The following is a 57,671-nucleotide window of genomic DNA, read 5'->3' on the forward strand; positions in this document are numbered from 1 at the left end:
TTCAAGACGCATCGTCGTGTACCGCGCATCTCCCACCGTACATACCCCTTCAACCCCTTCGTCGGTTTGTACATGCAAAACGTGTACATGCTCTGCCGACTTACCCGCACCCCGCTTTGCCCATCGCTTGCGGGCACCCTGACCGGTTTGTTCCATCCGAAACTGCCCCGTATTGGCGGGCAACTCAAAAACCGAAATCGCAATCGCTCGAATTTTCACTCCCACCTCCTATATCTCAAAGCAAACTCCTGCGTCCATACGCGCTGCAAATGAGACATTGATGGGGATCATGCCCCCTCGCCGGACAATATTCGCGTCCAAAAAAGATAATCTGCAAATGCAGCTTATTCCAAATTTCTGCGGGGAAAATGCGTTTCAAATCCCGCTCGGTCTGCACCACATTTTTGCCATTGGACAATCCCCATCGATAGGCGAGACGGTGAATATGCGTATCCACGGGAAATGCTGGCACGCCAAAAGCCTGAGCCATCACCACCGACGCCGTCTTGTGTCCCACGCCGGGCAATGCTTCCAAACCTTCATAAGATTGGGGCACCTCGCCATCGTGTTCCTCCAGCAAAATACGGGACAAGTCGAAAATCGCCTGCGCTTTGCGAGGCGCCAACCCACATGGACGGATAATGCCTTCAATTTCCTCAACCGACAGCGCAATCATTTTCTGTGGCGTATCTGCCCTGGCAAACAGAACAGGCGTCACCTGATTGACCCGCACATCGGTACACTGCGCCGACAACAACACTGCAACCAACAGGGTATAAGCACTCCCGTGTCTCAGCGATCCTTCGGGATCGGGGTACAACTCGTCCAAAATCTCGGCAATTCTTTCGGCTTTCTCGGCTTTACTAAAACGCTTTTTCAAATTCATCCTCCACACAAATTAAAAACTAATCGCCAGTCTGTGGCACAAACCCTCTGGGAGTTTTCATTTTATGGATCAACAACTGAACACCAATCGTCACCAGAATAACCATACTACCCATCAAATAGGGCAATCGCGCATTGAAATGCTCTGCAACAAGACCCCCGAGGAGCGGACCAAATAAAAATCCACTTCCCACAATCGCTTCGTGAATACCCGTGCGACGGCCTCCTGGACCTTCGGCGTACAAACTATAAAAAATACTCGCTGTAAACGTCACCCCAATCAGCCCGCCCAGCAGCAAAAAACCACAGGCAAAAACAATCGGCTTTGTACCCATCCCGATCAAACCGAGACCAAAAGCTCCCAAAAGCTGAGCAAAAATAATAGGCGACATGCGAAATTGCCATCGATCTGTCCGCGACATCAAATAAAAAACCGCAAGTTGGGTCAAAGCGATCAGCGCGAGTAAAACCCCCAGCAAATTCGGTGAAATGCCGAGATCCGTCGCCAATTTTGGAAAGAGCGCACGTATAAGCCCAATCACAAAAAACGTTGCAAAATTAGCCAGCAATGCAAGGGGAAAAAAATGTCCAGACGTCGCAACAACAGATCTTGTAGCCGCAACACCCGGCTCCGATTCCAAAATGGGAATGACGATCAGCCCCAAAAATAACAGAAGCACAAAAAAGCCAGACAAAATAAATCCGCTAAACGGGTGGAATGCGAACAACACACCACCTGCGGCTGGGCCAACAAACACGCCCAATGTCCACGCCACATTGAATCGCCCCAATGCAGGCAAGAGCACATCCCGCGATTTCCCACGCCCAAGATAGGCTTGCATCGGAGGCCAATAATGTGCAATGGCAACAGCAGTAAGCACAGAAAGCAAAATAAAATGCCAGATGCGATTGACACCGATATATCCCACAAATGCCAGAAAAAGACAAAAACTCCCAATTCTCATAATCTGGCGATAACCCATCCGGTCTGAAAGGCGGCCTGACACAAGACTGGTCACAGAATAAGCCAATGCACCCCAAGCATTGATGTGCCCGAGATCGTCATAAGTCGCACCGAATCGCAGGGCGTATAATGGAACGCAAATGCCCACAATGGAAAAACAGCTATCCATTAAAAAGGCATTGACATACAAAAAAGTATCTTTTTTCACAAAAGGAAATATCTCCTAAAAAAAAAGGGACTCAAAAGAGTCCCTTCTCATTTTTTACAAAAAACATTGTGCTACTTACTGTGCCTCTTCTTCTCCACCGCCCATTGGATTGAGGATGCGATCAATCTGGTCTTCGCAATATTTCTTGTACTGGCGATTAGTGACCCCTTTTTTGTAGTGCGCTATCGCTCTTTCTTTTTGGCCAAGCTCGCGATAACAATCGCCCAGGATGACATTGGCGGCCACTCTCCATTCAGACGAAGACAAAGCTCTATTGGCGTGCCTGATGGCATTTTGGTATTGCTTGAGACCAAAATAAGGTTCAGCTATCCGATAGTTTACCTCGGCTGTATTCTTAATGCCCAGTGCCCTTTTATAGGCAGCAACAGCATTTGTGTACTGCCTACCATTTGAGTAGGCATTGCCTAATGCCTTATGAACATCTGCATTTTTAGGATCAACCTGTGCCGCTTTTGAAAGCACGGAAATTGCTTTGCTATTTTGCTTCATCGCCTGATAGACCACTGCCAGGCTCAGACGAGATCTCGTATCTTTTGCATCCGCTTGAATCGCCTTTAAGTACGCCCTTGCTGCACTGCTATTTTTTCCTGTCGCCCTGAAGAGATCGCCCAAACCGCGATGGGCTTTGCCATAGTTCGGATTCAGCTCAATGGCTGTTTCAAGTGCTTCGCGCGCGGCATTCACACTGCGAGCACTTCTATGTGCCAATCCCAAATTGTAAAATACGGTCGCATCCGAAGGATCGACTTGCGTGGCACTTTCATACTGAGCCGCGGCGGCCTTGTAATTGCGTCGCCTGAACAACGTGGTGCCTTCTTTTAGATACGCTACCTTTAATCTATCTCGTGCCTTGCCGTCGGCAAAATTGGGATCAATCGACAGCACCTTTCGCATGCTGGCCTGGGCACCTGTATAGTCTTGGGTGGCCTGTAATTGCAATTCGCCCATCTCAAAATAAGCGGCTGCGTAGTCCGTCTTAATTGAAGTTGCCATTTGATAAGCTTCAATGGCCTTTTTGTAATTGCGAAGCTTTTGATATGTCTTGCCCATTGCTCGATATGCCTGCGCGTTTTTAGGATCGAGCTTTACAGCTTCCTCAAAGGCTTCGAGTGCTTTTTGATACTGCCTTTTTTTGTATAACTCCTGTCCGGCATTGTACTTTTCAGCCGATTCGGGACTCACTCCCTGTGCAAGGGCAGAACCGGCTACCAGCACAGACAATGAAAGCATCGCAAGGAAGGAACGCATGGACATGGGGAATCTCCTGTATTTTGAACCTTTACAAAGACTTAAAATTCGGATTAGGCAGTATATATTGTAAAATTTCGGCGTATCTGTCAAGCATTGTTTACATATTTACACAAAAAAGGCCATTGTACACCCTGCACAATGGCCTTTTGCGAACAAACTACCATATCAATTCAGGCGAAAAGACATCGGCTGAGTCATCCACACAGAAACCGGCTTGTCATTTTGTTGGGCTGGTTCAAACCTGAATTGCAGAACAGCATCAATCGCCGCTTGCCGGAAAATTTCTTGCCCTCTAAGTATACTCACATTGCTTACCCGACCATTCTTATCAACCAAAAACTTCAAAAACACTTTTCCAGTCAACCCGGCTTTGCGGGCAATTTCAGGATATTTAGGATTTACCTGCTTTATGACTTTTGGTTTTTGCTCAACCATATAAAACTCGAGGATTTCTTCTTCTTCCTCATATGAACCCGGCGGCGGTGGCGGCGGCATATCGACCATTGCATCGTCAAAATCGAGATCTGTGCTCTCAATAGTCACGTCGTCGGGCACATCGTCGCTCTCTGTTTCAATTGGCACAGCAGGTCGTGGCGGCGGTGGTGGACGTTTGATCTGACGGGTTTCTGGAATATCCACATTTTCAATAATGATCTGTTTCTTCTGGCGATTACTCGCAGAGGCTTCAAAAGTTGGAAAAATCACAGCCACGGCGGTGTGCAGGACAAACGTGGCCAATGTGCAATATCCAAAAACCTTATTATAAGAACGGCGCAAATCGGCTTCTGGTGCTTTTCCCCGAATCATTGCCATAGCTTACCCCTCTCGGTTGGTCGCAAAGTTGATGCGTAGCGCATCGGCCTTGCGCAATTCTTCCATCACACTGCTGATCAATCCATAAGGCGCGCGGTAGTCGCATTTGAGTGACACGACCATACGGGGATCTTTGACGCGACGGTCGTAAAAAATCCCGGCTACCTGATCGATATTCGCCAGCTTGTCGTCAATATAGATTTTGCGATCAGCAGAAACCCATAAATAGTTGATGTGACGGCGCTTCTTGAGCTCTTCAATTTTTTCGGCCTTGGGCATAATAATGCCCGTCACGCGGTAGCGGACAAAAACCGTAGAGACCATAAAGAAAATGAGCAGCAAAAAAGTAATGTCGGCCATAGATCCAGTCGGAATGCTATGTGAGACACCACCCTTTTTCTTAAAATTCATGAGAACCTCCTGAACTCATTCACTGGGCGAGGCGAGCGAAATTTTATCTGCCCCTGACAATTTAATCTCGTCGAGCACATCGATAAATTGCTCATAGGGCGTTTCTTCGTCTGCCTTTAATGAAATGATCAGCTTATCATTTTGCGCCAATCGCTGCTCAATATCTGCTCGAAGCATATTCAACGGCACACTTTGTTCCAAATTGATGAGAATATCCCCATTGACATTGACCCAGATGTTGCAAATGTTCTTCTTCTGAATCTTCTTGGACTCACCTGGCGGCGGCAAATGCATACCAATGCCCTTATCCTGGTTCATCGTGGTGGTCACCAGAAAGAACACCAGCAGCAAAAACACGATATCTGCCATAGATCCGGTGGGGATTTCAGGTGAAGATTTTTCGCGTCGCTGAAGGGCCATGTTTTAGTCCTCCTTGCCGTAGCCCAACTGAATCAGGTCATCGACAAATTGATTGGAGCTTTCCTGGAGATCGATGATGATCTTGTCAATCTTTGACAGGAAGAAGTTGTATGCAGCCTGCACTGGAATAGCAACCACCAGACCCGAAGCTGTTGTAATCAAAGCTTCAGAAATACCGCCAGCCACAACACTGGGATCAACATCGCCAGCAGCGGCAATATCGTTAAACGCCCGGATCATACCCGACACAGTGCCGAGGAAGCCGACGAGGGGTGCCAGATTTGCGACTGTGGAAAGCCACACGAGACCACGCTCGAGAAAAGCCATTTCGATAGCGCCGGATTCTTCAATCGATTTTTCCACATGCTCAATACCGCGATCCAAACGCAACAACCCTGCATGCAACACCGTGGCGACCGGGCCACGTGTATTGGAACACAACTCGGCAGCACCTTCTGGCCCATTTTGCTTGAGGGCATCCTGAAGCTCTACCATAAACTCTTTGGCATTGATATGTGCCTTAAAAAGCGTGTAAAAGCGCTCGATAATCACCACAACGCCAAAAAACAACATCACCAGCAACGGATACATAAAGTTTCCGCCTTTAATAAAAAGATCAACCATGCCACATCTCCCAGGTTAGGTTATGAATTGCGAAAAATGGATTAACAACATAAAACCTTTTACTTCTTACCTTCGGTTTCCACCTCCTCCTTTTTCTTTTTACTGCCTTCAAAAAATTCTCGACGCTTCTTTTCTTCTTCGGTCAGAGGTGGATCAAGTGTTTGGATCATTGCGTTGGCATTGCCCCTCCACTGCGGGTCTTTTAACGCCCTTCTATACCATATCAAGGCATTGATCGAATCCTGTTTTGCACTTGAATTTTCCCACCTGTTAAAATAATGATCGCCCCTCATATAGGGATACCTGCCATTTTGGGGATCTTGTTTCAGCCCCTTATTAACCCACTTGAGACTCCCGGTCAACTCGGCCAGTTCTTCAATCACGCCCAAATTGTCGGGCTGCATGGCGTATAATTTTTCAAGCCGATCAACCACCCAGCTCTTGGATTTACTCAACCTCTTACCCAATTTAATGGTCTCTTCCAAAAAGAAAACACTCGAGACATCGTTTTGATACAATTTTTCAAAGGCATCAAAGGCTTTATCATCCTCGCCTCTTCGGTCGTACATACCCGCCAATTTTTCCAGCGTAGCATAATCATCGGGATTTATCTCCAGCACTTTTTCCATTTCGGCCAGAGCTTCGTCCTCGCCGCCTGTTCGCAGGTGTAATTTACCAATCATATCCCGCACTTCGGGCTCATCGGGAGCCAATTCACCCCACATTTTGGCATAATCCAATGCTTTTTCATAGTCTTCAGTTTCAACATTCAAACTGACCAGCGCGTGATAATATTTAATTTTTTCCTCTGCCGTGAGGTCAAATGCCAGCAACGCTTCATAATTCTCAATGGCTTTTTCGGGCTGCTCCTGTATAATATAGATGCGTGCTAATGCAACGTGTGCTCCCCTGGTGTATTTGCTTGTAGGCTCAAGTTCAACAGCTTTTTGAAACCAGGTAATCGCATCTTCGTACCTTTCTATTTCTTCGTACAATCTGCCCAGGTATCGAGCGGTAGTTGCTCTTTTGGGATTAAAACCCCACGATTTCAAAAATTGCGTTTCGGCATCTTCGTATTGCTTGCTCTTGAGATATCGAGCACCAAAAGACAGGTGTTGGCCGGCTTTCTTAATAGAATCCGCCTTTGTCATCTCGGGTTCGCCATCTTCGGCAAAACAAAATGACGCTGTACCCAGAACAAAAAAACCGCACAACAAAGCCAAAAAACCAGATCGGAATTTCAAATCCAAAATCATGGTTCCAGTCTCCATGCTATATGGGATGAAAATTCGCAGAAAACGGCACATCACAGGCCGTTTCCCTTACTTAGCAGGAAAAATATACAACCCACAGCAAAAAATAATGCACACAAGTATCGGGGCAGAAGAATCTAATGAATGAAAAAAAACCTGTCAAGCCTAAATCTGCTTCAAATTAAACGAAATACAAATCAATAGAGTTCCCGGTATATCCAACACTGCAACAATGTTTTATGAGAAGTGTTAATTATCCCAGCCTTAAAAATTCAAGATGGCTAATCAGTTAATGACGGTATTAGAAGTTTGAGTTGATAAAAACTAAAAAATAAAAGCAGCAAAGACCAGTGTCAACTCCTTTTCCAGAGACACTGTAAACAAAATTCTATTTCACGCATTGACAGAACAAAAGAGAAGCGGTATATTTGGCAAATATAGTCGCGATTTGGAGAACCATCATGCACCAGAGGTTTTACACTTATTGTTGTCGGAAAAAACGGCGGATTACACCTCCGCCAGGCCTCAGAGCGGGGTGTGTAACTGTGCCTGCCTCCTGAAACCCCTTGATGTGTCTGCGTCAAGGGGATTTTTGTATTCGACTCAAAAAAGAGAGAAATAATCCTCATCAACTTTCTCGACTTCACTATAGAAAGGACATGTGATGGATAAATCAACAGATAAAATAGTCAAACAAGGTCTCACCTTTAACGATGTTTTGCTCGTGCCCTGCAAATCGGAAATTTTGCCCAAAGACACCGACCTCGGCACGCGACTCACGCGCAACATAAAACTCAATATCCCTCTGGTGAGCGCCGCTATGGACACCGTAACAGAAGCGCGTCTCGCCATTGCGATGGCGCAAGAAGGCGGCATTGGAATCATCCATAAAAATCTCTCCGTTAAAGAACAATCCCAGGAGGTCGAAAAAGTCAAACGATCAGAAAGCGGTATGATTGTCGATCCCGTGACCCTATCGCCCGATCACTACATATCAGAAGCTCTGGAACTCATGCAAAAGTACCGCATCTCGGGTGTCCCAATCGTCGCCCAGGGCAACCGCCTCGTCGGCATTTTGACCAACCGGGATCTGCGCTTTGAAAAAAATCTCAATCGTCGAGTCAAAGATGTCATGACATCCAAAGGGCTGATAACCGCCAAACTGGGCATTTCACTTGAAGACGCGCAGGAAATACTGCAACAACACCGCATAGAAAAGCTGCCGGTTATCGATAATGCGGGCGTCTTAAAGGGCCTGATAACAGTCAAAGACATCGAAAAGAAAATCCAATACCCCAACGCCTGCAAAGATGACCTCGGGCGTTTGCGCGTTGGTGCGGCAGTCGGCGTTGGTGAGGATGCAGAAGAACGCACTGCCGCGCTGATTGAACAGGGAGTAGATGTCATCGTAATCGACACGGCGCACGGACATTCACGCGGCGTGCTCGAAGCCGTAGAGCGCTTCAAAAGCAAATATCCCAAAACCGACCTCATCGCAGGCAATATCGCCACAAGAGAAGCTGCAGCCGATTTGACCGCGGCAGGTGCCGACGCCATCAAAGTAGGTATGGGACCCGCAACAATCTGTACCACGCGCGTGATCGCCGGCATTGGCGTACCTCAAATCACAGCCATTATGGACTGTGCCGAAATCGCCGCCAAAACCGGTGTTCCCCTGATCGCCGATGGGGGCATCACACAATCTGGCGACATCACCAAAGCCATTGCCGCAGGCGCCCATTCGGTCATGATAGGTTTCCTATTTGTAGGCACGGACGAAAGCCCTGGCGAAACCGTTATCTATCAGGGCCGCACATTTAAAGTCTATCGGGGCATGGGATCATTGGGTGCAATGCAGCGCGGTAGCAAAGACCGCTATTTCCAGGGCGAAGTTGAAGCGACCAACAAACTCGTACCCGAAGGCATTGAAGGACAGGTGCCTTACAAAGGGTCTCTTTCGGGTTTTATCTATCAACTCATAGGTGGTCTTCGCGCGGGTATGGGCTATTGTGGCACGCGCACCCTCGACGAATTGCGCAACAATGGGCGTTTTGTGCGCATCACCTCTGCCGGCATTCGAGAAAGCCATGTTCACGACATCGCCATTACCAAAGAAGCGCCCAACTATCGGCTCGACTCGACATATTAATACCAAACCCCATGCCAGACCGTCCCAACATTCTCGTCCTCATGACCGATCAGCAGCGAGCCGATGCCCTGGGTTGCGCTGGAAATACAACAATCCGCACGCCCAACCTCGACGGACTCGCCAATTCGGGTGTACGCTTTACACAGGCCGTCACGCCCACCCCCGTCTGCGTTGCCGCGCGCATGAGTTTTATCACCGGTCACAGAATGTCCCGGCACCACTGGACAGACAACAGTGCGCTACCTGGGCCCTTACCCGAGCTTCCCACCATCATGACGCTTCTTCTCCGCGCCGGGTACTGGACGCAGGGCATTGGGAAAATGCACTTTCGCGGTCGGCACTACGGCTTCCGAAATCTCCTCACAATGGAAGAATGCATCGATCACCGGGTCGATGACGACTACCTCCGCTATCTGCGAGAAAACGGTGTTCGCACCCGTTTTCCCAAAGGCATCCGCGATCTGCTCTTCTTCCAGCCCCAAACCTGTGGCATACCCGTTGAACACCACAAAAATACCTGGGTCGCCGACCAGTCCATTGACTTTCTCCGCGAACACACGCGCTATCGCGCCAATCAACCCTTTTTCCTGTGGAGTTCCTGGATATCACCGCATCCGCCCTTTGCGCCCTGTGAACCGTACGACGACATGTACAACCCCGCCGACATGGCACTCCCGCCATTTGCCGAGCGCCCTATCGAAACCCTGCCCCCCAATTTTTACGGCAGCCGCGGACGTCTGGATGGAGCTCACCGCGACCCCGACCGTCTGCGCCGTCTGCGCGCCCTTTACTATGGCCTCATCTCCCATGTTGACGACGGCATCGGTCGCATTTTGAATGAACTCGAAACCCTCGGTCTATCCGATAACACCGTCGTCCTCTTTGTCTCAGACCACGGTGAAATGATGGGCGAACACGGCCTTTCGCAAAAAAACTGTCCTTATGAATCCTCCGTCCGCATTCCATATCTCCTCCGCTGGCCCGGCAAAACGCGAGCAGGGCAACAACGCGATGACCTCGTCAGCCTGCTCGACTTCTTTCCCACCCTCATAGAAGAACTCGACCTCCAGTATCCAGAAGAACATGGCCCGTTACCAGGAGCGAATCTCCTCGGCACAACAGGTGGGGGCCTGGCAGAGCCTCGAGAATCCGCGATTATAGACTACGGCAAGGGCAAAGGACGCTGGATTTCAGCGCGCAACCAGAAACACAAATACGCCTTTTTTGCCCACGGCGGAATCGAAGAACTCTACCACCTTGAAAACGATCCACACGAACAGCACAACCTCATCGCCCAAAACCCCGCATTGGTGTCAAAATTTCGCGATCAAATCATCGCCTGGGAACGACAATATGGCCTGAGTAATTCGCTTGACGGCGATAGACTGCGCTTGTATTCCGGTCCGGCCCGCATACCCACAGAAAAAGAATGCCGCACGGTCATCCTCAACGACGGCCCCTGGCCCAAGCGCTTGCCCGACGATGAAAAAGACAGCATCGAAACCTTTGCCGAAGCATTTACCCGCGCCATCAGCAAAGAAACCACCTTATCGCCCGACAAATTGAGCATCGGAAAATATAAAGAACAAGTACTCAAACGCAGCCCTCGGGATATCGCCGCAGAATCGCTTGAAGGCACACCCTGGGAAGACGCATGGCACAACGCATAAGCACTGACAAAATTCATTCATATTAGATAATCCGATTAATCCCATGCCAGACTACGCCACTTTTGAAAACCGCTTAAAAAATATCGCGCACCCCGACATTGCCCATCGCATCATTGGCCATGTTCACGGTTATGCTTTTCATTGCCTCACAATTGGCAAACCCGCGCCATCAAAACCGAATATTCTCCTCTCGGCAGGTGTACACGGCGATGAACCCGCAGGCGTCGAAGCCATCCTTCAATTTCTCGAACGCGATCTCAAAGATATAATCCATCGCTTTCACATCGTCGTTTTACCCTGTGTCAACCCTTCTGGATACGTCAACAACCAGCGAGAAAACATTCAGGGTGAAGACATTAATCGCGCTTTCAAAAACGAAGTTCCCGAATCCACCCTTGTCAAACAGCAGCTTGCGGGATATCGTTTTGACGTCTTTCTCGACATGCACGAAGATTACGACGCAACAGGTACTTATTTTTACGAAGGCAAACGCGATAGCGCGTGGTTGGCGCCAGCCATCGCGCACCGGACAAAAAAAATCGGTCCCCTGGATGCGGATACCGGTGAAACCGATATCCCACTCGCAGAGGGCGTCTTGCAAGTCGATCCCGCCTGGGGTGAAAGCGGTTTTACCTCTTATGTCTATATCCATCATGCCGACCATGTCCTGATCACTGAAACATCATCCAATTGGCCTATGGATAGGCGAGCTAAAGTACACCTGCTCGCCCTTGATATGATCCTCGATCACTATTCGACGTCACTCAAAGGAGAACCACGTGAATAACCCAGCATTCGAACCCATTGAAGACGAACCCGGCCTTCCTCGCGTACTGATCATTGGGGACTCCATCTCCATTGGCTATACCGTGCCCGTGCGCGAACTGCTCAAAGGCAAAGCCAACCTCTACCGCCCGCTCACCAACTGCGGACCGACAAAGCGCGGCGTAGAAGAAATCGAAAACTGGCTCGGTGACGGTTCCTGGGATGTCATCCACTTCAACTGGGGATTACACGACATCGTCTATATGACAGAACAGGGTGAACGCGTCGATCCACCGCAGGGCCAACACCAGGTGCGTGCCAACCACTACGAACAAAACCTCGACACCCTGGTCAAACGCCTCAAACAAACCGGTGCCAAACTAATCTGGTGCGCCACCACACCGGTTCCAGAAGGCGCATCCATCCGCAAACCCGGCGACGAAATTGAATACAATGCCATCGCACAAAAAGTCATGGATGCACACGGCATTCCCACACATGACCTCTATACTTATGCTATGGAACGCCTTGACGATATACAACTCCCCGCCAACGTGCATTTTTCAAAAGAAGGCTCTGCTGTACTGGCTAAATCTGTTGTGCAACATATCTCGGATATATTGGACTGAGAATTTTTTTCAGGAGTTTTACATGTCTTATCGCATTGGAATTGTCGGTGCTGGCGGTATCTCGCGTGCTCATGGTCGGGCGGCTGCACAATCTGACCGCGCAGAAATCGTCGCAGTCTGCGATGTCTTGCCCGAAGCAGTTGAGAGATACCGCGGCGAATTTGACGTCCGAAAAGGTTATACAGATCTCGACCTGATGCTCGACAATGAAAATCTCGACATCGCCATCATCTGCACCTGGGGCCGCTATCACGCCAGCCTGAGCAATCAAATTGCAAAATCGCAAAAAGTTCGCGCCATCCTCTGTGAAAAACCCATCACACAAACCGCTGCAGAATGCCGAGAAATGGTCGCCTGCGCCAAAGCCAACAATATCCTCCTCGCCGAAGCCTTCAAATTCCGACATCACCCCTTACATCTCAAAGCCAAAGAAATTCTCGACAGTGGAAAAATCGGACCTCTGAGCAACATTCGCAGCACCTTTTGCACGGGCGTTTCAGACGACCGCCGAAAACCCGAACTCAACTGGCGTTTCAACAAAGAAAAAGGCGGAGGCGCAGTCTATGACCTGGGTTGTTACAACACCCATCACGCCCGCTTCATAGCCAACGCCGACCCCATCCGCGTCTATGCCACGGGAGAATTTGGTCGAGAAGTGGATGAAACAATTATCGCCATCTACGAATTTCCCAATCACGTCACCGCCCAACTCACATTTAGCTTCAAAATGGCCTCCTCACAATATTTTGAAATCTCAGGCATCGATGGCATGTTGCGAACAGAACTCGCATGGAACAACGAAAACCGGCCCACGACCCTTGAGGTCCGCACCCGCGATGGCATTGAAACCCATGAATTTGAACCCGTCTTTCAATTCCTGAACCAGCTCCATCACCTGTGCGATTGCCTTGACACCGGGCAGCCACACCGCATCCCACCCGAAAACAGCATTGGCAATATGAAAACCATGGACGCCATCTACGAGTCCATAAAAACGCAACAACCCGTTGACATTTCCTGAAATCATGAAACTGCACTATCTCCAGCATGTACCTTTTGAAGGACTGGGCAGCATTGCATCCTGGGCAAAAGCGCGTCGCGCTCAAATTTCGCGCACGCGTCTCTTTGCTGGCGAGGCATTGCCATCAGCCGATGAAATTGATCTGTTAGTCGTCATGGGAGGACCCATGGGCGTCTATGACGAACGCGACTATCCCTGGCTCATACGAGAGAAGGAATTTTTGAAACAGGCGATGGATTCAAATACACGGATACTGGGCGTCTGCCTGGGTGCCCAACTCATAGCCGACGTACTCGGAGCCAAAGTCTATCCCAACGACCACAAAGAAATCGGCTGGTTTCCCATTGAAGGCGTGCAAACGCATGAAAAAATCGGGCTGTTACTCGCACAGGCTGGCAAAGTCTTTCACTGGCATGGCGATACTTATGACCTCCCCACTGACGCGACTCATCTCGCCAAAAGCCGTGCCTGTAAGAATCAGGCATTCTCTGTAGGCGATCAGATACTCGCACTGCAATTTCACCTGGAAACAACGCGCAGCGCAGCCCGGGCATTGGTCGATAACTGTGGGCACGAAATCGTCGAAGCGCCCTATATTCAGCCCGCCTGCGAAATACTGACAGATCAACGCGAATTTGAACGTATCAACATCCTCATGGCGGAATGTCTCGATCTGTTTGCGGGAAATATCAAAAAATAAAAAAGCGACCCTTAAGGCCGCTTTCTCCATAGATCAAATTGCAGGTTTACCTCACTGAGATCCCGTCATCCTCGACACAGTCCGAAACGCGATCTCCCTCGGGTAAAAGAATCCCCGTATCCGTCCGAGAATCCGCCACTCATTCAAATCCACCACTGTAAGTCCCGGTCCCCCAGCCTGTCGCACAAGCGTTGCAACATAAGCCCGAGAGCCATCGGGCGAAACCCCGAGTATCGTCGAATCATTCCCCAATCGCAATGTGCGAACAATCAAATTGTGCTCCACATCAATTTCCAATAACACGCCCACTGCGCTCACGTATAATAACTTTTTATCGGGCGAAAACTCTGCGCCAAACGAACCCTCCTGATCAATCTGAAGCGCACCCACCACCTGATTGGTATTGAGATCTAAAACAGAAATCACACCGCGACTCCAATTTGTCACATAAGCGCGCGTGCCATCCTGCGTAATTGAGATCTCTAACGGAATATCACCGATAATTATCCTCGCCGTAACCGTCATCGTTGCCAAATCAACGACCTCCACATTTCGATCGGTTTGATTTGCCACATACAACTTTGTGCCATCGGGCGAGAGCGCGACGTCAATTGGTCGGTCGCCCACCAGGATAGAATCCACAGTAACGCCATTCACCACATCCACCACGCGAACCAGGTCCTGTATTTGATCGGCCACATAAGCCCGCGTCTGATCGGGACTCAACACTGCTTTGCCCCGCGATTCAACGGGCACGCTAAACTCCACCTGATGGCGCGTGTCCAACTTGAAAAAACCAAACACCTCCGCCACATAAATCGACTGCTGATCCGCAGACACTATAACCCCACCCGGACCGCGATAGGGCATATAATCGAGTATCAGATGTGAATCGGAATCCAGTGCTATAACCGAACTATCATCTATATCCGCCACATAAATGATATATCGCTCTCCGCTCGGTTCAGCGGGCGTCTGCGCTTGACCATAAGAAGAACTAAATGCCAAAAAATCGTTAAAATTCGTGACCCCGTCCTCATTTAAATCCGTGCGAGGATCATAGATCTCACCTTCAGTATCCGCATTAAAACTATTGACAAAGTACAAAAAATCAGTAAACGTCACCTCGCCATCGCCATCAAAATCCGATGCCATAGGACCGTTAGCCACCCAAAACACCTTCGTCTCAGCCCGCAGGTCTCCCCCGTTCAGGGCCATAAGCATACAAAGCACAGCGCAAAAGCGTAAATTCATCGGGATACGTCCTTTCTCAATTGTCGGTAGCAAAACAAGCGGTCAGTCCCAACCACTCAACCCAACCAGCCTCCTGTCCCCTTTGTGGCTTAGTGTCTTTGTGTGAGTAATTTATCACTCCCTATCTCGTTGTCCCTCAAAAACGGACAACAATTCATAAAGCATAACCCCTGCAGCTACAGACACATTTAGAGACACTTTTGTTCCCAACATTGGAATATGCACAACGCCGTCGCACAAACGCAGTGTCTCGGGACGCACGCCCGTCACCTCATGGCCCAAAATCACAGCCACCGGCCAGCGATAACAAAAATTTCGAAAATCGACACTATCTGGCGTCTGCTCTAATGCAACCACCTGCACACCTTGTGAGCGCAAATCGCCAATTACCTCTTCCGTATCCCGTTCATAATGCCAGGGCACGGTCTCTTCTGCGCCCAACGCCACGCGACTGATCTCTTTGCGCGGAGGACACCCCGTAAACCCCGTCAAATAAACCCCCGATGCATTGACCCCATCTGCCGAGCGAAAAATCGCGCCCACATTAAACAGTGAACGAACATTTTCCACAACCGCATATATGGGATATCCATCGGGTTTGGAAAGCAAATTCATCAGATACAAAAACGCAAGAAGTAAAAACGCTCTCGCGTCTTACTTCTCGCGTCTCACCTTTTATCGGTCAATTACTCGGGTAGTTCAATCCAGAAACTCACCCATCCTGAAATTCTTCTAATCTATATATCCCGCTTCAGCAGGTGATTCCTGAGATTTTGCGGAACCATTAAAGCGGGTGCGCACCCGTTGAACGGCCTCTCCCAGGCGCGAGCGCGTATTTCGCCCCGCTTCCGTTCCCAAAAACAATCCCAGAATAGCAAGGCCACCAAGAGCAAGGCCTACAACGAGTCCTACCCAGAAAAATTCGCGATGCACTTCTTGTCGTCGCCACATAACACACTCCTTGGAAATATCTCCCGATTATTTAACCTACAAATTTAAAATGCCCGTCTAATTTCAACCATACACGACGCGAAGTCAAGCGGAAATAGGCATTCAGGAGCAGGCGAACCGACCGAAACAATTTATAGCGCAAAAAAAAATTATCCCTATTTTAAGGAACATGCCCAACAAATGGATGCAAAAACTCGACCGTGCCATTGACGCTCAACGCAAAAAAATTGTACGCATCCGCCGCGATCTGCACATGTATCCCGAACCCAGCGGTCGCGAAGTGGAAACCACGCGCTATCTCGTCAAATTATTACAACAGACCGGATGCCATGTACAGACAGGTCCCAGAGGTTGTGGCGTTATAGCCGACAATACATTGGAAAAAACGCGTATAGGCATGCGAGCCGATATCGACGCACTTCGCATACAAGATACCAAAAACGTGCCCTACCGCAGCCGCGTACCAGGCGTGATGCACGCCTGCGGACACGATGGTCATACAGCCACCGTGCTCGGTGCTGTTCTGGGCCTTCTGGAATGCGACCGGATATTGCCGTGGCCTGTACACTGGCGCGCCATCTTTCAACCTGCTGAAGAAACCAACCGGGGTGCCAAAGACATGATTGCCTTTGGTGCCCTCAAAAACGTCTGTGGCCTGCTCAGTCTTCACCTCGACCCCTCGCGTCCAGCAGGCACAGTGGGCACGCGCAAGGGCGTACTCACAGCCAATTGTGCCGAAATAGAAATTTGCATCCAGGGCCGGGGCGGACATGCCGCACGCCCCCGGGAAACGCGAGACCCCATCGTCGCTGCCGCCCAGGTCATCACTGCACTCTATCAATCATTGCCTCGCAATGTAGATGCCCACGACCCGATTGTCATATCAATTGGGCATATCTCTGCGGGCGAAAATCCCAACGTCATACCCGGCCAGGCTCTGCTTCGCGGCACCCTTCGCACCCTCAGTGACAGATCTCAAGCCCATGCTATGGATCACATCCTCAAAATTGCCAATGGCATAGCCAATCTCACCGATACGGAAATCGATGTTCGCTTTCTCACCGGTCCCTCATCGGTCAATAACGACCCCATACTCACCGAACTGATCCGCCAAAATGCCGTCAATTTATTGGGCCAAACACGTGTTCAGACCATTGCCAAACCGAGCATGGGGGGCGAAGACTTTGCCAATTATCTCGACCATGTGCCCGGCAGCCTGTTTCGACTGGGGTGCATGCCCGCCCGGGGCAGTGCTCCGCCCTTGCATGCACCCGACTTCGACATTGATGAACGCGCCCTGATCATAGGCGCCAAAATACTCGCACGCAGCGTCGTCAACTATTTCGATCCGTCGCGAAAAAAGAATGGAGATTGCCATGACCCGACTTGAATTTAATCCCAGTACGCAACCCACCCTCGGCGTGGAAATAGAACTGGCTCTGGTCGATGCCAATACCATGGCTTTGTGCAGCAAAAATGCCGCGATCCTCAATCGCATTCCCGGCGAATATGCCGACAAAATCAAGCCCGAATTGATGCAGTGCTATGTTGAAATCAACACCGATATATGTGAAAGTGTCAGCCATGTAGAAGCCGATCTCAAGCCAAAACTCCAGACGCTATCCAGCGTAGCAGCCGCCGAGAAAGTCCAGCTCTACTGGTCGGGCACACACCCATTTTCCACCTGGCGCGAACAAAAAATCACACCCAATGACCGATACAGGGGCCTCGTCAACCTTCTCCAGGACACCGCCCGACAACTGGTCACATTTGGCCTCCACGTACACGTGGGCGTCAACAGCGGCGACAAAGCCATAATGATCTGCGACCGAATACTGCGCTATTTGCCCGTCTTGCTGGCGCTTTCTTGCAACAGCCCATTCTGGGAGGGTCGGGTCACGGGCTTGCACTCGTGGCGATCAAAAGTAATGGAGGGCCTCCCCACTGCTGGGCTGCCCCCCTTAATGCGCAACTGGAGTGAATACGTCTGGCTGATCAACCACCTCATCGACACCGGCTATATCGAATCCATCCGCGAAATCTGGTGGGACGTGCGTCCCCACCACGCATTTGGCACCGTTGAAGTCCGCATTTGCGACATTCCCGGCACTCTCGAAGACACATTGGGATTGGTCGCACTCGTACAGTGTTTAATTTGCAACCTGTCCGACGAAATCGACCGGGGAATCTATCAACACGACAGCCACCCCATGCTCATCCGCCAAAACAAATGGCACGCCTCGCGATACGGCATCGAAGCACAACTGGTCGATTCCACCTCTCACAACCTCAAATCCGTCCCCCAAATAACCGAAGAACTCGTCGAAAAACTGCTCCCCATGGCCGAACAACTCAATTGCGTACCCTATCTCAAACACGTCCTCGACATGGCTCACCAACCCACCTGGGCGCAACGGCAAATGGACCTCCTTGCCCTCACTGGCGACCCCGCAGAAGTCGTCCGCCGTCTGATTAACGATCCATCTTCTTGACCGAATTGCCAACAGACTGCAGAAACTTCACAACTTCTGCGGCTTCCTTGCCTCCCTTTTTGGCATGGATCATCAGCGCAATCCCGTGTGGCCCCTTTTCATTTACAACCGCTGGATTGTCGTTCACCACCGCCTGTACGATTTCGAGCTTGCCCAGCATGGCCGCCGCAAACAAATCGATACGCGCGCCCTTGTTCAGCAAAAACTCGGCAATGTCCTTGCGACCCATGTGTGCTGCCGCGCCCAGTCCTGTTTCCCAGTCGCCGCCTCCCCAATCCCAGGAAGAATTGACGAGTGCCGGTTCTTTCTCAAGCAGCTTTTTTACACTGTCGAAGTCGCCGTGCGCATCTTGGACAAATTGGTTGACGAGTTCTGGTGCAATAGCAGAATTATTTTGTGACATGTTTTCCTTCCTCTCTTGTCGCGGTGCAGCAAAATATTTTGACGATCTGAAAATTCAACAAATTTTAATAACATTTAACTGCGGATGCAACGAGAATGAAGAAAAGTTTCAGAGGGAGTTAATTCCTCCTTTGGACCTCTCTCCTCATCCGTGCTATAATCTAAAATGCCCGACGAAACCGCACCCAAACCCGCCAATCAACCGGATCATTCGCGTCCAGCGGACGGGCAAAAAACACGCGCAAATTATCGGTCTTTAATCCAAAACCCGCGCTCGTTACAACCCGTGTTCCAACAGGCTCCTCATCTGGAAACCACGCCTTACCCGCATCAAAAAATACACCGATGCCAACATCATCCAGGGGCCAGTCATCTCGAAAATGAGCTTCGCCATCAACCCAATAAATCGCATTAAACAACACCATGCGATCTCCCTCATAAGCATTCAATCCATAACCTCTAAGCGAAGAAGGACCCCCGAGACGATAGAGAAATTGCACGGGCACATGTCCTCGTCCAGTACCCGCGCGAACGCGCAAATTCAATTGGGTCCCACGCCCCGCATACTGATAGCGGCGCACATCCAGGATATAGCGTTCAAAATCAAAATCGCCTCCCAAAATACCACCTGCTTTCTCTGCCTGTGCCATTAAACGCCACCCCTGTCGAGACCGTCGGCTCGCACGACTATCTAACTGTAGTGTCCCCATTACACTGCGCATTTGCCCGGACTCAATCTTGGGATTGGGGCGAAAATTCATTCGGCTACCCCATCGATCGCCGAATAGATTCCAGGAAACGCTATTGGGCATCGACTCGAAAACATCTACACCCACCTGTCCTCGAACCTCTACCATGCGGTCAAAATCCCGAAAAATATAAGTACTGGCCCCCTCCCGACGATAATAGTCTCTAAAATCGCGCCGCAACAAAAAGGCAAAAATCGAATTTTCTATTTCATCAATACGCCAATTATCTTGCGTATTTGTCAACCCGTGCAATTCAAAACCCAGCGCAACTATGTTGTCCTTTGACGCACCAGAAAAAGTAAAAAACTCAGCACCAGCCTGATAATCCCATCGATTACTTCCAAATCCATAACCCACTTCGCCATAGTGCGCCACCCCGCGCGAAGTGCGATATTTCAATGGCAAGCGCCAGCCAATAAAAACGCCATCCACGCGATTGTAACGCACCAAAAAATCTTCGTGATCAACGCGCCAAATATTCGAAAATGGAGCAATACGCGCCTTCCAGGTCCTCAGGCGGTGGTGTGCTATGAGGGAGACAGGCGGTTTATATCCAGGCAATAAACGAGCAACGCGACCAAACGCCTCCACCTCTAATTCCCGACCAACAGTTCCCATTTTATCAATTTGAACAACGCCAACCACATTGACCAGCGTTAAAGTGGCAGCCTTGCGATCATGGACCATTGCAAACAGACCAATAACAGCATCTGCTTCCTTCTGCAAATACACCAATACGCGCTCGCGTTTCTTCCATGACTGAACGGTTATCTCCCAACCCATCGCATCTAAATATCGCGCAATTTTATCCATACGCATTGCAATCTCATCAATCGACAGAACATGTACGCGCACCAGCTTCAGATCTGATAGGGCTTCACCAATTTTTTTATTTTTACTTTTGACCCTTTCAGCGACCTGCTTCAACATCAATTGTCCAATAGACACATCCGCAGTGACATCTTTGGACTCAAATACATCCAGTGATTTAACCTCCACATAACCCAAATGACTGGAAATATCTTGTTGTGCATTCGCGATTCCAAAAATCAAAAAACAAATGACACTCGCGCACAAAATCATTCGGCACATATTCTCCTCCGATCAGAATAACAACAAACCCAACCCCACGCTGTACTCCATCCCACTATAATCCGTTTGCCCATCCACCGGCACAGCAAAAGGCTCGACAAACCGATTATAGCCTATGCGTCCACCCAGAACAAAAAACTTCATAAACGGCACATCCAGTCCACCACCCCAATACAACCCATTCACTTCATCGACATTCTCATCCAATACTTTACCCGTGTACCGACCAACGCCTCCTTCGGCATAAGGGCGCAGAGGTGAACGCCACATATTCAAAGGCATATAAATACGCAGACTGACCAGCTCAGATGACACGCCTGCTTTTTTTTCATCGTCAGCAAACGAAAATCCCGAACGAGAATAATTGATCGAAACATGTTCTGTGGGCCAGAATCCAAAAATCCAGGCTTTGCTATCATCCCCCAGTTGCCAGGCACCCCTGCTGCGTTCAAGACGCCATCTGCCGGATAGCCTGTGTGGATAGCGGGCAGATGTCCCGATTGCTGGCTTCCTCAACGCAGGTCCTCGGCTTGTGGTTTTTTCGCGCACTTGAGAGCGAAAATGCCGATTCTCAAGCAAAAACCGCTCACCCTTTTTTAACGCGACCTTTGAATGCAACAATTGCATTCGCTGTTCAAAATGAATGTCATAAACCTCGGGTTCCAATCCCAACTCGAGCGTTTGCCCGGCGGTCTTGTCCAGCTCTGCTACCAGTTGCTCCTGCGAATTGCGCACAAAAAATCGGCCATTCAACTCATCCGACAAAATCAAACTCGCCGACGTCTCTCGCACATCGGTCATCACCACATCGCCTGTACCCGTCATTTTAATATCATAAGCCGGATGCTGCGCCCCTCCCTGCGTTTTTTCGGTTCGCTTCAGCGTATTGCGAAATGCAAACGCATACGCTTCGCTGAGTGTCACCTTACCATCACCAGTCACATCTGCTGCACCCCGCAAGCCAGACACCAGATAATGCGTGAAAAACGATCCGCGAATGCGATCCGATTCTTGTGCAGCCTCATTTTCGGAACTCGAAGTCAAAAACGCATACCCCCGCATATCCGACGACGTATCGACCATAAAGGCTTTTTGCCTTTGCCCGCCTTTCAGGCGCGTAATAGCGCCCGAAGCACACGCATCCAGCACAGTAATATGCACATCCGCCTGAACGCTATTCATTGCATCGCGCAAAGCGCGATAGGTCAACCGATCTTCTCCCAACAGCAACCCATTTTCATCGGCATGCCCCGAATAATACAGGACAACTTCGATGCGACTCGACGATTGGGATGCTTTTATAACCCGAGATTGCAAATCCATCAAAACCCGTTTAAAATTTTCCAAACTCGGCTCGGCCAACAAAAATTGATCCTCAGATTCAACTCCCCCCATCATCTCTAAAACACGAGCAAAATGTTTTGCATCCGATACGGCATAACGCAGTGGTGTGCGTTTCACCCCACCAAAATTTGCGCCAGCCGCCAACACAAAACGCCGCACAACCTGTGTTGCCTCAATTCCCTGAGCACATAACAGCAGACCGATCCCCAACAGTACTGCCCATCGGCGCAACATCACCTGCCCCCTTTGTAAAGCGTAATGGCAAACTGCTCAAATTCTCTTCCCACCCTCAATGAATCGGGACCGCCCTCTGCCGCTTGTGCCACATCGCGCACGTCAAAAGACATATCTGCTGTCAAAAAATAAAACCGTTCCCACTTTGGAGCATCATCCAGTTCGTAAGAATAATCCAGAGACACCGGATCGCCCTGTATCAAGCGCACGGCACTTGTTCCCGATGAGGGCAAATGCCGCGTCACAGTGCCGCGCCCATCCACAGACACAATCACCCCAAAAGGCTTGCCCGCCGCGCGATAAAAAATCTGAATCAAATCGCCTGTATAAGCCACACTGCTATCCGACAATTGTTCAATCTCAGACGCCCTTTTTCGATATAGCAACAAATCCGGCTTTACGCCTTTTAACCGAATGCCATCCATCCCTTTCCGATCCCAGGGTGGCGGCACTTCAGGCCCCGGTAAAAAGATCGAAAAAACAACGGCGAGCAAAATCACAGCGGCCAATGCAAAACGCGGACCGAACCGCGATATACTCGACGGCCCTTGCCCCTCCGACCGGCGCGCAACCTGCCGCGCAACCCACTCAGCCGGATAGGACGCGTGAATTTCTCGATCTGACCCTTCCAATGCCTCCAGGCGCGCTCTCAAATCCGGGTCCTCATCCAGCGCCCTTTGAACAGCTCTCATTTCTTCTTCCGGCAATTCATTCAGCCGAAAACGCTCCAGTTTCCAATCACCGCGTTGTCTCCTCATAGATCCTCCAACTTCTCCAGCGATTCTCGCAACCCCCGCAACCGCTTTCGCACTCCAGAAACCGACATCCCAACCTCCCGAGCGACTTCCGCCAATGTGAAACCATCCACAAAATGTAAAACCGCAATTGTTCGCGTCGAATCTCTGTGCCGGGCAAAAAGCCGGTCGAGCATCGCCCGAGCATCCAACCGCGATTCCAGATCTTCAATCCCAGCAATGTGTATCAACTTCTCATCACCCGGCAGATCGAGCCGCTGATCGCGAATGCGATTCAAACACACATTGGTCGCAATGCGATATAGCAAACTCGACGGATAGGTCGCTTTCAGACGATCCCGGCGTTGCAATACCCGCACAAAAACATCTTGCATGGCATCCATGGCGCGATCTTCATCTCGCAACAACCGCCGACAGCGACGCAACACCATAGGACCGTATTTTTGATATAACAATTCGACATTCATAAACAACCCATCGCTTTATTTTTTTAACACATCACACAGACCAAAATGTTACTTTTTTTTGGCAGGCACAAGATCGAGATGAATTTAAACGCTCGCCTGTGAAGGAAAATTTGGTTGCTTATTTTTTTTATCCTTTATAGATTATCTGTTCTGTCTAACAACCCCCGTCCCTCAAAAACGATTCCACAGGTCATAAACTATGAGCACCCCCGAAACAACACGCGAAACGGCTGGCGATACACCAGCCAATGCCCCTTCAGACGACGCGCCCACTGTCGAAGAACTCGACAAAAAATACGCTGAAGACACACCTGATACCGAATTTGCCGCATTACTCGAAGAAAGCGATAAGCAGAGTCATCGCGAGGTCTCTACTGGCGATAAAGTCACTGGAACCATCCGCGAAATCGGTGACTCCACAGCTTTTATCGACTTTGGCGGCCGCAGTGAAGCATCAATAGACATTCAAGAACTGCGCGACGAATCGGGCGAATTGAAATACAAGGCTGGCGATACCATCGAAGCCTTTGTCGCCAGCACCGATGGCGAAATACGCCTGGCATTTTCGTTGCGCGTTTCCAGTCGTCAACTCCTGCGTCAAGCACATCAAAACGACATGCCCATCGCCGGCAAAGTCACCGGCTTCAATACCGGAGGCCTTGTGGTGAATATCGGCGGCCTTCGCGCATTCTGCCCCATGTCGCAAATCGACACGGGATATTGCGACGACCCGGCTTCGTATGCGGGCCAAACCCACAACTTCAAAATTGTTGAACTGCGAGGCCGCAACAATGTCGTCGTTTCACGCCGCGCTTATCTGGAAGAAGAAAATCGCAAAAAAGCCGACGAGATGCGCCAAAAACTCTCAGAAGGTGAAGAAAGAACGGGAACCATTACACGCATAGAACGCTTCGGCTCTTTTGTTGACCTCGGAGGAGTTGAAGGTCTGGTACACGTCTCGGAAATCAGCCACACCCGTGTAGAAAATCCGCGCAGTGTCCTAAAAAAAGGCGAAGAAGTGCGCGTGAAAATAATCGGCCTCAAGAATCTGGGCAAAAAAAATGAGCGCATATCGCTCTCTATCAAAGCACTGGAAAGAGATCCCTGGGATACGGTAGCAGAGCGCTACCAATCGGGCAGCATCATTACCGGCAAAGTCGTTTCAATCCAAAATTTCGGTGCCTTTGTCGAAATTGAACCCGGTATTGAGGGGCTGGTCCACATCTCGCAGTTCGTCTCGGGAAAACGCATCTCAAACCCCAGCGAAGTCGTTTCAGTCGGTCAAGAAGTCAAAACCTTGATCCGCGAAATCGATTTGGGTAAAAAACGCATTTCACTCTCAATGCGCGCCGTTGAAGAACGAGATAGGCAAACGGCTGAAATTGAGGACATGGCCGCATTCAAATCCAAGCAAACGCAAGAGTCTCAAAGCGACAATGCCATGGCCGACGCCCTTCGCCGTGCAGGACTCGCCTGAGAGGCCGTTAAAATTCAGCGGTCAGTTTTGCGCCATCACGTCTCGTTGGGTGATCGTTAAAAACTGACCGCTTATTTTTTTATGTTAAAATGTCTAAAAACACCGACAACAACGCGCTCCTGAAGGATGTTCGATTTCAAACCATGCGCGGGTCTGGACCCGGCGGACAACACCGCAACAAAGTTGAAACCGCCGTACGCGCTATCCACATACCCACGGGTATAACAGTCATCGCCACAGAACACCGCTCACAGTACCGCAACAAACAACTCGCCCTCGAGCGTTTGCAAAACCGCCTGAGCGAACGCAACAAAAAGCGCAAACCGCGCATCAAAACCCGCCCCAACCGATCTTCAATCGAAAACCGCCTCGAAAAAAAACGACAGCGTGGAGAAAAAAAACGACAGCGACAGCGCGTGGTCAACCGTTAGCTCCCAAAATGATCATATCCCAACTGCTCCAATAGCACGCGCTTGCCATCCTCATCTTCTATCATCACACTGCCATCGCCAGCCACGACCTCGCCAATGCGACAAATCGAATACTGCTCTGACAGTGCTTCGACCTTATCGACCTGTATGTGAGACACAGAAAATAGCAACTCGAAATCTTCCCCTCCAGTGAGAGCAAGATCCAATTTTTTTTCACCACGTACTTCACAAAATTTTATAAACGCCCGCGACATGGGGATTGCCGCTGCCCGAATCACAGCCGACACGCCACTTTGCCGGCAAACATGACTCAAATCCGAAGCCAATCCATCCGACACATCGATCATCGCTGTCACCGCACCTGTCTCCGCCAACGCCTGCCCCAAATCCAACCGCGGCTCAGGTCGATAATGCCTTTGTAACAACGCAGTTCGCACCTCGCCCGGCAGATCGACATCACCCAATACCACCCCTAAACCACCCGCAGCATCGCCCAACGTTCCCGATACATAGACGGCATCACCCACCTGTGCGCCAGACCGATAACACACCTGATCTCGCGCCATCTCACCCGTAAGCGTCAAACTCAAAACCAGCGCACCAGACGTGGCCGTTGTATCACCCCCTACAACAGCCACATCAAACCGATCTGCACACGCAAAAAGCCCGTTGTAAATACGCTCCACATAACCCGCATCACAATCACCCGACGCGCTAACCGCCACAACCGCATCCATCGGTCTCCCGCCCATAGCAGCCACATCGGACAAACTCGCAGCCAGTAATTTGTACCCCACGCCTTCTGGCGGTGCCTGCGGCACAAAGTGTACGCCCTCAACCATCGCATCAACCGTCACCAATCGCACGCGCTCCTGCCCCGCAGCCATAACCGCGCAATCATCTCCAATCCCACACAGAACCCGATTGCGCTGTGTTTGTGCGGCAATGCGATCAATAAAACCGAACTCCCCTATATCCTTAAAACGGTCCATCTCACACTTCCTCCCTCGCCCATGCCACAACATCGCGATACGCCACATCGCCCCCAAAAATATCCAGCGCACTGCCAATAGTCAGATCTACCCGACCCTGGCCCAACGCATTGACGCGGTACAAATCCGATAGCTCTCGCACCCCGCCTGCATAAGTTACCGGCACGGGTGACCATCTGCCCAATATTTCCACCAGAGGTTCTTCTACACCTGCGCGTTTGCCCTCTACATCAACCCCGTGCACCAAAAACTCAGCACAATAACCGGCCAAAGCAATCAAAGTCTCCTCGCCGACAGTCACATCCGTAAATCTTTGCCAGCGATCCGTTACAACAACATAATCATCACCGCGCTTTCGACAACTCAAATCCAGAACCAGACGCTCTCTGCCCACAGCCCGTATCATCTCATCCAACCGACTCATATCAATTTGCCCATCGCGAAAAACATAAGACGTCACAATCACATGGCTTGCACCCGCGCGCAAAAATTTTTCCGCATTGTGCGGCGTGATACCCCCGCCCATGTGCAGACCCCCGGGAAACGCTTCCAGAGCTTCCAACGCCGCCGCTTCATTGCCCGGGCCAAGCGCAATCACATGGCCGCCCCAAAATCCATCCTCGCGATACAGCCGTGCATAATCCGCAGGAGAGCGTTCGGTCTCAAAATTTGTCACCGTGTGCTGGGCATCCCCATCGCGCAACGTGCCCCCCACGATTTGTACAACCCGGCCATCTTTCAAATCGATACACGGTCTAAATTTCATGTGATCTACCTGTTTATTTTAATAATGGGGGTTGCTAACATATCATATATTATTTTATTTTTGTATCAACAGCAACCGCAATCATCCCGAGGAGACCTCATGCAAGACCCCCGCCTTGAAAAACTCGCCGATGTCCTAATTCGCCATTCCACAAAGTTACAAGCAGGTGAAACCGTCCTCATCCAGGGCTATGACATGCCCGAAGACATGATCATTGCACTCATTCGCAAAGTGCGCGAAGTTGGCGGCATTCCCCTAATATCCATAAAAAATAACCGCATCCAGCGCGAACTCATTCATGCAGGAGATGTCGCCACCATGCAACAAGCAGGCGATTGCGAAGCCTTCCGAATGAAGCGCGTACAGGCCTATATTGGTCTGCGCGGCAGCCGCAACATCTCAGAATTATCAGACGTATCCAGCACTGCGATGGATATATACGAAAAACACTGGCTCAAACCCGTGCATTTTGCTATCCGCGTGCCGCACACCAAATGGGTAGTCTTGCGATGGCCCACACCTTCTATGGCGCAACAGGCGCAACAAAGTACTGAAGCTTTTGAAGATTTTTACTTTGACGTCTGCACGCTCGACTATGGTAAAATGGCCGAAGCGGTCGCACCCCTCAAAAAACGCATGGAACAAACCGACCGCGTGCGCATCACAGGCGTCGATACCGATCTATCCTTTAGCATCAAAAACATACCAGTCAGACCCTGTACGGGACTTCGCAACATCCCCGATGGCGAGTGTTTCACCGCACCGGTTAAAGACTCCGTAAACGGTCACATCCATTTCAACGTCCCCACCATCTATCGCGGGACGACATTCTCAGATATCAAATTGACCTTTCAAGCGGGCAAAATCATCGACGCGACCTCGAATAATACCGCCAAACTCAACGATATTCTCAACACCGATGACGGCGCGCGTTATATCGGCGAATTTGCCATCGCATTCAACCCCTACATCACATCGCCTATGCTCGATATTCTCTTCGACGAAAAAATATCGGGATCATTTCACTTTACACCCGGAAATGCCTATCCCGATGACGCCGACAACGGCAACCGATCTGCCGTACACTGGGACATGGTCTTCATCCAAACCCCCGAATACGGCGGTGGAGAAATCTACTTTGACGACGAATGCATTCGCAAAGACGGGCATTTTGTCGTAGAGGACCTCAAAGGTCTAAACCCCGAAAACCTCAGATAGCTTTCACAACTGCCCATGACAAAAACCGAACATCCCATGCAAACCCTGACCCTCTCCATCAAAGGCATGAGTTGCGCCGCATGTGTGGCGCGGGTTGAAAATGCCCTCCAAACCATTCCCGACGTCGCAGATGCCCAGGTCAACTTTGCCACCCATCAGGCCACGGTTCATCACAAAGCCGTCCTGACAGATGTGCTCCTGAACGCCGTCTCCAATGCCGGTTACGAAGCCTCTCTTCATATTTCCGAAGACGCCGAACAAATCGAACGCACAATCGAATATCGCAAGTTGCGTTACCTATTCACAGTCGCCGCAATCCTCTCCGCACTCATCATGGCAACCGGCATGACCCGCACCCTGTGGGGCGCGAACATCCCCCCCTATCACATTCACATATTGCTCTTTGCATTGGCCACACCGGTCCAATTCTTATGTGGCTGGCGTTTTCTCAAAGGGGCATGGGCTGCACTGCGCCATCGCACAGCCGACATGAACAGCCTGATAGCTGCGGGAACCCTCGCCGCTTATTTTTACAGCACCGCGGTAACCTTTGCCCCACTCGGCACACAGAACATACAGACCTACTTCGACACCTCCGCCATGATCATTACACTCGTCCTGCTCGGTCGTCTGCTCGAAACGCGCGCCAGGGGCCAAACATCGTCCGCCATCCGAAAACTCCTCGACCTGCGCCCCAAAACCGCCCACATCGTTCGCAACGGTCGGGATGTTGAAACACCCGTTGAACACATCCAGGTCGGCGATCACATTCGCGTTCGGCCCGGGGAAAACATCCCGGTCGATGGCCTCATACAAAATGGACAATCCACAATTGACGAATCCATGCTCACGGGTGAATCCCTACCCGTTGACAAACAACAAGGCGACAAAGTCACAGGCGGCACGCGTAACACAACCGGTAGTTTTATCTTCCAGGCAACACAAATCGGTGCCGATACAGTCTTGTCTCAAATCATCGACCTCGTGCGCCAGGCACAGGGGTCCAGAGCACCCATACAAAACCTCGCTGACCAGGTTGCTCGCATCTTTGTCCCAATAATCTTCGCCATCGCCCTGCTGACCTGTGCCCTATGGTGGATTTCTGGCTCTGGGATCGAAACCGCCCTCATCAATGCCGTGGTCGTCCTCATCATCGCCTGCCCTTGCGCAATGGGATTGGCCACCCCCACTGCCATCGCAGTCGGCACAGGGCGGGGCGCGCAACTCGGCATCCTCATAAAAGGAGGCGATGTGCTCGAAAATGCACACCGCCTCAATACCATTGTCCTGGACAAAACAGGCACGCTAACAGAGGGCAAACCCACTGTCACCGATATTATCCCCACAGAAAATTACCACCGCGATCACATACTCAAACTCGCAGCCTCTGCAGAAAAAGGATCGGAACACCCCCTCGGAGAAGCCATTGTTCGCGCCGCACAAGAAGCCAACCTCTCCCTGCATCCAACCACAGATTTTGAAGCCATGCCCGGCGTTGGCATTACCGCTACAATTGACGGACAGCGCGTCGCGCTCGGCAATCCACGCGCCATATCTGACCGCGCAAAATATCCAGTCGAAAAACTCGAAGCCGAGGGCAAAACCGCCGTATTCGTCACCATCAATGATCAACTCGCGGGCCTCATCGCCATTTCAGACAACCTGAAAGCCGACGCCGCGCAAGCAGTTCAAGACCTCCAGCACCTGAGCCTTGAAGTCTCCCTCGTGACAGGTGACAATGCGCGCACGGCCAAAGCCATTGGACAACAACTCAACATCGATCAGGTCTTTGCAGAAGTGCTGCCCCAGGACAAAGCTCACAAAATCGCGCAACTCCAGAAAAAAAATATAAACGTGGGCATGGTTGGCGATGGCATCAACGACGCACCCGCACTCGCCCAAGCCAACGTCGGCATCGCCCTGAGTTCGGGCACAGACATTGCCATAGAAAGCGCGGGCATGATCCTCATGTCGGGCAACCTGTCGGCCATAGCCACATCTATCCGGCTATCGCGGCAAACCATGCGCATCATTCGCCAAAATCTCTTCTGGGCATTTGCCTACAACACCCTGCTCATTCCCGTTGCTGCCCTGGGTCTGCTCAATCCCCTGGGCGGTCCCATGCTCGCCGCGGCTGCTATGGCCCTCTCTTCTGTCTCTGTTGTCACCAATGCCCTGCGCTTAAAGCGATTTTGCCCGTAACCGCTTCTAATACCTCTTCGCGTAATTTAATATCCCGCGAAAAATGCGATCCGCATCGGAGTCGCGTATCTTGTGAGACCGCAACGCCCAGGCTTCGCCTTTATGGTGTACATTGCGTATTTCCACCAGAATTTCTGCCTGCGCCAGATTGCCCCGCAACACCGCCAGATTGCGCCCCCCAATTTGAGCGGGCACATCTGGCAGATCGAGTGCCCTTTCCATAATCCGCGCAAATGACCGGGACCGAGAATCGATCTTTCCGCGCCTGCTCCAATAAATAACCAGCGGACCCTTTGGGCGATTGGGCGTGTTGTCCGCATGCAACGATATAAACAGAGTCTTCCCACGCCTTGCGAAGAAACGGTTGGCTATTTTTACTCTTTGTACAATATTGTCAAGCCCCGGACGCACTGAAAAACTATTTCTCCTGTTGGCACTTGCGTCGTTATAGACTTCGTTTTGTTCGTGTACAAACGTCCTCGCAGGCGGATTATTTTCCCGAATGAGATGATTTGGACTAATCACCGTCATCTCCACCTCGGCACCTGCAAGCCTCAGTTTTTGGTACAAACGCAACGCGATATCGTAAACAAATTCGTCTTCAACCACATAAACCGAACGATTATTGCCATCTAAACTGGAAACAATAGCACCCGGGTCGCGTCCACCGTGCCCCGGGTCGAGCACAATGCGCCAGCCTTTTAATGATCTGCTATCTCGACGCATATCAGAACTAATATTTGCATTGAACACACCCATCAAATTTCGGGCACTCCTATAATCTTCAATCGGCTTTTTGGGGGGCACTTCCCGATATCCCCGACTGCGTTGCACAGCGGCTTTGGGACGAGAAAAATAATATGGACCATTATCCATCGTGATCTTTTTTAACCGAGTCCGTATCTTTAACCTCTGGCCCACATAAATGCGATCCGACCGGATGCCATTGCTCCGCTTGAGCTCGGTCAGACCCAGGGAATATTGTGCGGCAATTTTAGAAAGCGTATCCCCCCTCCTCACCACATAGTCCATTTCTACGTAGCCAGAAGATGGACGGGAGCGAGACGATTGAACAGTATAAGAACGCGTGCGAAGCCTTTGTCCGGGATAAATATTATTCGACCTCAACCCATTGATCCGCTTCAGTTCGGACACACTCATAGAAAACCGCGCGGCGATTTTAGAAAGTGAATCTCCCCTCCTCACCACGTATTCTACCCCACTGGAGGAGCGCGTGGGAAGCCTTTGTGAGCGAATGAGCAGTCTTTGTCCCGGGTAAATGTGATGCGACTTTAACCCATTGCTCCGCTTGAGTTCGGACACACTCATGGAAAACTGATCGGCAATTTCCCACAGAGAATCCCCTCTTTGCACCACATAAGTCTCTGTTAAAGCAGGCGCATGTGCCGCACACGACAAAAGGAAGCTGGCCAATAAAAACACTCGGATATATCGAAGCATAAAAAATTCAGTATATAAAGTGAAAGGTTATGGCATTTGAGACCGACTTGCGAAAAACCGATAGATAATAGACCTTTTAGAAAAAAAAGACAAGGTATGACTCTCTAAAAATGGTAAATTTGGTCTCTTTCGCCAGAACACATGGTAATTTTTACCAACTCTATCGACCCATCCCATTTCCCAAAAATATCTATGTATATAAAAAACAACATTTAATACCGTATCACACCCCTGGCATAGACTTTGCATAAAAAGAATGCGACAACAAAAAACATCAGAATCTCATAAATGCAGCACCTTGTGAAAGGAGAAGATCATGGCACGCGGAATTTTTTACAGAATGGCCGACATCGTCAAAGCCAACGTCAACGACCTGATTACCCGCGCAGAAGACCCGGAAAAAATGATCCGCCAGATGATTCTGGAAATGGAAGAAGCCGTCAACAAAGCCACAGCCTCAGTCGGCACGGCTGTAGCCAATGAAAAACGTCTGGAAAGACAATATCTCGAAAAACAAGATCAGATCGAAGCATGGCAAAAAAAAGCCGAAATGGCCGTTGAGGCTGGCGAAGACGACCTTGCTCGCCGCGCCCTCGAGCGCAAAGCTGCAAATCAGGAAGCCACGCACGACCTTGAAGTAGCCCTCGAAGAAAGCCGTAAAACCTCATCCCAACTCAAACAGCAACTCACCCAACTCAAAGCCAAACTCGACGAAGCCCGCACCCGCCAGGGCACCCTGATTGCCCGACGTCGTGCGGCCGAAGCCCGCAAGCAAATCGCCAGAGGCCTCTCAGGAGTGGGAGAAGACGCTTTTTCGAGCTTTGAGCGATTCCGCCAGCGCATCGAAACAGAAGAAGCAGAAGCAGAAGCCCATCAAGAGATGGCGAGTGTCGATCCCTCTCTGGAAGAAGAATTTTCCAAACTCGAGCGCAAAAGCACAGTAGAAGACGAACTCAATGCGCTGAAAAAGAAAATGGGCCAAAAAGATGCGTGACCTGGAAAAACTCGCCGATGAAATCGCCAGCAAAATTGACCGCGCGGTCAACGATGCGGAGCGAAAAATAAAAAAGAAATGGAAGGGAAATTGGGAGGCGCGCGTTCACAGCGCGAGCAGTGATTTCCAAACCGCAACCAATTCATTCAAGCGCGTACCCGACCGCCTCGCTGACCTCGCCACCGATGGGAGTTGTGCCATGCGTTACCTCTTCGCTTATGGTTTAATAGGAATGGCTATACTCATGGGATTTAGCGGCCTCCTGCTCGTACTCATTACACTGGTAGAACATCCCCCCTGGGTCGATGGCACCAACCCATTCAGGCACGAAGAACTCAGTGCTGGCCTCTGTATAATCGTTTTCTCTCAAATTATATGGTGGGCAGGTCGCCGGGTCAAAAGATCGGGAGACAAAAAAGCACATGCCAAAAACCAGCACCGCATACTCCGTCTCGCCCGGGAAAAAGGGGGCAACCTCACCGTAACAGAAGCCGCTATGGACACCAGAATAACAGTTGAAAAAACTGAAGAAATCCTGCGAGAATTAACCATAAGTGGTCATGTAGAAATGCGAATCTCAGATTCGGGACTGGTCGTTTACCACTTTCCGGAAATCGAACGCTGGGATGAAAAATACCGCGCAAGACCCGTGGATGAACTCTAATGAGTGTGGGAGGGCAAAATAATGTTTGAAATAGGCATAATGGTAGCGATAATCATTCTCGCATCAGCGGCATACAAATACGTTGAACAACGCACAAAAGGATCCGTCCCCAGCGATGCGGAAGAACGGATCAACGCCAGAATGGACGAACTCGACCGCAGGCTCACAGACATTCAGGACGTCATGATCACCATTGACGAAAAACTCAGCAGAAAATAAGGGAGGGCACCATGATTGATTTCTTTGTTGGCATATCAATGATCATCATTGTAGGAGCCATTGTATCAGCAGCACACAAATTCATCGATCGCCGCACAAAAAGCTCCATTCCCAGCGATGCGGAAAAACGCTTGAATGAGCGAATGGACAAACTCGACCGCAGACTCACGGACATTCAAGACGTCATGATCACCATTGACGAAAAATTCGACCGATCGCCCATTTCTCGCTAACTTAAACGAACAGGGAGGGCACACCATGCGCATCTTTCTCTCACTCACGGTTGGTATCAGTCTGATTATTCTTGCAGGCGGTACAATTGCCTATATCGAAAATCCAACATTTGGAGGTAGTCTCATCCTGGCGGCGGCCTGGGTCGCCATGGCTATCATTACCATTGTCGCCCTCGTATTCGCATTTGAGTCAGAAAACAAAAAAAGAAACAAATCGACAAAAAACAACAACCTGTCTGAAAAACTTTCAAAACGCGTGAAAGAACTCGAAAAACACCTCATCGACCTTCAAGACATCGTCATCACCAACGACGACAAACTCGAGCGTCTCGAAGGCCGCTCACCCGTCAAGTCATCTTCATCTCCGCAGACCATCTCGGATTGACGGACAACCTCACAAATAAAAAGGACATCCCATGTTGGCAAAACTCATCGGCATCGTATTCATCGTCATTGGCGGCTATATTGCCTTTACAGTTATCTTCCCACTCATCGGCTCTCTATTGGAGTCTATCCTTAACCTGATCGGACTCGCCATCGCCGTTGTATGTATTGGGATCGGTTATCGCTTGCTCAAAAGAGACTGACGGAAAAAATCCGTCTTGTCACAAACAAAAGAATAGTAATAAACGAATTATCTTAACGAATGGAGAAAAAAGTGAAAACACAGGATCAAACTCTGATTCGCGCATCCCTCTCGGGCGACTGCCGGGCATTTGAAACGCTCTACCACAAATATCAAAGTCAGATCTACGGCACCCTCGCACAGCGCATCTCGGACCGCGACACCATTGACGACCTGATGCAAGACACATTTTTTCGCGCCTATCGCTCGCTCCACACATTCAAAGGCCAGGCAGCATTTTCGACCTGGCTCACGCAAATTGCCCTCAATGTCTATCGCTCGCACCTGCGCTCGCAGCAAGTCCGGAAAAACTGGATCCATCAAACCGAAGACCCCGAAGTCGTTCACAACGTCATCCGCGACCTCATACCCGGCGCGCTCCCAGACCAGATTGTAGAAAAACGCGAACGCATAGAACTGGTTCACCAAAGCATTCAAAACTTACCCGAACGCTATCGCAAAGCCATGTGGCTGCGCTACGTCATGGACTGGTCCTACGAAGAAATCACACAGGCACTTCGCGTTCCGCTTGGAACCGTAAAAACCTGGCTGTGCCGCGCCCGCCGCCAACTCAAAAGCGAATTTCGCAAACTCGGTTTACAGCCCGGATGACCGGATGCGAAATAACCCTTGCTTTTCGCCCCTTGCATGGACAAATTTAGGAACAACAGGTTCACGCGTCACCAGTTCCTACCACAATACTCAAAATAGTTAATGGAACGTGCAGGATTTCTGGAGGTTAATATGCAGGCATGGTGGACAGAACTCGCGCCTCTCACTCAGGCATTCTATGGCTGTGCCGTCTTCTTCACCCTTTTGTTTCTCTGGCAATTTATTACGACACTCATGGGCCTGGGCGATTCCGCAGACGTCATGGACCACGACGACTTCAGTGCCAACGATGCGGGGCCAGATGTCGATAATAGCCCTTATGATCACGGTACCGCCACCTTTCAACTGCTTTCACTGCGCTCTATAATAGCCTTTGGCATGCTCTTTGGCTGGGCGGGCGCACTCTATCTCGACTCGGGACATTCAACCGAAGATTCGGTCCTCCGCGGCCTCATATGGGGCGGCGCAGGGATGGTCCTGGTTGCATATTTCTTCTACAAAGTGCAACAACTCTCCGAATCGCATAACCGAAACCTATCGTCCTGCATCGGCAATGAAGGCGAAGTCTATATCGACATCCCCGAAAATGGTGCCGGTCAAATCCGCGTGATGGAAAGCGGGGCTGTCAACTACATCTCTGCGCGCAGCAAAGACGGGCAGCCCATCCAGAACAAAACGCCGGTGCGCGTGCTGCGAACACTCGACATAACCACAGTTGAAGTCGAACCCATTCAATCCTGAACTTAAAGGAGGTATAATGCCCAACGAATTCATTCTCACCGTCATCCTGGCAGCTGTTGTATTATTGCTGTTCCTCACATTCATCTCGCGTTACAAGCGCTGTCCATCCAACAAAATCCTCGTCATCTACGGCAAAACGGGAGGTGGCACAGCCGCAAAATGTGTACACGGTGGTGCAGCTTTTGTCCTGCCCCTATTGCAGGACTACGACTACCTCGACCTCGAACCCTTTGTCGTACCCATTGACCTGGACAACGCGCTATCACAGGAAAACATCCGCGTATCCGTGCCCACCACAGTCACAGCAGCGGTCTCCAATCAACCAGGCATCATGCAAAACGCTGCCATCCGACTCTTGGGCCTTTCCCGTGAACAAGTTCAAAGCCAGGCACAGGACATCATCCTCGGTCAGATGCGCGCAGTCATTGCAACCATGCAAATTGAAGAAATCAATCAGGACCGACAGGCATTCATGACCAAAGTCAATGATGCTGTCTCCACTGAAATGGAAAAAATTGGTCTGGCTGTTATCAACGTCAACATCAAAGACCTCGACGACGAAAGCGGCTACATCAAAGCCATCGGTCAAAAAGCAGCAGCCGAAGCCGTGAACCAGGCATCCATCGACGTGGCCGAACAAGAACGACACGGACAAGTTGGCGTGGCCGAACGCGCACGCGATCGGCGTCGGGACGTCGCCGCAGCCGAATCAGAAGCCGAAGTTGGCGAAGCCGAAGCTGCGAGAAACAGACGACGACAGGTCGCCGCTCTCGAAGCCGAAGCCGAAATTGGCGAAGCAGAAGCAGGGCGAGACAAACGCCAAAACGTCGCCGCTCTCGAAGCCGAAGCCGTACAGTCAGAAACAGAAGCAGAAGCAAAAACAGCGGGCTATCGCGCACAACAACGCGTTGCAGAAGAAGAAGCGCGCCGAAAAGCAGAAGAAGCGGCCAAAGGTGCCGACGGCGCCATTCGCGTTGCCCAGGAAACCGCGGAAAAAGCAGCCGAAGAAGCCCGAGCACTGCGCGAAGAAGCGCGCCTGCGTGCAGAAATCGTCGTTCAGGCAGAAGCCGAAAAACAACGCCAGGTCGTTCAGGCAGAAGCCGAAAAAGAACAGCGACGACTTATTGCCGAAGGTGAAGCCGCAGCCATTCTCGCACAAAAACAGGCTGAAGCCCAGGGAACTCAGGCCATTCTCAACGCCAAAGCCGAAGGATACAGACAACTCGTTGAAGCCTGTGGCGACAACGACCAGGCAGCAGCGGCCTTTCTGATCATCGAACGCCTCACCGAAGTCGCCAATATCCAGGCAGAAGCCATTAGCAATTTACCCATTGACAAAGTAATGGTCTGGGATAGCGGCAATGGCGAAAGTGGCATGTCCAACCTGGGACAACGCCTCATGGGTGCTCTGCCTCCCATGCACGATCTGGCGCGTCTGGCAGGACTTGAATTGCCCGAATTTTTGGGCAAAATGAACGGCGAACAAACACCCGGAGAAAACGGCAAATCCGACACCTCAAAAGACGCAGAGGCGTAGGTTACAACGCGCAAGTACAGCCATGTCCAACACCCTGAACACACACCTCGACATAGAATCCCGTTTCCAAATGGCGCTGCAACACGCACGCGGGGCAGCGCCAGGCTCGGGCGACTACAAAAAAGCGGTTGAACACCTCGAACACATTTTGTCTGTCGATGACCAGGGCGAAGAAATGGACCGCGTCTGTTTTTTGTTGGGCAGCCTGCTCGATGACTTTCCGGAAAACGTATCTCGAGCCATCGCCGTTTACCGCCGGGGTTTGGAAGCCGATCCCCTCTTTGCGCCCGGGCATAACAACCTGGGCGTTTTGCTCATGCAAAATGGGCAAATCCTGTCGGCTCTTGGCGAATTTAAAATCGCCATACACCTCGAACCCGATTACATGCTGCCCTATCGCAACCTCGCCCGATTGCTCTTTCAACACATGAGCCCGGCACAAATGGAACGCGAATACGCAAGCATCACCGAAGAATTTGGCGTCAGGGCATCGACGAGCATTCTCGCCCGCCTATCTCTCGAACTCATAGACCTTGGGCGAGCACAGGTCTATGAAAGCCTCTACACGCACGGCCATCGCATCAAAAACCTGATGGGTCTCTCCGGCAGCCGAATGCGCCGCGCCATACGCAATTTACCGCCACATTCCGATGGCCTGGATGATCTGAAAGACATCGCACACGAACAAGAACACATCTACAACCAATGGGTCGCCTACTTGCGGTCTATGAAACAAGACACGATGAACCCCGCGCTGGTCGATGTGTCCCAACTCATTGAAAAAATGACCCACAAACTCTCTGCACGAGCGGGGAACAAAGAACTCATCTTTGCCGCCGAACCTCATGTGCCCCAGGTAAAAGCGGACGCAGGCATGTTATCTGAAGCCGTGACAAACCTGACCCTCAACGCCATCGAAGCCGTTGAAGATAATGGCGTGGTAAGAGTACAGGTCGGCGCCGATACAGAACGCAGTTCGGTTTATATTGAAGTGGAAGACAATGGCCCCGGCATTCCGGAAAATTTGCAAACCCGCATATTTGATCCCGGATTTTCAACGCGAGAACGAGGCAATGGCTATGGGCTGAGTATATGCTCTCGCATTGCAGCGGCACACCGCGGCACGTTGCGCGTAATCAGCCGCCCCGGTGCAGGCGCGGTTTTTCGCATTGACCTGCCCGTCGATTTTGAAGTCTCAACACAACAAGACAGCATTGGCCTGCAACACAGCGTACCCGACACCTCGCGCGATCCAATAGCTGAAGAATTTATTCAATAAGACCCTCTCCCATGACTGAAATTATCGTTGCTGACGACCAGATAGAAGTCCTCGACATGCTGATTCGAAGCCTGCGGGAAGACACGCGCAAGATCCATGCCTTCTCTACCGGACGCGAAGCGCTAACATATCTCCAACAGCATCCCAATCAGATTGGCCTGGCCATTCTCGACCTCGATTACGGGCCCGATGAACCCGATGGCCTCGAAATTTTACCACAAATGCTCAAATCGGTTCCCGACCTGCCCGTCATCATGCTCACCGGACAGGGCACAATAGATACAGCCGTGGCTGCATTGCGACTGGGCGCAACAGACTTTATTGAAAAAGACTTTTATATCGAAGACAAAATCGAACTCAGCCTTGAAAAACTCGACCGCGTTTATCAAGCACTCAGGGAAAATGCCCAACTGCGGGCAGAAGTTCAGGACCTGGGGCGCGAAAATCAATTCTACCGGGACGAATTTGGCAAACGCTATCAAATCATCGGCTCCAGCCCCAAACTCCAGCAAATCCTCCAGCGAGCGCAAACCGTAGCTCCCATCCCCAGGCCCGCGCTCATCACAGGCGAACCCGGAACGGGCAAAGAACTCGTCGCCGCTGCCATCCACTATAACAGCGACCGCAAAGACCGTCCCTTTGTCAAAGTCAATTGCGCCGCCATTGCCGACCAATTGCTCGAAAGCGAACTCTTTGGACACGAAAAAGGGGCTTATACGGGCGCAACAGAAGCCCGTCCAGGCAAATTTGAAGCCGCGAGTGGCGGCACCCTATTCCTCGATGAAATTGGCAACACCACCCCCGAATTTCAGCAAAATGTGCTGCGCGCCATTGAATATAGCGAAATCCAGCGCGTGGGCAGTGCGACACCCATCTTTATCGACGTGCGCGTTATTGCCGCCACGAATACCGATCTCGAAACGGAAATTGCCGAAGGCCGATTCCGCCAGGACCTCTACGACAGATTGCGCTTTGAAGTCTTGCACATGCCCCCGTTGCGCGAACGCCGAGAAGACATTCCCGCATTAGCCGATTATTTTGTCGCGCAAATTGTCGAAGAAGTACCCGGCCTTCAAAAACGCGATTTTTCCGATGCGGCAATAGAACGCCTGATGACATATCGCTGGCCGGGCAATGTGCGCGAACTCAAATTTGCGGCCGAACGCGCGGCCTGTGTCGCCCGAGGGACAGAGATTGAACCCGGAGATCTGCCCCCCGAAGTTTCTCAACAAGCGCCCCAATCACCCGAATTGAGCGACGGTTTTGAATCACAAGTGCAATCCTTTGAACTGAGTCTATTGCGGCGCATCCTCGATAAAGTCTCCTGGAACCAGCGCGAAGCCGCCAAACAACTCAAACTCAGCTACGACCAATTTCGCCACCTGTACCGCAAATACAAACTCAACAAAGAAAAACCCTGATTGTTATGGCTCTCGACATCCCCGTTCGGGCAAATCTCCAATACTTTCGCTGTCTCAACGACAGCATATCCACCTGGGCGAGTCACCTGCCCTTTTTGTTTCTCGCTTCATTTTTGGCAATACTCCTGAGTGCGATATCGGGCACTTTGCTCCTGGGCAGCTTATATGCGGGCTTTGCCATCATGATCTTGCGCGCGCAACAAGGGGAACAACCCCGTATGCGAGATCTATTTGGGCAAATCATTCGCTTCGTCCGTTTTTTTTCGATGAACATTTTTATCTTCCTGTTCTTTATTCTCGGCTTCGTCCTCATTGTAGCGCTGGTTTTTGTGAACAGTGATTTCTTTGCATTCCTGCTCAATGCATTCAAACAGGTCGTCGCCCGGGAAACGACCTGGGATATCCCCGCTGCACCAGAAAACATTGGAAGATTCTTAGAAGACAAAAATATTATTTATTATGCCGTCATTCCGGCAGCTTGCCTCTTATTTTTACCCGGCCTCATTTTTGTTGTCAAATGCTTCTACATCTATCTTCTGGCAGCAGACAGGGGAGTACACATTGATGAAGCCTATGTCGAAAGCCGCAAAGCCGTTGAACGCTACGGTTTTTTTCGCCACTGTGCGCTTATACTCACCGCGCTCGGAATTCTTGCAGGCTCAATCGCACTCACCAGGGACATCATCGATAATGCCTTCGTCCAGTTCTGTATCTTCGCCCTCTTTCAACCCCTCGCGCTTGGAATTTTCGCATCGGCTTACAACCAGACCCTTTGCGAAGAAGCGCGACAGTGGGAGAGCTACAAACAACAATTTTCCGAAATGCGCGATGAATTGCAAACAGCGCACGACATGCAAATGGGTCTATTGCCGCAATCCAGTCCCGACCTGCCTGGTTTTGCAATCGACGGAACCTGTATTCCCGCCAACAGCGTCGGCGGGGATTACTATACGTACCGCTGGTTGGATGAAGACAAAACAAAACTCGGCATCGTCGTTGCCGATGTTTCTGGCAAAGCCATGGAAGCAGCCGTGACCGCTGTGCGTTTCAATGAAATGCTCCGCTATGAATGCCAGAATCGCGTTGCGCCAGCTGATATTCTCGACGGTCTTAATGACTCACTGGAAGGTCAAATTGAACACACGACATTTATCACCTGTTGTATTGTTGTGCTCGACGTACCCACAGGCGAAGTCACGCTTGCAAGCGCAGGACACTGTCCTCCTATCCACCTATCCAATCAATCTCAATTTATCGACATCACGGGATATCCCCTGGGGATCCCGGCACTCGTACGCCCCCAAACGCCATATCGCGTTGAGCATTTAACACTCGCGCCCGGTGATCGTCTCGTACTCTACTCCGATGGTGTTGTCGAAGCCCAAAATGCCAAACGCAACTTCTTTGACGACGACCGATTTATACGTTGTCTCGAACGCGCATCCATAGATCAGACACCCACAGACCTGATTGCCGACCTCGTAGCCAATGTCAAATCCTTTATTGGCAAAGCGCGGCGCACCGACGACATAACCCTCGTTATACTCCAGCGCGATTTATCCCTTAACTCCTGACCCATCTCATGACGACCAACGCCCGCTTCATACTCATACACTATCACGAAATTGGCCTCAAAGGCAAAAATCGGGGCAAATTTGAACGGCATCTGATGACCAACATCACCCGCGCACTCAAAGACGTACCCTGTGGAAAGCTCGAGCGTCTATCGGGTCGCATGATGCTCGCACTCACCTCAGAATCGCCGATAGATGTCATCCGCGAACGACTCGCAACAGTCTTTGGCATCGCCAACTTTTCCGAAGCTGTGATCGCCAAACGCAATATCGAAGCCATTCGAGAAACAGCCTGGACACTCGCACAAAAAACCGACTTTCAATCCTTCAAAATCGTCACCAGACGCGGCGACAAAACCTTTCCGCTCAATTCGGACCAAATCAACCGGGACGTGGGCAAACATATTCAAACCCTGTCCGGTGCCCGCGTCCTGATGGACAATCCAGACCTCATTTGTTTTATTGAAATTGCCCCACAACGCATATTCATCTACGCCGAAAAAATCTCGGCACCAGGGGGGTTGCCCGTCGGTTCCAATGAACGCGCTGTAAGCCTCATTTCCTCGGGCATTGACTCACCCGTGGCTTCTTACAAAATTATGAAACGCGGTGTCAAACTGACTTATGTGCATTTTCACAGCCAGCCCTATACCAATCGCAACTCCCAGCGCAACACCGAAGACCTCGTGCGACTCCTCACCCGGCATCAATACGTGTCGGACCTGTACCTGGTGCCATTTGTCGAAATTCAACGCCACATCATGATGCGAGCACCTGCGAGCTATCGCGTCATTCTCTACCGCCGCGCCATGCTGCGCATAGCAGAAGCCGTTGCCCAAAAAGTCAATGCCCTCGCACTTGTCACTGGCGAAAACGTCGGGCAGGTCGCCTCGCAAACCCTGTCGAACATGCGCGTCATCGAAGAAGTGACCCCGCTACCCATCTTGCGTCCATTAGCCGGTGACAACAAAGAAGAAATCATCAATGAAGCACGGCGCATTGGCACATATCATATCTCCATCGAACCCTATGAAGATTGTTGTTCTGTCTTTGTACCCAAACACCCCGAAACGCGCGCCAATTTGGAAAAAGTCCGCGAAATCGAATCCGCGCTCAACCTCGCCCCCCTCATCGAACAAACCCTTGAACAAACCGAACGCAAAACGTTTAAGTTTTAGCATACTCATTTTACAACCCCCACTTTCTTATGCCAGACCTCCAGCCCCTGGTACGCTTCAAAAATCGCCTCAATCAAATACCGAATCGCCGCACTAAAATAGCGTCCTCGCCGCCACGCCACGCCGATCTCTCGGCTAAATGCCACCCCCTCCACATCCACCACCTTTAACGCCCCGGCACTCAGGGACTCCTGCACAGTTAGCAAAGGCAAAAAAGAAATCCCAACACCGACCTCTACCAGCTTTCGCATCGCCTCCGGACTTCGCATCTCCATCACCCCGCCGGGGGACACGCCTGCTTCTGCAAAACGCTCATCCACAATTTTGCGCGATATGGAATCCGTGTGAAACAGGATCAAAGGCTCTTGCACCACCTCTTGCAAAGTCGCTTTTTTTCGTGCAGCAAAAGGATGAGATGCCCCCACCACCAGCGGCATAGAATCCCGATAAATCGACACCGTCTCCACCCGCGGATGATCATAAGGCAGTGAAATAACCGCAAACTCAGAGCGATTCATCAGCAGGTCATCTACCAGATAGCGCGAGGGCGCCACCTGTGCAGACAGAGAAACATCGGGATAAGCACGCCTGTAATCCTTCAAAATATCCGGCAATAAATACGTCACAGCCGCATCAATTGCGCCAAACTGAAACCCCTCTCCCGGCAACACATCGCGCCGCTGCAAGTGGTCTTCTACCTCTTCGACCAGATCCTGAATCTGCATCGCATAATTCACCAGCGTGCGCCCTTCCATTGTCAGCGCCACGCGCTTGCCACCCCGGTTAAAAAGCCTCACCCCCATTGTCTTTTCCAATTCCGCAATACCACTGCTCACCGTTGGCTGGGTCACATGCATCTCCCGTGCTGCCTGGCTAAAACTCCCGGTCTGTGCAACAGATAAAAAATAACGCAAATGATAAAGATTCATATCTCGCTCCAATTGTAGAATGCAATCTATAGATTTTATCTATAAGTAATATAGCAATTATTGATTTGTCTAATAAGAAAAAATCACTGACATTTGTCCGACAATATTTTATGAACTCTTTTCACGCAAGGAGAAGACTCATGTCCTCCAAAGTCCGAGTCGCCATCATCGGTGCAGGCAACTGTGCATCCTCCCTCGTACAGGGCATCGAATACTACAAAAACGCTTCTGAAGATGATTTCATCCCCGGATTGATGCACCCCAACCTGGGTGGCTATCACATCCGCGACATTGAATTTTCCGCAGCCTTTGACGTCAATGCGGAAAAAGTGGGCAAAGACTTGAGCGAAGCCATCTTTGCACATCCCAACAACACCATAAAATTTGCCGATGTCCCCCACCTCGACGTTCCCGTTTACCGCGGCATGACCCACGATGGACTGGGCAAATACCTCGATCAAGTCATCACAAAAGCCGAAGGCGACACCGTTGACATTGCCGAAACCCTCAAAGCCACGCGCACAGACGTCGTCGTCAATTACCTGCCCGTGGGCAGCGAACAGGCCACCAAGTGGTATGTGGAACAAGTCCTCCAGGCCGGATGTGCCTTCGTCAACTGCATGCCCGTCTTTATCGCCAGTGCCGGACACTGGCCCGAGCGCTTTGAAAAACGCGGCCTGCCCCTCATCGGCGACGACATCAAATCACAGGTCGGTGCCACCATCACCCACCGCGTGCTCACCCGCCTGTTCCGCGAACGCGGCGTCAAACTCACCAAAACGTATCAGCTCAATTTTGGCGGCAACACCGACTTTTACAACATGCTCGAGCGCGAACGCCTGGAATCCAAAAAAATCTCCAAAACACAGGCCGTCACCTCTCAACTCGACTACGACCTGGGCGAAGACAATATCCACGTTGGTCCCAGCGATCACATCCCCTGGTTGGAAGACCGCAAATGGTGTCATATCCGCATGGAAGGCGAAACCTTTGGCGGCGTGCCACTCAACCTGGAACTCAAACTCGAAGTCTGGGACTCACCGAACTCAGCAGGCGTGGTCATCGACGCAGTCAGACTCTGCAAACTCGCCCTCAACCACGGACTCAAAGGTCCCTTGATGGGACCATCGTCTTACCTCATGAAATCGCCCCCCAAACAATTTAGCGACGATCAAGCTCGCGAAATGACGAGTGACTTTATTCGCCAGTACGGCTTAAAAGAATAACGCCAACACAGCGTTTATCTTATATTTAAGCGACCCTGGGCTTTGTGCCCCTGGTCGCTTTTTTATTCTAAAACATTGCAATAAAAACCGTTTGATTTCTATTTCTAAGGGACTAATTTACCCGGTACCTTTCCCGTAATCTCAGAGGGCCAAGAGGAAATCACCCCTGAACCATTCAGAACACGAGAAAAATAATGTACGCAAACCCACACCAAATAAGGCGTTTTGAAAATAAGATCGCCCTCATCACAGGCGGTGCTTCTGGCATTGGTCGGGCAACGGCAAATCGCCTATCGGACGAAGGCGCGCACGCAATCATCGCAGACCTGAATGCAGAGATGGGCAATCGCGCCGTATCTCAGATCAAAGAAGCCGGTGGCAAAGCCACATTTTTACAAGTCGATTTGTCAGACGATACATCCGTCAGAAAAGCGGGTCGGATCGTCTCGGAAACATTCTCCACACTTCACATACTCGTGAACAACGCCGCCATATTGAGACAAGGCAATATTGAAGACGGCGAATGGCGGCAAAACTGGGAACCTGAAACGAGAATTGTAAGAGGTTGGGTGCTGCTAACCGAAGTCCTCTTGCCCCTGTTAAAAAAACAGGGCGGCGCAATCGTCAACACCTCCTCGGAAGGGGGATTCCTCGGGCGCAAGAACCTGCTGGTCTATGATGCGATCAAAGCAAGCCTGGTTTCGATGACCAAAACAATGGCCTATGAGTTCGTTGACTACGGCATTCGCGTCAATGCCATAGCACCGGGCTGGATCGTCACAGAAATGCACTTTGGCAATGCTCCAGATCCGCAGGCGCGCAGAAAAGAACTGGAAGAAACACCGATCTCATCCTGCATCATGGGGCGGCGCGCACAACCCGAGGAAGTCGCCTCTGTCATCGCCTTCCTACTCAGCGAAGACGCCTCCTATATCACAGCCCAAACCATCCACGTTGACGGTGGACGCATGGGCATAAACTTGCCGAAAAAAAAATAAAAAATCGCAACTGCCGACGCCATCGTGCGATCTGCTCAGGAGCATAAAACCATCCTCGTCGATATATAACAAAGGAGACCGTCATGGACAAAGTTCTCATCATCGTAGGAGACGCCACAGAAACCGTCGATACCCTATACCCATTTCTCAGAATACAGGAAGACGGATTTACCCCCGTTGTCGCGGGACCAGACAAGCGGCGCTATCAAATGGTACTCCACGAAATTTCCCCCGGCTGGGACATCACCGAAGAATGGAAAGGGTATTCGATCAACGCCGACATCGCCTTTCGAGACGTTGACCCCTCCGAATACGTCGGCATCTTCTTCTCTGGTGGTCGCGCCCCCGAATACATTCGCGACGACCCCGATCTCATTCGTATCACGCGCTATTTCTTTGAACACAACAAACCCGTTGCCAGCGTCTGTCACGGCGTTGAAATCCCGTGTCGCGCAGGCGTAGTCAAAGGGCGACGCATGGCCTGCGTTTGGAAATGCCAATTTGACCTCGAAGTCTGCGGCGGCATCTTCGTCGATGAACCGTGCGTCATCGATGGCAATTTGGTCAGCGGTCGCGTGTGGAACGACCACGGACAGTACATGAAACACTGGATGAACCTGCTCATCGAAGAGCGCGAAAAAATGAAAACCCGCGAAACAGTCGCCGCCGATTAAAGGACCCCAACATGATCATCTCAGACCTGCGCGAGATTGAAGGCCGACAATTTCCCGCACGCAGAAGAACACAGCCATTAGCAGGTGCTGGCACCCCCATCCCCACAGAGGAATTCTCCATTGGATACGTCACCTTTGAACCCAACGGAGGGCAGGTACCCTGGCACAATCAGGCACAGGAAGAAATCTACTTCGTCATCGAAGGCGAAGGCGAAATGTGTCTTGGAACCGAAAGACAAACCCTGAAAGCCGGTCAGGCCGTGTACATTCCCCCGGGAGAATACCATCAACTCACCAACACGGGTGACGTACCCCTGAAAATGATCTACTGCTGTGCAGCAGGTTTTGTGGCACATCCGCAGCAGGAAATGACCGGCACCCTGCCAAAGGCAGGCATTGACGTCCCCCCCCTGCCCGATGGCGCACAACCGCAGCGCACAGCCCCCCCATAAACGCGAACAAGGACGGACCAAATGCCAACTCTACAAACATCATCCCCACACCTGGGCCACTTGCAACCCCGTGGCACGCGCCGTCTCATCTACGTCAGCGACCCCTCAAACACCACCAGCCACCTCAGCGTCCCGGCGGCCAAACCCGAAGAACTGCGCCAGATCGTTCGCAATTACGCCTCCGCGGGCAGTATCGACACCCTCGTACAGGAAATCTTCGCCGAAGCAATGACCATGTTCTGGCGAACCGACAAATGCCCTTACGACATCCGGCATCAGCACCAGCGCCTGGTACCCATCATGGACACAGGTATCATGCCCGTCGAAGTCTATATCGACGAATGCCATAAACAGGGTATGGAATTTATCGCTGGCTTTCGAATGAACGACCGCCACGGCCACCACACGGAATTCTTCAAAAAACTCTGCGACGAAAAACCCGAATGGGTACTCAGAGAATACAAACCCTCCACCAGACGCGCACCGCCCGAAAACCGCAAATACGGGTGCTCCTTAAACTACGCCATACCCGAAGTACGCGCCTTTCTCCTCGCCATCATGGAAGAAGTCGCCAACCGCTTCGACATCGACGGCATGGAATTTAACTTCACCCGTCTCGCAGAATGTTTTCCCAGAGCTGAACTATCACACAGCCACAGCACCATGACCGGCTTTATCCGACAAGTCCGCAACATGCTGGACAACGCCCACTCCCCAACAGGCAGAGACCGAAACCTCATCCTCGGCGTACGCGTACCCCAGCAAATGGCGGGCTGTAAAAAGCTGAGCTTAGACGTACCCACCTGGATCAAAGAGGGCCTGATCGACTATGTCGCACCTGGAGATTTCGGATTCACCGACTTCAACGAAAAATACGAAGACTTTGTATCAATAGCCCGGCAACACGACTGCTATGTCTATCCCCAGGTACAACCCAGACTCAGTATCGATACAGAAATTCTCATGGACATGCCCCAATACCGCGCAGCATTGCAAAACTTCTATGCCGCAGGCGCCGACGGCTTCTCGACCCAAAATTACTTCTTTCACTGGGGACCTCAGTTTGAACCCCCGGGAACTAATGGCGCAAAAATCCCCACAATGTATCCAGCGGCAATGAACGACCTCGTAGAATTAAAAGACCCGCAAAACATCGGCCCGGACCGACACTACACATTCCGTTCACTCTGGGCAAATAGCAAAAGTTTGGGCGAGGTCTATATCAAAGAAGAACTCGTCCTCTCCCGCCCAAAAATGGGACAACGAGACACCTTCAGATTTCGCCTGTGTGAACATCTCCCCTCAGAACCCATCCCTTCAGAAAACACCCTGACTTTCTTTGCACAGGGCTTGTCAAAAGAGGACGCCCTCACAGTTGACATCAACGGCACCAAAATCCCATCTCAAGATCTGAAATGGACTTGGCCCGATAACGACCAATTCCCATCGTGTACAATCGCGCTATCAAACCCGCCATTTATTTATGGCGACAACCACCTGGGCCTGACCATCTCAAAATCTGCTGAGAACATCGAAGAGCATATCGTCATAGATCACATAGAATGCGGGATACAATCCCATTCCCAGACGGGCAAACAATAGCCTGTGACCAATACAAAACGCAAAACACCCCGGTAGAAGTGTTTCTTTTTCTCCGCAAGAGATGTATCTTGACTTCAAGAAATTTTAATAATATCCTGAAGAAAGACCCATAGATCATGTAGTCATCTGCGCCACAACAGAAAGGACAAGACATGGATACACAACCAGGCAGACAAGATCGGACTACATATCCGATACAAGACGATGTGCGATTGGAAGTCTATTGGCGAAATGACCGCGCCGGTTACGGTCCCGCAGCATCTGTATATGCTTATAACCAGGAAGTTTTGCGTCTGGATTGTTTTGGCGAGGCAAAAAAACACGGCGGGAAAGGCCATTGCCACATCAACCTGAAACAGACCCGGGCAAGGCAATGGATGTACCCTCCCGGAACGGTTCGAGACCATATTGAGCACGCGATGCACGACCTGACACACAATCTGCGTTTTTGTCTCTCGACAAATGTGGATGAAAGGATACAGCAAATCGAGATCGACCAGAAAACACTACAACCGATTGCCCAGGAGGTTGAAGCAAAAATGCTGGCATTTGCAGACAAACTCGACTTATAGGCGTTCCTTGCGGCTCTGAGAGGGGCTGCAAGGAATATTTGATCGAATTCTCGAAACGCTATTGCAGAAACATCTCGAATAACCGGAGCGTACGATGGGCACCCTGCACGGACATATTATCGACAGCGCGACAGGCGAACCAATCAACGCCAAAGTACACGTCCTGACCGCCAACGGTCGTTTTTGCCACCCGCGCGACGCCATGCTCAAACGCGGACCCGGCACACCCTTCTTCTTCTGCGATGGCGAATTTGAAGTTCAAGCCTCGCGCGGGCGCACCGACATATTGGTCGAACGCGGCACGGAATACGAACCCATCCGCACCGTGGTCGAAATGCCAGAAAACGGCGTCAAAGACGTCGAAATCACCCTCAACCGCTGGTATATCCCGCAGGAAAACAACTGGTATCCGGGCAACACACACATCCACTACGACGAAAAAGAAACCCGCCCCGACGACCGACTCGCCATTGACTGCAGCGTGGAAGGCTACAACGTCACCGTCGTAAGCGTCCTCGACAGAAGACAACTTCCCTACGCCAGCAACAAATATCCCATCGGCGTGATGAACGAATTTACCACCGCACATCACGTACTCGACATCGGCGAAGAAAACCGCCACTACGGCGAAAACTCACCCTGGGGGTTTGGATATGGGCACGTCATGTTCCTCAACATCCGCAACCTCATCCAACCCGTCAGCCGCGGCCACATCCTAACCGCGCAATTCGACCCCGACTATCCCCCCCTGTGCTTTTGTTGCGACGAAGCCCGCGATCAGGGCGGCATCGTGATATGGTGTCACAATGGTCGCGGCATGGAAGCCCCCATAGCCGCGGCATTGGGAAAATTAGACGCCTTCAACCTATTCGACCCCTTCTGGATGGACCCCGAATACGACCTGTGGTACAAACTGCTCAATTGCGGCATCGCCTTGCCCGCCTCCACCGGCACCGACTGGTTCGTCTGCTCCAACAACCGCGTCTATGTCAACACCAGAGGCGCGTTCTCCTACGAAAACTGGATAACCGGTATGAAATCGGGCAACACCTTTATCACCAATGGTCCCGCCATTGATCTAAACGTAAACGATCACCCCATGGGCGCCACGGTCGAATTGCCCTCTGGCGGCTCGCTCGACATAGAATCCACATTCACGTCCTATTACCCCATTCACTGCGCCGAAATTGCGATGAACGGTCGCATCATCCACAGAGAAAACTTTCCCGAAGGCAAACGCGAGGGCGCCATTCGCCATCGGGTAAATATCGACCGCGACGGCTGGGTCGCTGCCCGGCTCTGGGGCAACCAGCGCGACAGCTTTGACCAATCGATCTACGCGCACAGCAGCCCGGTTTATTTTTCCTGCGGCCGTCCACCTGCCGAGCGCAACGAATCCGCGCAGTATTTTCTCAACGGCATCGAAGACGCGCTCAAATGGATCGAAACCTATGGCCGCTACAACACCGACCAGCAACGCGAAGAAGTCAAAGACCTCTTCCGCCAGGGACGGGAAGCGTATGCGAGTCTGATAAATTGAAAACCCCGAACAAGAAACCACAACACCATGACCGAAGATGAAAAATATCTCTTTGACCTCAATGGGTATCTCGTCGTTAAAAACGTCTTGACCGAAGGCGAACTGGCCCTGGCGAACGAAGCGGTTGACCGCCACCTCGAAAAGGGGCGTATTCGCCCGAGAGAACAGCGTCTTGACGGCGACTCACCAGCCCTTGAAGGCACGCATGGACGCGGCGAATTGGGCAGCCTCATCCACTGGGACGAACCCTGGTGCAATCCCTTTCGCGACATGCTGGCGCACCCCCTCATAGTGCCCTACCTCAACGAAATACTCGGCAAAGGCTTTCGCATCGATCACCAGATGTTCCTGCTCTGGATGGATAAAGGAGCCGAAGGCCATCGCTTCCACGGCTCCTCTGGACCTGGATTTGACCCCAACCAGTATTATATATTTAAAGATGGCAAAATGCACAACGGCCTCACCGTCGTCTCTATCCAGCTCACCGATGTCAACGCAGGCGATGGCGGCCTCTCCCTCATCCCGGGATCACACAAAAGCAATTATCCCTGTCCACAAGAAATGCGGCTGTATCAAAAACACCAGGAACACATCCGCCAGATCACCTGTAAGGCAGGCGACGCAATCATCTTCACCGAAGCCGTCACACACGGCACCCTGCCCTGGAAAGCGGACCATCCGCGGCGGTCAACGCTCACCCGCTACACCGCCGGCAACATGGCTTATGTACGTGCCTATGACATACCCGAATGGGCAAACGAACGGCAACGTGCGGTCATGGAACCACCCTATCACACGCGGCTAAATCGCCCAACACTCGAAGAATGATCAGACCTGGCATCAGCGAAAGAGCACATCCCGTATGAAACCAATCACGAGAAGAGCACTCATCCGTTCCGGCCTTGCCTGTTGCGCAATCGCTCCATGGTTGAAAACTCTGATAGCGGGCGCCAACACCGGCCAGCTTGAACCACAAACAAGGAGGCACACCATGACACGGACATCATCTGGCGTGACCGACACCGAGATCGTACTCGGCGTGTCCGCCGCGTTCTCCGGTCCATCCCGGGGTTTGGGCATCGAACTGTATCGCGGTGCCAGTGCGTATTTCACACACATCAATCAGCAAGGGGGTATCGCGGGACGCAAAATAGTTCTCAAAACGTACGACGACGGTTATCAACCTGATCCCTCCGTCAAAAACACCCTGAAATTGATGCTCGAAGACGAGGTATTTTTGCTCTTCGGTTACGTCGGAACGCCCACCGTAACCCGCGTGCTCCCCATGCTCAAAAAATTCCAGGACAGAAACATCTTCTTGTTCTTTCCATTCACCGGCGCGCAACCCCAGCGAGAACCGCCTTATGGCGACTTTGCCTTTAATCTGCGCGCCTCCTACCGCCAGGAAACCGCTGGTCTCGTGGATAATTTTGTCCGCATCAACCGAAAACGCATTGCCGTATTCTATCAAGCCGATGCTTATGGTCGCAGTGGATGGGCGGGCGTAAGAAGTGCCCTGAAGAGGCACGGAGAACAAATCGTGGGGGAAGCGACGTACCGCCGCGGGGAAAAATTCACCGGCAGCATGCGAAAACAGGTCGAAATACTAAAAGCATCAGACCCAGAAGCGGTGATCTGCATCGGAGCCTATGCGGCTTGTGCGGCCTTTGCGCGCGACGCCGTTAACCTCGGCCTGCGCGTTCCAATTGCCAACCTGTCCTTTGTCGGAAGTGAAAACCTCTTGAAACTCCTCACCGAGGGACAGGACAACAGCGACTCATACACGCAACTGCTCGTAAACTCTCAAGTCGTACCCAGTTACGAAGAAACATCCACGCCAGCCGTCCAGGAATATCGTGAAATGATGCAACAATACGCTCCCCACCCCCCCGAAGAACTGGTGAAAGAAGACTACACACCCTTCGCTCAGAGCTTTGTCAGCCTCGAGGGATTTCTCAACGCCAAATTAATGGTTGAAATTCTGCGCCGCCTCAGCGACAACCCGCAGCGAAACCAGCTCGAAGACGCGGTCTTCAGCATTCAGGATTTCGATCTGGGCATCGGCGAACAGGTCTCTTTTGGCCCAGACCGACGGCAGGGCCTACAGCGAGTCTATTACACAGTTGTCGAAAACGGCCGTTTTGTCACACTGGATAACTGGGAAGACAGGTTTGGCATAAAATGAAAATCAAAAAACTCTTTCAAAAAACGCGGTTCGGCATCTTCGCGCTATTTGGTATGATCAGCCTGTCAACATCCGCCTTGTGTATTTATACGGTCGATACACACTTGTCGGAAGAATACGAGAACAACAGCAAGAACATCGCGAAGACCATCGCCGACTCCAGTGTCGATATTCTCTTAAATCGGGACCTCGCAGCTCTGCAATCGCTCATCGATCAATTTGTCGAAATCCAGAGCATCAAATACATCTATATTACAGATGAATCAGGTGAATTTCTCGCCCACACATTCGTGCCTGGCATTCCCGAAGTCATTCGAGCAGACGACCCATTCAAGACAGAAGCCATAGAACGCAATCTACCCGGAATGGGCGATTTCGTGGAAGTTGGCAGTCCGATTCTGGCAGGCATTGCCGGCACGGTTCACGTGGGCATGGACACGGGGCTGATTGCGCTCAAAATACAACGGGCAATCGGAAGGCAGGTCTATCTCATCTGCATCATACTCGTGATAGGCTTCTTTGCTGCGATATGGCTCGTCAACCTCGCGGCGAATCCCCTCGGCGACCTCCTCGCTTATGCAGTGGGTCGCGCGCGCGGTGGAAATGGAGCTTCGGACGACAAACTGCTATCGCGCGACGACGAGGTCGGACACCTCGCCAACCTCTTCTTCTATGTTTCTGAGGGTAAAAAAAGCGATCAATCGGACACATAAAAATGGCAAAACGGGAAATACAGATTCCGCGTTCAGTCATCGCGCTCTTATGCACGCTCCTGCAACTCTGTTTCGGCACCGTGTACGCGTGGAGCTTCTTTCAAACGCTTCTGGTCAGACAACTCGGCTGGACGTTCACAGAAACCGCATGGGCTTTTAGCATCGCGATCTTTTCCCTCGGCACATCTGCGGCCTGGGCAGGTGCGACGCTACCGCGATTTGGACCTCGCAAACTCGCAGTCGCGGGCAGTGTCATGTTTTCCGGCGGATATATGATCGCGAGCCTCGCCCTTCATCTGGACTTTATCCCACTCTTTTACCTGGGATACGGCGTTATCGGCGGTGCGGGAATTGGACTTGGCTATGTAACGCCGGTTGCAACTGCGGCAAAGTGGTTTCCAGATCGCAAGGGTCTGGTGACAGGCATCGTCGTGATGGGATTTGGCGTGGGTGCATTTCTCTTGAGCAAAGTGCTGGCACCCTTTCTCGTACTGCGAACAGAATCGGATCTGCCCCTTGTCTTCTTGTGGCTCGGCATAGTATTTGCCTGTATCCTCTTGCCCTCCAGCTTTGTGTTGAGCGATCCCAAAGCCGCAGTTGTACCCGCTGTTGCTGACGATGAACCGATGGAATACGAAGACACTGTCGCGCCCTATCTGCGGTCTTCTGAATTTGCCCTCATGTGGATCGTATTTTTTTTCAACATCGCCGCGGGCATCTCCGTCATCAGCTTTCAGTCGGAACTCCTGCAAGAAGTTTGGGGATTTGCGGATCCATCCCTGGAGCCAGTAACACTCGCCGAATATGGCGCCACGCTCATCGCCGTCAGTTCCCTGTGCAACGGCGTGGGGCGGCTCTTCTGGGGATTGCTATCGGATCGCATAGGTCGCGTTGGCGTCTTCAGAATCTTACTCGCCAGCCAGATGATCGTCTTCGGTATCTTAATGACAGAGCGCAACCCCTGGATCTTTTCCGCGCTCGTCTGTTATGTCCTGTTGTGCTTTGGCGGCGGCTTTGCCACAATGCCATCTTTTGTTCTCGACGTTTTTGGCAGCAAAAAAATGTCCACAATCTACGGGGCAATACTAACCGCCTGGGCAGCAGCGGGAATCTTTGGACCGCTCTACGTAGGATACCTGAAAGACGAATACCCCGACCGCGCAGTCATATATTGCTTCTTGATCGGGATTTTTATGCTCGGCCTCGGCTACGTCTTCTCCTATTTGTTAAACGACGACCGCATTCGCCTTAGTAGGCCAACACTGGAAAGCACCCTGCGCCAGTATGGCATTTTATCCCAATAATGAGGAATACACATGTCTGAACTTCCACAACCAACCGAAGACCTCGCACAGGTCAAAACACAACTCGACACCTGTGGGTATGGCCTGCTCGCCAACGCGCTCAATGCAGAAGACCTCTCAAAAATAAAAACCCGTCTAAAAGAACAAGCCCTTGCCGAAAAACAACGCGGGCTTGCATTTGAAGACGGAGGTGCAAAACAAAACTGGGGGGATTTTAGAAATAAAAACGGGCAGGTACGCGCAGGGGCGTTTACACAATCGGCAGGAGGCGTCAACCAGCGCGTGTGGATGCTGATCAACAAAGGTCGGGTATTTCAAGACATGCTATTACACTCAGGGGTTCGCAACATCATAGATCACGCACTGGGCAATGATTATTTGCTATCGAGCCATTCGGCCAACATCGCCAAACCCGGCGGCGTTCCCATGCGCCTGCACACAGACCAGTGGTGGATGCCCATGCCAACGCGCGCAGACCGAACGCATTTGCCCGCAGGCTCTATCAGCCGCGAGCAAACAGACGAATCCGATACTGCATCCATCTGGCCCCGCGTCGTCGTCAACGTAGTATGGATGATCGGCGACTTCACAGCAGAAAACGGCGGCACCCGCATCGTTCCCAGCAGTCACCTGTGGGGACGCCGCCCAGACAATCCCGACGACAACGCCATCGAAACAGTCGCCCTCGAAGGTCCATCCGGCACAATTGGATTCCTCGACGGACGCATCTGGCACGGCACGGGAGCCAATATAAGCGATCAACTGCGCTGGGCCATACTCACCACATTTTGCGGACCCCAGTTCCGTCCACAGGAAAATTTTACCATAGGCACGGCACCCGAAGTCCTCGCCGAGGCATCGCCCGATCTCCTGTCTTTACTCGGATTCAAAGTGTGGAATGCCTACGGACGTGTCGAAAGCCCAGCCGTAGAATATATCCAACCCGGCGAACAATCCCTGGGCGAAATGCGTCCTGAACGTACAGTTGGGAGAAACTTTTAAGCATACAGATTTGTCAAAAGTAGGTAGGGGGTGAACGGTCCAAGGGGGCCGCCCGACACTGGTCGGTGGTGCGGGCAACTGCATAGGGTTCGATTCCCTCACCCTCTGCCAAAAAACAACAGTATAAATGCAGGGGGTGAACACCATTTGGCATGGGGCGGAGCATTCTGGCTTCGTGTGTGGGCAACCACTCAGGGTTCGATTCCCTCACCCTCTGCCAGCCTACCCGAACATCTCTTTTGCAAACGCCAAATTTTTCTTACCCGATGCCACAGGATCAGCACCCCCTGGCGTTTCAAAAATCAGCCAACCCTCGTAACCGATCTGTGCAATCGCATCTCGACACGCGGGAAAATCCACATCACCTTCGCCCAGATCAGAACGCCGCGTATCTTTAATATGAATCAATTGTGTGTGTTCAGGTAAAGTAACGAGCATATCGACCGAATCGTACCCGTATTGCAGCGCATTAGCCGTATCCTGATACACCCCCACCATCTCAGATCCCACACCATCGCAAATCGTTCTCAACAATCCCGGAGAAAAACTCGTCTCCAGAGCAACCTTAATACCCTCGTCTTCGGCGACAGGGGCGCATCGCTTCATATCCTCAATCAACAATTCTGCATGCGCGCTCGACATATCGAGATTCTCCCCATCGAAATACGGAAGCAAAATACCGACACCTCCCATCCCCTTACACGCGCGGATCGCCTTTTGCACAAGCTCCACCACGCGGTCGCGCACAGCCTCATCTTCCTCATTCCCCTTGTATTCTCGAAACAGGGCAAAACTTATTGAACACGCTTGCGCGCCCGTCTCCTCAACCCATCGCCCAACCTCCTCCCGGCCCGCCGCGCTCAAAAGCCAATCCAACCGCTCCTCCTCTCGCAGTACAATCTCCACCCCATCAAACCCAATATCCCCTGCTGTGGCAAAAGCGTCTTTCCCCCAATCCATATTCAGACTCGCATTGCGAATCCCGTACAAATACATAGCAAATCCTTTCGTTGAATGTTGTAAACAGTATAAGCTCTACGCCTCGTACGGCACCCCGGTGCGCCGCAATTCCTTAGGAACCGCAATCTGACACGTAACATAACCACCCATATAGCCCGTAGCATAGCCGGGCCGCGCATCGCCAATCGTGCCCACAATCATATTGGCGTATTCGTACGTCGTATCGTAACGGTCAATAATCAGAGCCACCATTTCCAACCATGCCAGCCTGAGAGCCTCGCCCCACTCGGTCGCCCGGGCACTGGTCAGATACTCCTCGGCAGCTTCTACCACCGTAGTCGTCTCCACCACCGGACTGCTATTGGG

The 57,671-nt window shown here is 51.3% G+C and carries 60 protein-coding genes (1 of these 60 running past the window's edge); 37 read left to right on the forward strand and 23 right to left on the reverse strand.

Annotated elements, in window-relative coordinates:
* The 9 genes from OXG87_02135 to OXG87_02175 form a co-directional block, all read right to left on the reverse strand.
* The coding region (locus OXG87_02135) for a hypothetical protein (GenBank protein ID MCY3868325.1) at positions 1 to 219 on the reverse strand (219 nt) is incomplete at its 3' end.
* Between the two features lie 16 nt (positions 220 to 235).
* Complete coding sequence (gene nth / locus OXG87_02140; GenBank protein MCY3868326.1) at positions 236 to 886, reverse strand: endonuclease III; 651 nt, start codon at positions 884 to 886, stop codon at positions 236 to 238.
* 19 nt (positions 887 to 905) lie between these two features.
* A complete protein-coding gene (locus tag OXG87_02145) occupies positions 906 to 2,057 on the reverse strand; it encodes an MFS transporter (GenBank protein ID MCY3868327.1) in 1,152 nt (383 codons plus the stop codon).
* A 75-nt stretch (positions 2,058 to 2,132) separates the two neighbouring features.
* Positions 2,133 to 3,332 (reverse strand): tetratricopeptide repeat protein, encoded by a 1,200-nt coding sequence (locus OXG87_02150; GenBank protein MCY3868328.1) that lies wholly within the window; start codon positions 3,330 to 3,332, stop codon positions 2,133 to 2,135.
* A gap of 162 nt (positions 3,333 to 3,494) precedes the next feature.
* Entirely contained in the window at positions 3,495 to 4,142 is a 648-nt protein-coding gene (locus OXG87_02155; GenBank protein MCY3868329.1) for an energy transducer TonB, read from the reverse strand.
* A 3-nt stretch (positions 4,143 to 4,145) separates the two neighbouring features.
* On the reverse strand, positions 4,146 to 4,553 hold the full coding sequence (locus tag OXG87_02160; GenBank protein MCY3868330.1) for a biopolymer transporter ExbD: 408 nt from the start codon (positions 4,551 to 4,553) through the stop codon (positions 4,146 to 4,148).
* Between the two features lie 15 nt (positions 4,554 to 4,568).
* On the reverse strand, positions 4,569 to 4,973 hold the full coding sequence (locus OXG87_02165; GenBank protein MCY3868331.1) for a biopolymer transporter ExbD: 405 nt from the start codon (positions 4,971 to 4,973) through the stop codon (positions 4,569 to 4,571).
* 3 nt (positions 4,974 to 4,976) lie between these two features.
* The gene (locus tag OXG87_02170) at positions 4,977 to 5,597 is read right to left on the reverse strand and encodes a MotA/TolQ/ExbB proton channel family protein (protein MCY3868332.1); all 621 of its coding nucleotides are present in this window, start codon (positions 5,595 to 5,597) and stop codon (positions 4,977 to 4,979) included.
* 59 nt (positions 5,598 to 5,656) lie between these two features.
* Positions 5,657 to 6,853, reverse strand: a complete 1,197-nt coding sequence (locus OXG87_02175; protein MCY3868333.1) for a tetratricopeptide repeat protein — start codon at positions 6,851 to 6,853, stop codon at positions 5,657 to 5,659.
* Between the two features lie 661 nt (positions 6,854 to 7,514).
* On the opposite strand from OXG87_02175, the gene guaB reads away from it, so the two are divergent.
* The 6 genes from guaB to OXG87_02205 are packed head-to-tail and all read left to right on the forward strand — an operon-like array spanning position 7,515 to position 13,784.
* Complete coding sequence (gene guaB / locus OXG87_02180) at positions 7,515 to 8,999, forward strand: IMP dehydrogenase (GenBank protein MCY3868334.1); 1,485 nt, start codon at positions 7,515 to 7,517, stop codon at positions 8,997 to 8,999.
* An 11-nt stretch (positions 9,000 to 9,010) separates the two neighbouring features.
* On the forward strand, positions 9,011 to 10,669 hold the full coding sequence (locus OXG87_02185; protein ID MCY3868335.1) for a sulfatase-like hydrolase/transferase: 1,659 nt from the start codon (positions 9,011 to 9,013) through the stop codon (positions 10,667 to 10,669).
* Positions 10,670 to 10,712: 43 nt separating this feature from the next.
* Positions 10,713 to 11,456: a M14 family metallocarboxypeptidase gene (locus OXG87_02190; GenBank protein MCY3868336.1), complete on the forward strand. Its 744-nt coding sequence runs from the start codon at positions 10,713 to 10,715 to the stop codon at positions 11,454 to 11,456.
* Positions 11,449 to 12,063, forward strand: coding sequence for an SGNH/GDSL hydrolase family protein (locus OXG87_02195; protein MCY3868337.1), 615 nt, complete (start codon positions 11,449 to 11,451; stop codon positions 12,061 to 12,063). Before OXG87_02190 ends, OXG87_02195 begins: the two co-directional genes overlap by 8 nt.
* 22 nt (positions 12,064 to 12,085) lie before the next feature.
* Positions 12,086 to 13,084, forward strand: a complete 999-nt coding sequence (locus OXG87_02200; GenBank protein MCY3868338.1) for a Gfo/Idh/MocA family oxidoreductase — start codon at positions 12,086 to 12,088, stop codon at positions 13,082 to 13,084.
* Positions 13,085 to 13,088: 4 nt separating this feature from the next.
* Positions 13,089 to 13,784: a type 1 glutamine amidotransferase gene (locus tag OXG87_02205; protein ID MCY3868339.1), complete on the forward strand. Its 696-nt coding sequence runs from the start codon at positions 13,089 to 13,091 to the stop codon at positions 13,782 to 13,784.
* A gap of 51 nt (positions 13,785 to 13,835) precedes the next feature.
* Here the strand turns inward: OXG87_02205 and OXG87_02210 are convergent, their stop codons facing one another.
* The 3 genes from OXG87_02210 to OXG87_02220 all read right to left on the reverse strand — a co-directional run bounded on the left by OXG87_02210 (position 13,836) and on the right by OXG87_02220 (position 15,989).
* Positions 13,836 to 15,038 carry a dockerin type I domain-containing protein gene (locus OXG87_02210; protein ID MCY3868340.1) on the reverse strand — a complete coding sequence of 401 codons (1,203 nt, stop codon included), beginning with the start codon at positions 15,036 to 15,038 and terminating at the stop codon, positions 13,836 to 13,838.
* Between the two features lie 114 nt (positions 15,039 to 15,152).
* Complete coding sequence (locus OXG87_02215) at positions 15,153 to 15,653, reverse strand: RNA methyltransferase (GenBank protein MCY3868341.1); 501 nt, start codon at positions 15,651 to 15,653, stop codon at positions 15,153 to 15,155.
* Positions 15,654 to 15,770: 117 nt separating this feature from the next.
* A complete protein-coding gene (locus OXG87_02220; protein MCY3868342.1) occupies positions 15,771 to 15,989 on the reverse strand; it encodes a YtxH domain-containing protein in 219 nt (72 codons plus the stop codon).
* A gap of 169 nt (positions 15,990 to 16,158) precedes the next feature.
* Here OXG87_02220 and OXG87_02225 point away from each other — a divergent pair, with 169 nt between their 5' ends.
* Both OXG87_02225 and OXG87_02230 read left to right on the forward strand, forming a co-directional pair.
* Entirely contained in the window at positions 16,159 to 17,379 is a 1,221-nt protein-coding gene (locus tag OXG87_02225; protein MCY3868343.1) for an amidohydrolase, read from the forward strand.
* Entirely contained in the window at positions 17,366 to 18,481 is a 1,116-nt protein-coding gene (locus OXG87_02230; protein ID MCY3868344.1) for a YbdK family carboxylate-amine ligase, read from the forward strand. Before OXG87_02225 ends, OXG87_02230 begins: the two co-directional genes overlap by 14 nt.
* Here OXG87_02230 and OXG87_02235 read toward each other — a convergent pair.
* From OXG87_02235 to OXG87_02255, 5 genes are all read right to left on the reverse strand, one after another.
* Positions 18,462 to 18,884, reverse strand: coding sequence for an ankyrin repeat domain-containing protein (locus OXG87_02235; protein ID MCY3868345.1), 423 nt, complete (start codon positions 18,882 to 18,884; stop codon positions 18,462 to 18,464). The genes OXG87_02230 and OXG87_02235 overlap by 20 nt on opposite strands.
* A gap of 160 nt (positions 18,885 to 19,044) precedes the next feature.
* Positions 19,045 to 20,724, reverse strand: coding sequence for a BamA/TamA family outer membrane protein (locus OXG87_02240; GenBank protein ID MCY3868346.1), 1,680 nt, complete (start codon positions 20,722 to 20,724; stop codon positions 19,045 to 19,047).
* Between the two features lie 12 nt (positions 20,725 to 20,736).
* On the reverse strand, positions 20,737 to 22,302 hold the full coding sequence (locus OXG87_02245; GenBank protein ID MCY3868347.1) for a caspase family protein: 1,566 nt from the start codon (positions 22,300 to 22,302) through the stop codon (positions 20,737 to 20,739).
* Positions 22,302 to 23,060 carry an ActD-like protein gene (locus OXG87_02250; protein ID MCY3868348.1) on the reverse strand — a complete coding sequence of 253 codons (759 nt, stop codon included), beginning with the start codon at positions 23,058 to 23,060 and terminating at the stop codon, positions 22,302 to 22,304. Before OXG87_02250 ends, OXG87_02245 begins: the two co-directional genes overlap by 1 nt.
* A complete protein-coding gene (locus tag OXG87_02255) occupies positions 23,057 to 23,530 on the reverse strand; it encodes a sigma-70 family RNA polymerase sigma factor (protein ID MCY3868349.1) in 474 nt (157 codons plus the stop codon). Before OXG87_02255 ends, OXG87_02250 begins: the two co-directional genes overlap by 4 nt.
* Before the next feature lie 193 nt (positions 23,531 to 23,723).
* Between OXG87_02255 and OXG87_02260 the strand changes: the two genes are divergently transcribed.
* Positions 23,724 to 25,001 carry a S1 RNA-binding domain-containing protein gene (locus OXG87_02260; GenBank protein ID MCY3868350.1) on the forward strand — a complete coding sequence of 426 codons (1,278 nt, stop codon included), beginning with the start codon at positions 23,724 to 23,726 and terminating at the stop codon, positions 24,999 to 25,001.
* Between the two features lie 89 nt (positions 25,002 to 25,090).
* Positions 25,091 to 25,432 carry a peptide chain release factor-like protein gene (locus OXG87_02265; GenBank protein ID MCY3868351.1) on the forward strand — a complete coding sequence of 114 codons (342 nt, stop codon included), beginning with the start codon at positions 25,091 to 25,093 and terminating at the stop codon, positions 25,430 to 25,432.
* Here the strand turns inward: OXG87_02265 and thiL are convergent.
* Positions 25,429 to 26,424: a thiamine-phosphate kinase gene (gene thiL, locus OXG87_02270; protein MCY3868352.1), complete on the reverse strand. Its 996-nt coding sequence runs from the start codon at positions 26,422 to 26,424 to the stop codon at positions 25,429 to 25,431. The two genes, OXG87_02265 and thiL, sit on opposite strands and share 4 nt — an antisense overlap.
* Position 26,425: 1 nt before the next feature.
* The gene (gene hisA, locus OXG87_02275; GenBank protein ID MCY3868353.1) at positions 26,426 to 27,190 is read right to left on the reverse strand and encodes a phosphoribosylformimino-5-aminoimidazole carboxamide ribotide isomerase; all 765 of its coding nucleotides are present in this window, start codon (positions 27,188 to 27,190) and stop codon (positions 26,426 to 26,428) included.
* 99 nt (positions 27,191 to 27,289) lie between these two features.
* On the opposite strand from hisA, the gene OXG87_02280 reads away from it, so the two are divergent.
* On the forward strand, positions 27,290 to 28,408 hold the full coding sequence (locus OXG87_02280) for an aminopeptidase (protein ID MCY3868354.1): 1,119 nt from the start codon (positions 27,290 to 27,292) through the stop codon (positions 28,406 to 28,408).
* Positions 28,409 to 28,423: 15 nt separating this feature from the next.
* Positions 28,424 to 30,610 carry a heavy metal translocating P-type ATPase gene (locus OXG87_02285; GenBank protein MCY3868355.1) on the forward strand — a complete coding sequence of 729 codons (2,187 nt, stop codon included), beginning with the start codon at positions 28,424 to 28,426 and terminating at the stop codon, positions 30,608 to 30,610.
* Positions 30,611 to 30,616: 6 nt separating this feature from the next.
* On the opposite strand, the gene OXG87_02290 is transcribed toward OXG87_02285, so the two are convergent.
* The gene (locus OXG87_02290) at positions 30,617 to 32,071 is read right to left on the reverse strand and encodes a LysM peptidoglycan-binding domain-containing protein (protein MCY3868356.1); all 1,455 of its coding nucleotides are present in this window, start codon (positions 32,069 to 32,071) and stop codon (positions 30,617 to 30,619) included.
* 316 nt (positions 32,072 to 32,387) lie between these two features.
* On the opposite strand from OXG87_02290, the gene OXG87_02295 reads away from it, so the two are divergent.
* The 13 genes from OXG87_02295 to thiI all read left to right on the forward strand — a co-directional run bounded on the left by OXG87_02295 (position 32,388) and on the right by thiI (position 43,148).
* Positions 32,388 to 33,065: a PspA/IM30 family protein gene (locus tag OXG87_02295; GenBank protein MCY3868357.1), complete on the forward strand. Its 678-nt coding sequence runs from the start codon at positions 32,388 to 32,390 to the stop codon at positions 33,063 to 33,065.
* Complete coding sequence (locus OXG87_02300; protein MCY3868358.1) at positions 33,058 to 33,729, forward strand: hypothetical protein; 672 nt, start codon at positions 33,058 to 33,060, stop codon at positions 33,727 to 33,729. The genes OXG87_02295 and OXG87_02300 overlap by 8 nt, the downstream gene beginning before the upstream one ends.
* A gap of 21 nt (positions 33,730 to 33,750) precedes the next feature.
* Positions 33,751 to 33,948 (forward strand): hypothetical protein, encoded by a 198-nt coding sequence (locus OXG87_02305; protein ID MCY3868359.1) that lies wholly within the window; start codon positions 33,751 to 33,753, stop codon positions 33,946 to 33,948.
* Between the two features lie 11 nt (positions 33,949 to 33,959).
* The gene (locus OXG87_02310) at positions 33,960 to 34,181 is read left to right on the forward strand and encodes a hypothetical protein (GenBank protein MCY3868360.1); all 222 of its coding nucleotides are present in this window, start codon (positions 33,960 to 33,962) and stop codon (positions 34,179 to 34,181) included.
* Between the two features lie 25 nt (positions 34,182 to 34,206).
* A complete protein-coding gene (locus OXG87_02315) occupies positions 34,207 to 34,566 on the forward strand; it encodes a hypothetical protein (GenBank protein ID MCY3868361.1) in 360 nt (119 codons plus the stop codon).
* Between the two features lie 31 nt (positions 34,567 to 34,597).
* Positions 34,598 to 34,768: a hypothetical protein gene (locus OXG87_02320; GenBank protein ID MCY3868362.1), complete on the forward strand. Its 171-nt coding sequence runs from the start codon at positions 34,598 to 34,600 to the stop codon at positions 34,766 to 34,768.
* Between the two features lie 71 nt (positions 34,769 to 34,839).
* Positions 34,840 to 35,418 (forward strand): RNA polymerase sigma factor, encoded by a 579-nt coding sequence (locus tag OXG87_02325; protein MCY3868363.1) that lies wholly within the window; start codon positions 34,840 to 34,842, stop codon positions 35,416 to 35,418.
* A gap of 132 nt (positions 35,419 to 35,550) precedes the next feature.
* Positions 35,551 to 36,159 carry a hypothetical protein gene (locus OXG87_02330; GenBank protein ID MCY3868364.1) on the forward strand — a complete coding sequence of 203 codons (609 nt, stop codon included), beginning with the start codon at positions 35,551 to 35,553 and terminating at the stop codon, positions 36,157 to 36,159.
* A gap of 16 nt (positions 36,160 to 36,175) precedes the next feature.
* The gene (locus OXG87_02335; GenBank protein ID MCY3868365.1) at positions 36,176 to 37,696 is read left to right on the forward strand and encodes an SPFH domain-containing protein; all 1,521 of its coding nucleotides are present in this window, start codon (positions 36,176 to 36,178) and stop codon (positions 37,694 to 37,696) included.
* A gap of 22 nt (positions 37,697 to 37,718) precedes the next feature.
* A complete protein-coding gene (locus OXG87_02340) occupies positions 37,719 to 38,975 on the forward strand; it encodes a HAMP domain-containing sensor histidine kinase (GenBank protein ID MCY3868366.1) in 1,257 nt (418 codons plus the stop codon).
* An 11-nt stretch (positions 38,976 to 38,986) separates the two neighbouring features.
* Entirely contained in the window at positions 38,987 to 40,396 is a 1,410-nt protein-coding gene (locus tag OXG87_02345) for a sigma-54 dependent transcriptional regulator (protein ID MCY3868367.1), read from the forward strand.
* A 5-nt stretch (positions 40,397 to 40,401) separates the two neighbouring features.
* Positions 40,402 to 41,970, forward strand: coding sequence for a PP2C family protein-serine/threonine phosphatase (locus tag OXG87_02350; protein MCY3868368.1), 1,569 nt, complete (start codon positions 40,402 to 40,404; stop codon positions 41,968 to 41,970).
* A gap of 8 nt (positions 41,971 to 41,978) precedes the next feature.
* Positions 41,979 to 43,148: a tRNA 4-thiouridine(8) synthase ThiI gene (thiI, locus tag OXG87_02355; protein ID MCY3868369.1), complete on the forward strand. Its 1,170-nt coding sequence runs from the start codon at positions 41,979 to 41,981 to the stop codon at positions 43,146 to 43,148.
* A gap of 5 nt (positions 43,149 to 43,153) precedes the next feature.
* Here thiI and OXG87_02360 read toward each other — a convergent pair whose 3' ends face one another.
* The gene (locus tag OXG87_02360) at positions 43,154 to 44,077 is read right to left on the reverse strand and encodes a LysR family transcriptional regulator (GenBank protein ID MCY3868370.1); all 924 of its coding nucleotides are present in this window, start codon (positions 44,075 to 44,077) and stop codon (positions 43,154 to 43,156) included.
* 140 nt (positions 44,078 to 44,217) lie between these two features.
* On the opposite strand from OXG87_02360, the gene OXG87_02365 reads away from it, so the two are divergent.
* The 12 genes from OXG87_02365 to OXG87_02420 all read left to right on the forward strand — a co-directional run bounded on the left by OXG87_02365 (position 44,218) and on the right by OXG87_02420 (position 56,345).
* Positions 44,218 to 45,303 carry an inositol-3-phosphate synthase gene (locus OXG87_02365; GenBank protein ID MCY3868371.1) on the forward strand — a complete coding sequence of 362 codons (1,086 nt, stop codon included), beginning with the start codon at positions 44,218 to 44,220 and terminating at the stop codon, positions 45,301 to 45,303.
* 194 nt (positions 45,304 to 45,497) lie between these two features.
* Positions 45,498 to 46,301, forward strand: a complete 804-nt coding sequence (locus tag OXG87_02370) for an SDR family NAD(P)-dependent oxidoreductase (protein MCY3868372.1) — start codon at positions 45,498 to 45,500, stop codon at positions 46,299 to 46,301.
* A gap of 83 nt (positions 46,302 to 46,384) precedes the next feature.
* Entirely contained in the window at positions 46,385 to 46,975 is a 591-nt protein-coding gene (locus OXG87_02375) for a DJ-1/PfpI family protein (protein ID MCY3868373.1), read from the forward strand.
* Between the two features lie 11 nt (positions 46,976 to 46,986).
* Positions 46,987 to 47,427 (forward strand): cupin domain-containing protein, encoded by a 441-nt coding sequence (locus OXG87_02380; GenBank protein ID MCY3868374.1) that lies wholly within the window; start codon positions 46,987 to 46,989, stop codon positions 47,425 to 47,427.
* Between the two features lie 21 nt (positions 47,428 to 47,448).
* Positions 47,449 to 49,029: a family 10 glycosylhydrolase gene (locus tag OXG87_02385; GenBank protein ID MCY3868375.1), complete on the forward strand. Its 1,581-nt coding sequence runs from the start codon at positions 47,449 to 47,451 to the stop codon at positions 49,027 to 49,029.
* A 152-nt stretch (positions 49,030 to 49,181) separates the two neighbouring features.
* Complete coding sequence (locus OXG87_02390; GenBank protein ID MCY3868376.1) at positions 49,182 to 49,601, forward strand: hypothetical protein; 420 nt, start codon at positions 49,182 to 49,184, stop codon at positions 49,599 to 49,601.
* Between the two features lie 94 nt (positions 49,602 to 49,695).
* Complete coding sequence (locus OXG87_02395) at positions 49,696 to 51,141, forward strand: CehA/McbA family metallohydrolase (protein ID MCY3868377.1); 1,446 nt, start codon at positions 49,696 to 49,698, stop codon at positions 51,139 to 51,141.
* A gap of 27 nt (positions 51,142 to 51,168) precedes the next feature.
* Positions 51,169 to 51,969: a phytanoyl-CoA dioxygenase family protein gene (locus tag OXG87_02400; GenBank protein MCY3868378.1), complete on the forward strand. Its 801-nt coding sequence runs from the start codon at positions 51,169 to 51,171 to the stop codon at positions 51,967 to 51,969.
* A gap of 163 nt (positions 51,970 to 52,132) precedes the next feature.
* On the forward strand, positions 52,133 to 53,326 hold the full coding sequence (locus OXG87_02405; GenBank protein ID MCY3868379.1) for an ABC transporter substrate-binding protein: 1,194 nt from the start codon (positions 52,133 to 52,135) through the stop codon (positions 53,324 to 53,326).
* Complete coding sequence (locus OXG87_02410) at positions 53,323 to 54,039, forward strand: hypothetical protein (protein ID MCY3868380.1); 717 nt, start codon at positions 53,323 to 53,325, stop codon at positions 54,037 to 54,039. Before OXG87_02405 ends, OXG87_02410 begins: the two co-directional genes overlap by 4 nt.
* 2 nt (positions 54,040 to 54,041) lie before the next feature.
* Entirely contained in the window at positions 54,042 to 55,343 is a 1,302-nt protein-coding gene (locus OXG87_02415) for an OFA family MFS transporter (GenBank protein ID MCY3868381.1), read from the forward strand.
* Positions 55,344 to 55,355: 12 nt separating this feature from the next.
* Complete coding sequence (locus OXG87_02420; protein ID MCY3868382.1) at positions 55,356 to 56,345, forward strand: phytanoyl-CoA dioxygenase family protein; 990 nt, start codon at positions 55,356 to 55,358, stop codon at positions 56,343 to 56,345.
* A 222-nt stretch (positions 56,346 to 56,567) separates the two neighbouring features.
* Here OXG87_02420 and OXG87_02425 read toward each other — a convergent pair whose 3' ends face one another.
* Both OXG87_02425 and OXG87_02430 read right to left on the reverse strand, forming a co-directional pair.
* A complete protein-coding gene (locus OXG87_02425; GenBank protein ID MCY3868383.1) occupies positions 56,568 to 57,341 on the reverse strand; it encodes a sugar phosphate isomerase/epimerase in 774 nt (257 codons plus the stop codon).
* A gap of 39 nt (positions 57,342 to 57,380) precedes the next feature.
* A protein-coding gene (locus OXG87_02430; GenBank protein MCY3868384.1) for an acetamidase/formamidase family protein crosses the window boundary here: on the reverse strand, positions 57,381 to 57,671 show its 3' end. The gene runs 621 nt beyond the window's last position; only the last 291 of its 912 coding nucleotides appear in the window; its start codon lies off the right edge, out of view — the gene reads right to left on this strand; its stop codon occupies positions 57,381 to 57,383.

It is taken from the genome of Gemmatimonadota bacterium, from assembly GCA_026706845.1.
Classification (GTDB): domain Bacteria; phylum Latescibacterota; class UBA2968; order UBA2968; family UBA2968; genus VXRD01.

Excerpts from the sequence above, each read along its gene's own strand:
- OXG87_02315 (MCY3868361.1), top strand. The coding sequence starts at position 34,207 with ATGCGCATCTTTCTCTCACTCACGGTTGGTATCAGTCTGATTATTCTT.
- OXG87_02380 (MCY3868374.1), top strand. The coding sequence starts at position 46,987 with ATGATCATCTCAGACCTGCGCGAGATTGAAGGCCGACAATTTCCCGCA.
- OXG87_02360 (MCY3868370.1), bottom strand. The coding sequence starts at position 44,077 with ATGAATCTTTATCATTTGCGTTATTTTTTATCTGTTGCACAGACCGGG.
- OXG87_02330 (MCY3868364.1), top strand. The coding sequence starts at position 35,551 with ATGCAGGCATGGTGGACAGAACTCGCGCCTCTCACTCAGGCATTCTAT.
- OXG87_02320 (MCY3868362.1), top strand. The coding sequence starts at position 34,598 with ATGTTGGCAAAACTCATCGGCATCGTATTCATCGTCATTGGCGGCTAT.
- OXG87_02285 (MCY3868355.1), top strand. The coding sequence starts at position 28,424 with ATGACAAAAACCGAACATCCCATGCAAACCCTGACCCTCTCCATCAAA.
- OXG87_02310 (MCY3868360.1), top strand. The coding sequence starts at position 33,960 with ATGATTGATTTCTTTGTTGGCATATCAATGATCATCATTGTAGGAGCC.
- OXG87_02370 (MCY3868372.1), top strand. The coding sequence starts at position 45,498 with ATGTACGCAAACCCACACCAAATAAGGCGTTTTGAAAATAAGATCGCC.
- OXG87_02400 (MCY3868378.1), top strand. The coding sequence starts at position 51,169 with ATGACCGAAGATGAAAAATATCTCTTTGACCTCAATGGGTATCTCGTC.
- OXG87_02350 (MCY3868368.1), top strand. The coding sequence starts at position 40,402 with ATGGCTCTCGACATCCCCGTTCGGGCAAATCTCCAATACTTTCGCTGT.
- OXG87_02300 (MCY3868358.1), top strand. The coding sequence starts at position 33,058 with ATGCGTGACCTGGAAAAACTCGCCGATGAAATCGCCAGCAAAATTGAC.
- nth (MCY3868326.1), bottom strand. The coding sequence starts at position 886 with ATGAATTTGAAAAAGCGTTTTAGTAAAGCCGAGAAAGCCGAAAGAATT.
- OXG87_02185 (MCY3868335.1), top strand. The coding sequence starts at position 9,011 with ATGCCAGACCGTCCCAACATTCTCGTCCTCATGACCGATCAGCAGCGA.
- thiI (MCY3868369.1), top strand. The coding sequence starts at position 41,979 with ATGACGACCAACGCCCGCTTCATACTCATACACTATCACGAAATTGGC.
- OXG87_02290 (MCY3868356.1), bottom strand. The coding sequence starts at position 32,071 with ATGCTTCGATATATCCGAGTGTTTTTATTGGCCAGCTTCCTTTTGTCG.
- OXG87_02280 (MCY3868354.1), top strand. The coding sequence starts at position 27,290 with ATGCAAGACCCCCGCCTTGAAAAACTCGCCGATGTCCTAATTCGCCAT.
- OXG87_02165 (MCY3868331.1), bottom strand. The coding sequence starts at position 4,973 with ATGGCCCTTCAGCGACGCGAAAAATCTTCACCTGAAATCCCCACCGGA.
- OXG87_02155 (MCY3868329.1), bottom strand. The coding sequence starts at position 4,142 with ATGGCAATGATTCGGGGAAAAGCACCAGAAGCCGATTTGCGCCGTTCT.
- OXG87_02225 (MCY3868343.1), top strand. The coding sequence starts at position 16,159 with ATGCCCAACAAATGGATGCAAAAACTCGACCGTGCCATTGACGCTCAA.
- OXG87_02405 (MCY3868379.1), top strand. The coding sequence starts at position 52,133 with ATGACACGGACATCATCTGGCGTGACCGACACCGAGATCGTACTCGGC.
- OXG87_02295 (MCY3868357.1), top strand. The coding sequence starts at position 32,388 with ATGGCACGCGGAATTTTTTACAGAATGGCCGACATCGTCAAAGCCAAC.
- OXG87_02230 (MCY3868344.1), top strand. The coding sequence starts at position 17,366 with ATGACCCGACTTGAATTTAATCCCAGTACGCAACCCACCCTCGGCGTG.
- OXG87_02375 (MCY3868373.1), top strand. The coding sequence starts at position 46,385 with ATGGACAAAGTTCTCATCATCGTAGGAGACGCCACAGAAACCGTCGAT.
- OXG87_02345 (MCY3868367.1), top strand. The coding sequence starts at position 38,987 with ATGACTGAAATTATCGTTGCTGACGACCAGATAGAAGTCCTCGACATG.
- OXG87_02245 (MCY3868347.1), bottom strand. The coding sequence starts at position 22,302 with ATGTTGCGCCGATGGGCAGTACTGTTGGGGATCGGTCTGCTGTTATGT.
- hisA (MCY3868353.1), bottom strand. The coding sequence starts at position 27,190 with ATGAAATTTAGACCGTGTATCGATTTGAAAGATGGCCGGGTTGTACAA.
- OXG87_02150 (MCY3868328.1), bottom strand. The coding sequence starts at position 3,332 with ATGTCCATGCGTTCCTTCCTTGCGATGCTTTCATTGTCTGTGCTGGTA.
- OXG87_02200 (MCY3868338.1), top strand. The coding sequence starts at position 12,086 with ATGTCTTATCGCATTGGAATTGTCGGTGCTGGCGGTATCTCGCGTGCT.
- OXG87_02175 (MCY3868333.1), bottom strand. The coding sequence starts at position 6,853 with ATGATTTTGGATTTGAAATTCCGATCTGGTTTTTTGGCTTTGTTGTGC.
- OXG87_02190 (MCY3868336.1), top strand. The coding sequence starts at position 10,713 with ATGCCAGACTACGCCACTTTTGAAAACCGCTTAAAAAATATCGCGCAC.
- OXG87_02335 (MCY3868365.1), top strand. The coding sequence starts at position 36,176 with ATGCCCAACGAATTCATTCTCACCGTCATCCTGGCAGCTGTTGTATTA.
- guaB (MCY3868334.1), top strand. The coding sequence starts at position 7,515 with ATGGATAAATCAACAGATAAAATAGTCAAACAAGGTCTCACCTTTAAC.
- OXG87_02220 (MCY3868342.1), bottom strand. The coding sequence starts at position 15,989 with ATGTGGCGACGACAAGAAGTGCATCGCGAATTTTTCTGGGTAGGACTC.
- OXG87_02240 (MCY3868346.1), bottom strand. The coding sequence starts at position 20,724 with ATGTGCCGAATGATTTTGTGCGCGAGTGTCATTTGTTTTTTGATTTTT.
- OXG87_02215 (MCY3868341.1), bottom strand. The coding sequence starts at position 15,653 with ATGAATTTGCTTTCCAAACCCGATGGATATCCCATATATGCGGTTGTG.
- OXG87_02235 (MCY3868345.1), bottom strand. The coding sequence starts at position 18,884 with ATGTCACAAAATAATTCTGCTATTGCACCAGAACTCGTCAACCAATTT.
- OXG87_02365 (MCY3868371.1), top strand. The coding sequence starts at position 44,218 with ATGTCCTCCAAAGTCCGAGTCGCCATCATCGGTGCAGGCAACTGTGCA.
- OXG87_02410 (MCY3868380.1), top strand. The coding sequence starts at position 53,323 with ATGAAAATCAAAAAACTCTTTCAAAAAACGCGGTTCGGCATCTTCGCG.
- OXG87_02260 (MCY3868350.1), top strand. The coding sequence starts at position 23,724 with ATGAGCACCCCCGAAACAACACGCGAAACGGCTGGCGATACACCAGCC.
- OXG87_02210 (MCY3868340.1), bottom strand. The coding sequence starts at position 15,038 with ATGAATTTACGCTTTTGCGCTGTGCTTTGTATGCTTATGGCCCTGAAC.
- OXG87_02265 (MCY3868351.1), top strand. The coding sequence starts at position 25,091 with ATGTCTAAAAACACCGACAACAACGCGCTCCTGAAGGATGTTCGATTT.
- OXG87_02340 (MCY3868366.1), top strand. The coding sequence starts at position 37,719 with ATGTCCAACACCCTGAACACACACCTCGACATAGAATCCCGTTTCCAA.
- OXG87_02415 (MCY3868381.1), top strand. The coding sequence starts at position 54,042 with ATGGCAAAACGGGAAATACAGATTCCGCGTTCAGTCATCGCGCTCTTA.
- OXG87_02425 (MCY3868383.1), bottom strand. The coding sequence starts at position 57,341 with ATGTATTTGTACGGGATTCGCAATGCGAGTCTGAATATGGATTGGGGG.
- OXG87_02305 (MCY3868359.1), top strand. The coding sequence starts at position 33,751 with ATGTTTGAAATAGGCATAATGGTAGCGATAATCATTCTCGCATCAGCG.
- OXG87_02170 (MCY3868332.1), bottom strand. The coding sequence starts at position 5,597 with ATGGTTGATCTTTTTATTAAAGGCGGAAACTTTATGTATCCGTTGCTG.
- OXG87_02385 (MCY3868375.1), top strand. The coding sequence starts at position 47,449 with ATGCCAACTCTACAAACATCATCCCCACACCTGGGCCACTTGCAACCC.
- OXG87_02205 (MCY3868339.1), top strand. The coding sequence starts at position 13,089 with ATGAAACTGCACTATCTCCAGCATGTACCTTTTGAAGGACTGGGCAGC.
- thiL (MCY3868352.1), bottom strand. The coding sequence starts at position 26,424 with ATGGACCGTTTTAAGGATATAGGGGAGTTCGGTTTTATTGATCGCATT.
- OXG87_02160 (MCY3868330.1), bottom strand. The coding sequence starts at position 4,553 with ATGAATTTTAAGAAAAAGGGTGGTGTCTCACATAGCATTCCGACTGGA.
- OXG87_02420 (MCY3868382.1), top strand. The coding sequence starts at position 55,356 with ATGTCTGAACTTCCACAACCAACCGAAGACCTCGCACAGGTCAAAACA.
- OXG87_02395 (MCY3868377.1), top strand. The coding sequence starts at position 49,696 with ATGGGCACCCTGCACGGACATATTATCGACAGCGCGACAGGCGAACCA.
- OXG87_02390 (MCY3868376.1), top strand. The coding sequence starts at position 49,182 with ATGGATACACAACCAGGCAGACAAGATCGGACTACATATCCGATACAA.
- OXG87_02250 (MCY3868348.1), bottom strand. The coding sequence starts at position 23,060 with ATGAGGAGACAACGCGGTGATTGGAAACTGGAGCGTTTTCGGCTGAAT.